At 73.0% G+C, this 57,072-nt stretch carries 51 protein-coding genes (2 of these 51 only partly in view); 8 read left to right on the forward strand and 43 right to left on the reverse strand.

Annotated features, from left to right (window positions below):
- Window positions 1-32: the start of a type III secretion system chaperone family protein gene (locus ACUP6Y_RS19905; protein WP_462552599.1), read on the reverse strand. Its footprint begins 448 nt before the window's first position; only the first 32 of its 480 coding nucleotides appear in the window; it begins with the start codon at window positions 30-32; its stop codon lies off the left edge, out of view.
- Window positions 29-1,309: a D-inositol-3-phosphate glycosyltransferase gene (gene mshA, locus ACUP6Y_RS19910; protein WP_462552600.1), complete on the reverse strand. Its 1,281-nt coding sequence runs from the start codon at window positions 1,307-1,309 to the stop codon at window positions 29-31. The genes ACUP6Y_RS19905 and mshA overlap by 4 nt, the downstream gene beginning before the upstream one ends.
- A 93-nt stretch (window positions 1,310-1,402) precedes the next feature.
- On the opposite strand from mshA, the gene ACUP6Y_RS19915 reads away from it, so the two are divergent.
- Window positions 1,403-2,146, forward strand: coding sequence for an SDR family NAD(P)-dependent oxidoreductase (locus tag ACUP6Y_RS19915; protein WP_462552601.1), 744 nt, complete (start codon window positions 1,403-1,405; stop codon window positions 2,144-2,146).
- An 18-nt stretch (window positions 2,147-2,164) separates the two neighbouring features.
- Here the strand turns inward: ACUP6Y_RS19915 and ACUP6Y_RS19920 are convergent, their stop codons facing one another.
- Window positions 2,165-2,854: an aspartate/glutamate racemase family protein gene (locus tag ACUP6Y_RS19920; protein ID WP_462552602.1), complete on the reverse strand. Its 690-nt coding sequence runs from the start codon at window positions 2,852-2,854 to the stop codon at window positions 2,165-2,167.
- Between the two features lie 66 nt (window positions 2,855-2,920).
- Here ACUP6Y_RS19920 and typA point away from each other — a divergent pair, with 66 nt between their 5' ends.
- Window positions 2,921-4,837 (forward strand): translational GTPase TypA, encoded by a 1,917-nt coding sequence (gene typA, locus ACUP6Y_RS19925; protein WP_462552603.1) that lies wholly within the window; start codon window positions 2,921-2,923, stop codon window positions 4,835-4,837.
- A 96-nt stretch (window positions 4,838-4,933) separates the two neighbouring features.
- Here typA and ACUP6Y_RS19930 read toward each other — a convergent pair whose 3' ends face one another.
- The 6 genes from ACUP6Y_RS19930 to ACUP6Y_RS19955 form a co-directional block, all read right to left on the reverse strand.
- Complete coding sequence (locus ACUP6Y_RS19930) at window positions 4,934-6,151, reverse strand: acetyl-CoA C-acetyltransferase (protein ID WP_462552604.1); 1,218 nt, start codon at window positions 6,149-6,151, stop codon at window positions 4,934-4,936.
- A 39-nt stretch (window positions 6,152-6,190) separates the two neighbouring features.
- Window positions 6,191-6,958: an SDR family oxidoreductase gene (locus tag ACUP6Y_RS19935; protein WP_462552605.1), complete on the reverse strand. Its 768-nt coding sequence runs from the start codon at window positions 6,956-6,958 to the stop codon at window positions 6,191-6,193.
- Window positions 6,959-7,015: 57 nt separating this feature from the next.
- Window positions 7,016-8,503, reverse strand: coding sequence for a DUF6297 family protein (locus ACUP6Y_RS19940; RefSeq protein WP_462552606.1), 1,488 nt, complete (start codon window positions 8,501-8,503; stop codon window positions 7,016-7,018).
- Window positions 8,500-9,132 carry an ABC transporter ATP-binding protein gene (locus ACUP6Y_RS19945; RefSeq protein WP_462552607.1) on the reverse strand — a complete coding sequence of 211 codons (633 nt, stop codon included), beginning with the start codon at window positions 9,130-9,132 and terminating at the stop codon, window positions 8,500-8,502. The genes ACUP6Y_RS19940 and ACUP6Y_RS19945 overlap by 4 nt, the downstream gene beginning before the upstream one ends.
- A gap of 37 nt (window positions 9,133-9,169) precedes the next feature.
- Window positions 9,170-10,501 (reverse strand): phospholipase D-like domain-containing protein, encoded by a 1,332-nt coding sequence (locus tag ACUP6Y_RS19950; RefSeq protein ID WP_462552608.1) that lies wholly within the window; start codon window positions 10,499-10,501, stop codon window positions 9,170-9,172.
- Window positions 10,502-10,639: 138 nt separating this feature from the next.
- Window positions 10,640-11,887 (reverse strand): MFS transporter, encoded by a 1,248-nt coding sequence (locus tag ACUP6Y_RS19955; RefSeq protein ID WP_462552610.1) that lies wholly within the window; start codon window positions 11,885-11,887, stop codon window positions 10,640-10,642.
- A gap of 81 nt (window positions 11,888-11,968) precedes the next feature.
- Between ACUP6Y_RS19955 and ACUP6Y_RS19960 the strand changes: the two genes are divergently transcribed.
- Window positions 11,969-12,865, forward strand: coding sequence for a LysR family transcriptional regulator (locus ACUP6Y_RS19960; RefSeq protein WP_462552612.1), 897 nt, complete (start codon window positions 11,969-11,971; stop codon window positions 12,863-12,865).
- Window positions 12,866-12,876: 11 nt separating this feature from the next.
- On the opposite strand, the gene ACUP6Y_RS19965 is transcribed toward ACUP6Y_RS19960, so the two are convergent.
- The 9 genes from ACUP6Y_RS19965 to ACUP6Y_RS20005 form a co-directional block, all read right to left on the reverse strand.
- Window positions 12,877-14,292 carry a 13E12 repeat family protein gene (locus tag ACUP6Y_RS19965; RefSeq protein ID WP_462552613.1) on the reverse strand — a complete coding sequence of 472 codons (1,416 nt, stop codon included), beginning with the start codon at window positions 14,290-14,292 and terminating at the stop codon, window positions 12,877-12,879.
- Window positions 14,293-14,388: 96 nt separating this feature from the next.
- A complete protein-coding gene (locus ACUP6Y_RS19970) occupies window positions 14,389-15,618 on the reverse strand; it encodes an enterochelin esterase domain-containing protein (RefSeq protein WP_462552614.1) in 1,230 nt (409 codons plus the stop codon).
- Complete coding sequence (locus ACUP6Y_RS19975; RefSeq protein WP_462552616.1) at window positions 15,615-16,433, reverse strand: ABC transporter ATP-binding protein; 819 nt, start codon at window positions 16,431-16,433, stop codon at window positions 15,615-15,617. The genes ACUP6Y_RS19970 and ACUP6Y_RS19975 overlap by 4 nt, the downstream gene beginning before the upstream one ends.
- On the reverse strand, window positions 16,426-17,442 hold the full coding sequence (locus tag ACUP6Y_RS19980) for a FecCD family ABC transporter permease (protein ID WP_462552618.1): 1,017 nt from the start codon (window positions 17,440-17,442) through the stop codon (window positions 16,426-16,428). The genes ACUP6Y_RS19975 and ACUP6Y_RS19980 overlap by 8 nt, the downstream gene beginning before the upstream one ends.
- Window positions 17,439-18,449 carry a FecCD family ABC transporter permease gene (locus tag ACUP6Y_RS19985; protein WP_462552619.1) on the reverse strand — a complete coding sequence of 337 codons (1,011 nt, stop codon included), beginning with the start codon at window positions 18,447-18,449 and terminating at the stop codon, window positions 17,439-17,441. The genes ACUP6Y_RS19980 and ACUP6Y_RS19985 overlap by 4 nt, the downstream gene beginning before the upstream one ends.
- Window positions 18,449-19,264: a hypothetical protein gene (locus tag ACUP6Y_RS19990; protein ID WP_462552621.1), complete on the reverse strand. Its 816-nt coding sequence runs from the start codon at window positions 19,262-19,264 to the stop codon at window positions 18,449-18,451. The genes ACUP6Y_RS19985 and ACUP6Y_RS19990 overlap by 1 nt, the downstream gene beginning before the upstream one ends.
- Window positions 19,261-21,501 (reverse strand): hypothetical protein, encoded by a 2,241-nt coding sequence (locus ACUP6Y_RS19995; protein WP_462552622.1) that lies wholly within the window; start codon window positions 21,499-21,501, stop codon window positions 19,261-19,263. Before ACUP6Y_RS19995 ends, ACUP6Y_RS19990 begins: the two co-directional genes overlap by 4 nt.
- Window positions 21,498-22,499 carry an ABC transporter substrate-binding protein gene (locus ACUP6Y_RS20000; RefSeq protein WP_462552624.1) on the reverse strand — a complete coding sequence of 334 codons (1,002 nt, stop codon included), beginning with the start codon at window positions 22,497-22,499 and terminating at the stop codon, window positions 21,498-21,500. The genes ACUP6Y_RS19995 and ACUP6Y_RS20000 overlap by 4 nt, the downstream gene beginning before the upstream one ends.
- A gap of 74 nt (window positions 22,500-22,573) precedes the next feature.
- Window positions 22,574-23,236: a FadR/GntR family transcriptional regulator gene (locus tag ACUP6Y_RS20005; protein WP_462556780.1), complete on the reverse strand. Its 663-nt coding sequence runs from the start codon at window positions 23,234-23,236 to the stop codon at window positions 22,574-22,576.
- Window positions 23,237-23,381: 145 nt separating this feature from the next.
- Between ACUP6Y_RS20005 and ACUP6Y_RS20010 the strand changes: the two genes are divergently transcribed.
- Entirely contained in the window at window positions 23,382-25,832 is a 2,451-nt protein-coding gene (locus ACUP6Y_RS20010) for a hypothetical protein (protein WP_462552626.1), read from the forward strand.
- A gap of 185 nt (window positions 25,833-26,017) precedes the next feature.
- Here ACUP6Y_RS20010 and ACUP6Y_RS20015 read toward each other — a convergent pair whose 3' ends face one another.
- The 13 genes from ACUP6Y_RS20015 to ACUP6Y_RS20075 all read right to left on the reverse strand — a co-directional run bounded on the left by ACUP6Y_RS20015 (window position 26,018) and on the right by ACUP6Y_RS20075 (window position 42,854).
- The gene (locus tag ACUP6Y_RS20015; protein WP_462552628.1) at window positions 26,018-29,950 is read right to left on the reverse strand and encodes an amino acid adenylation domain-containing protein; all 3,933 of its coding nucleotides are present in this window, start codon (window positions 29,948-29,950) and stop codon (window positions 26,018-26,020) included.
- Window positions 29,943-30,836 carry an isochorismatase family protein gene (locus ACUP6Y_RS20020; protein ID WP_462552629.1) on the reverse strand — a complete coding sequence of 298 codons (894 nt, stop codon included), beginning with the start codon at window positions 30,834-30,836 and terminating at the stop codon, window positions 29,943-29,945. Before ACUP6Y_RS20020 ends, ACUP6Y_RS20015 begins: the two co-directional genes overlap by 8 nt.
- Window positions 30,833-32,515 carry a (2,3-dihydroxybenzoyl)adenylate synthase gene (locus tag ACUP6Y_RS20025; protein WP_462552630.1) on the reverse strand — a complete coding sequence of 561 codons (1,683 nt, stop codon included), beginning with the start codon at window positions 32,513-32,515 and terminating at the stop codon, window positions 30,833-30,835. Before ACUP6Y_RS20025 ends, ACUP6Y_RS20020 begins: the two co-directional genes overlap by 4 nt.
- On the reverse strand, window positions 32,512-33,648 hold the full coding sequence (locus ACUP6Y_RS20030) for an isochorismate synthase (RefSeq protein ID WP_462552631.1): 1,137 nt from the start codon (window positions 33,646-33,648) through the stop codon (window positions 32,512-32,514). The genes ACUP6Y_RS20025 and ACUP6Y_RS20030 overlap by 4 nt, the downstream gene beginning before the upstream one ends.
- Entirely contained in the window at window positions 33,645-34,397 is a 753-nt protein-coding gene (locus tag ACUP6Y_RS20035; RefSeq protein WP_462552632.1) for an SDR family oxidoreductase, read from the reverse strand. The genes ACUP6Y_RS20030 and ACUP6Y_RS20035 overlap by 4 nt, the downstream gene beginning before the upstream one ends.
- A gap of 71 nt (window positions 34,398-34,468) precedes the next feature.
- Window positions 34,469-35,635, reverse strand: a complete 1,167-nt coding sequence (locus tag ACUP6Y_RS20040; RefSeq protein ID WP_462552633.1) for an acyl-CoA dehydrogenase family protein — start codon at window positions 35,633-35,635, stop codon at window positions 34,469-34,471.
- A 31-nt stretch (window positions 35,636-35,666) separates the two neighbouring features.
- Entirely contained in the window at window positions 35,667-36,818 is a 1,152-nt protein-coding gene (locus ACUP6Y_RS20045) for an acyl-CoA dehydrogenase family protein (RefSeq protein ID WP_462552634.1), read from the reverse strand.
- Entirely contained in the window at window positions 36,818-37,690 is an 873-nt protein-coding gene (locus ACUP6Y_RS20050; RefSeq protein ID WP_462552635.1) for a 3-hydroxyacyl-CoA dehydrogenase family protein, read from the reverse strand. Before ACUP6Y_RS20050 ends, ACUP6Y_RS20045 begins: the two co-directional genes overlap by 1 nt.
- Window positions 37,687-38,475 carry an enoyl-CoA hydratase/isomerase family protein gene (locus tag ACUP6Y_RS20055; RefSeq protein ID WP_462552636.1) on the reverse strand — a complete coding sequence of 263 codons (789 nt, stop codon included), beginning with the start codon at window positions 38,473-38,475 and terminating at the stop codon, window positions 37,687-37,689. The genes ACUP6Y_RS20050 and ACUP6Y_RS20055 overlap by 4 nt, the downstream gene beginning before the upstream one ends.
- Entirely contained in the window at window positions 38,472-40,097 is a 1,626-nt protein-coding gene (locus tag ACUP6Y_RS20060; protein ID WP_462552637.1) for an AMP-binding protein, read from the reverse strand. The genes ACUP6Y_RS20055 and ACUP6Y_RS20060 overlap by 4 nt, the downstream gene beginning before the upstream one ends.
- 36 nt (window positions 40,098-40,133) lie before the next feature.
- Complete coding sequence (locus ACUP6Y_RS20065; protein ID WP_462552639.1) at window positions 40,134-40,874, reverse strand: SDR family NAD(P)-dependent oxidoreductase; 741 nt, start codon at window positions 40,872-40,874, stop codon at window positions 40,134-40,136.
- Between the two features lie 17 nt (window positions 40,875-40,891).
- Window positions 40,892-42,040, reverse strand: a complete 1,149-nt coding sequence (locus tag ACUP6Y_RS20070; protein ID WP_462552640.1) for an acyl-CoA dehydrogenase family protein — start codon at window positions 42,038-42,040, stop codon at window positions 40,892-40,894.
- Window position 42,041: 1 nt separating this feature from the next.
- On the reverse strand, window positions 42,042-42,854 hold the full coding sequence (locus ACUP6Y_RS20075) for an enoyl-CoA hydratase-related protein (RefSeq protein WP_462552642.1): 813 nt from the start codon (window positions 42,852-42,854) through the stop codon (window positions 42,042-42,044).
- Window positions 42,855-42,994: 140 nt separating this feature from the next.
- Here ACUP6Y_RS20075 and ACUP6Y_RS20080 point away from each other — a divergent pair, with 140 nt between their 5' ends.
- Window positions 42,995-43,651 (forward strand): TetR/AcrR family transcriptional regulator, encoded by a 657-nt coding sequence (locus ACUP6Y_RS20080; RefSeq protein ID WP_462552643.1) that lies wholly within the window; start codon window positions 42,995-42,997, stop codon window positions 43,649-43,651.
- Window positions 43,652-43,663: 12 nt separating this feature from the next.
- On the opposite strand, the gene ACUP6Y_RS20085 is transcribed toward ACUP6Y_RS20080, so the two are convergent.
- The 12 genes from ACUP6Y_RS20085 to ACUP6Y_RS20140 form a co-directional block, all read right to left on the reverse strand.
- On the reverse strand, window positions 43,664-44,413 hold the full coding sequence (locus ACUP6Y_RS20085; protein WP_462552644.1) for a 4'-phosphopantetheinyl transferase family protein: 750 nt from the start codon (window positions 44,411-44,413) through the stop codon (window positions 43,664-43,666).
- A 72-nt stretch (window positions 44,414-44,485) separates the two neighbouring features.
- Window positions 44,486-44,863, reverse strand: a complete 378-nt coding sequence (locus ACUP6Y_RS20090; RefSeq protein WP_462552645.1) for a carboxymuconolactone decarboxylase family protein — start codon at window positions 44,861-44,863, stop codon at window positions 44,486-44,488.
- Complete coding sequence (locus ACUP6Y_RS20095; RefSeq protein ID WP_462552646.1) at window positions 44,860-45,408, reverse strand: Uma2 family endonuclease; 549 nt, start codon at window positions 45,406-45,408, stop codon at window positions 44,860-44,862. The genes ACUP6Y_RS20090 and ACUP6Y_RS20095 overlap by 4 nt, the downstream gene beginning before the upstream one ends.
- A gap of 74 nt (window positions 45,409-45,482) precedes the next feature.
- Window positions 45,483-46,331, reverse strand: a complete 849-nt coding sequence (locus tag ACUP6Y_RS20100) for an NAD(P)-dependent oxidoreductase (protein ID WP_462552647.1) — start codon at window positions 46,329-46,331, stop codon at window positions 45,483-45,485.
- Window positions 46,331-47,080: an SDR family oxidoreductase gene (locus ACUP6Y_RS20105; RefSeq protein WP_462552648.1), complete on the reverse strand. Its 750-nt coding sequence runs from the start codon at window positions 47,078-47,080 to the stop codon at window positions 46,331-46,333. The genes ACUP6Y_RS20100 and ACUP6Y_RS20105 overlap by 1 nt, the downstream gene beginning before the upstream one ends.
- Window positions 47,081-47,204: 124 nt before the next feature.
- Entirely contained in the window at window positions 47,205-48,665 is a 1,461-nt protein-coding gene (locus tag ACUP6Y_RS20110) for an aldehyde dehydrogenase (RefSeq protein WP_462552649.1), read from the reverse strand.
- The gene (locus ACUP6Y_RS20115) at window positions 48,662-49,294 is read right to left on the reverse strand and encodes a nuclear transport factor 2-like protein (protein WP_462552650.1); all 633 of its coding nucleotides are present in this window, start codon (window positions 49,292-49,294) and stop codon (window positions 48,662-48,664) included. The genes ACUP6Y_RS20110 and ACUP6Y_RS20115 overlap by 4 nt, the downstream gene beginning before the upstream one ends.
- Window positions 49,291-49,491, reverse strand: a complete 201-nt coding sequence (locus tag ACUP6Y_RS20120) for a ferredoxin (protein ID WP_462552651.1) — start codon at window positions 49,489-49,491, stop codon at window positions 49,291-49,293. Before ACUP6Y_RS20120 ends, ACUP6Y_RS20115 begins: the two co-directional genes overlap by 4 nt.
- Window positions 49,488-50,852, reverse strand: a complete 1,365-nt coding sequence (locus ACUP6Y_RS20125; protein ID WP_462552653.1) for a cytochrome P450 — start codon at window positions 50,850-50,852, stop codon at window positions 49,488-49,490. The genes ACUP6Y_RS20120 and ACUP6Y_RS20125 overlap by 4 nt, the downstream gene beginning before the upstream one ends.
- Window positions 50,849-51,625, reverse strand: coding sequence for an SDR family oxidoreductase (locus tag ACUP6Y_RS20130; protein WP_462552654.1), 777 nt, complete (start codon window positions 51,623-51,625; stop codon window positions 50,849-50,851). Before ACUP6Y_RS20130 ends, ACUP6Y_RS20125 begins: the two co-directional genes overlap by 4 nt.
- The gene (locus ACUP6Y_RS20135; protein ID WP_462552655.1) at window positions 51,625-52,845 is read right to left on the reverse strand and encodes a cytochrome P450; all 1,221 of its coding nucleotides are present in this window, start codon (window positions 52,843-52,845) and stop codon (window positions 51,625-51,627) included. Before ACUP6Y_RS20135 ends, ACUP6Y_RS20130 begins: the two co-directional genes overlap by 1 nt.
- Window positions 52,842-53,420 carry a TetR/AcrR family transcriptional regulator gene (locus tag ACUP6Y_RS20140; protein ID WP_462552656.1) on the reverse strand — a complete coding sequence of 193 codons (579 nt, stop codon included), beginning with the start codon at window positions 53,418-53,420 and terminating at the stop codon, window positions 52,842-52,844. Before ACUP6Y_RS20140 ends, ACUP6Y_RS20135 begins: the two co-directional genes overlap by 4 nt.
- Window positions 53,421-53,488: 68 nt before the next feature.
- Between ACUP6Y_RS20140 and ACUP6Y_RS20145 the strand changes: the two genes are divergently transcribed.
- The 3 genes from ACUP6Y_RS20145 to ACUP6Y_RS20155 all read left to right on the forward strand — a co-directional run.
- Window positions 53,489-54,337 (forward strand): LLM class F420-dependent oxidoreductase, encoded by an 849-nt coding sequence (locus ACUP6Y_RS20145; RefSeq protein WP_462552657.1) that lies wholly within the window; start codon window positions 53,489-53,491, stop codon window positions 54,335-54,337.
- On the forward strand, window positions 54,334-55,569 hold the full coding sequence (locus ACUP6Y_RS20150) for a hypothetical protein (RefSeq protein WP_462552658.1): 1,236 nt from the start codon (window positions 54,334-54,336) through the stop codon (window positions 55,567-55,569). Before ACUP6Y_RS20145 ends, ACUP6Y_RS20150 begins: the two co-directional genes overlap by 4 nt.
- A 194-nt stretch (window positions 55,570-55,763) precedes the next feature.
- Window positions 55,764-57,072, forward strand: the 5' portion of a protein-coding gene (locus tag ACUP6Y_RS20155) for a sigma-70 family RNA polymerase sigma factor (RefSeq protein ID WP_462552659.1). 380 nt of this gene lie beyond the right edge of the window; 1,309 of the gene's 1,689 nt are visible here — the first part of the coding sequence; its start codon is at window positions 55,764-55,766; the stop codon falls past the right edge of the window.

Raw genomic sequence — 57,072 nt, forward strand, 5'->3', positions numbered from 1 at the left:
AGCCAGGCGCGTACGACGTCCGCGGGGTTCATCCGACCCGGGCCTCCTGCCGCAAGAGCGCGTGGGCACGCTCGTAGACCTCCACGGTGTGGGCGGCGGTCGCCTCCCACGAGAACTGGCGGGCCTGCTCGAGGGCGCCGGCCGCGAGCCGGTCTCGGTGGTCGGGGTCGACGACGACCCGCTCCAGCGCGCGCGCCCAGTCGTGGGGCTCGTGGGTGTCGACGAGCAGGCCGCTGTGACCGTCCTTGACCACGGTGGTGAGGCCGCCGACGGCCGCGGCGACCACCGGCGCACCGCAGGCCTGGGCCTCGGCGGCGACCAGGCCGAAGGACTCGTTGTAGGACGGGACGGCGACCAGGGTGGCGGCGGCGTACCAGCCGGCGAGCTCGTGCTGGGGCACCGGCGGCACGAAGCGGACGACGTCGTCGATGCGCAGCTCGGCCGCGAGATTGGCCAGCGCCGCCGGGCGCTCCAGGCCGCTGCCGGACGGTCCGCCGACCACCGGGACGACCAGCCGCGGGCGCAGGTCGGGGCGCAGCGCCAGCAGCTCGGCCACCGCGCGCAGCAGCACGTCGGGGGCCTTGAGCGGCTGGATCCGGCCCGCGAAGAGCAGCACCAGGGCGTCGTCGGGGAGGTCGCACTCGCGGCGCGCGCGGGCCCGCTCGGCCGGGGTGCGGGCCCGGAACACGTCGGTGTCGACGCCAGGGTGGACGACCTCGACCCGCCCCGGGTCGGCGTCGTACAGGTTGATCAGCTGCTTGGCCTCGAGGTCGGTGTTGGCGATCAGCACGTCGGCCGCCTCGACGACCTGCTCCTCACCGATCACCCGGGCCTGCGGCTCGGGCGTGTCACCCGCGGCCAGCGCCTCGTTCTTGACCTTGGCCATGGTGTGCATGGAGTGGACCAGCGGGACGCCCCAGCGGTCGCGGGCGAGCGCGCCGACCTGGCCGGAGAGCCAGTAGTGGGAGTGGACGACGTCGAAGTGGCCGGCCGGGTGGGCCGCCTCGGCGCGCAGCACCTCGCGGGCGAACACACACAGCTGGCCGGGCAGCTGGTCCTTCGTGAGGCCCTCGAACGGACCGGCATGCACGTTGTGGACGGTCACGCCGTCGCGGACCGGGACGACCGGGTCGAGCCGGGAGCTGGTCGCGCGGGTGAAGATGTCGACCGCGGTGCCCTGCTCGGCCAGGCGCCGCGCGAGCTCGACCACGTAGACGTTCATGCCGCCCGCGTCACCCGTGCCCGGCTGGTCGAGCGGCGAGGTGTGCAGGCTGATCATGGCGACACGGCCGATCGCCGACTCCCCCATCGCACCCTCCTGCTGGTCGCTGTCGCCTGTTCGTGGTCAGTCGGTCAACCCTGTCAGTGTGCCCGGCATTCCCGGTCGGACAGGATGGGGGGCATGAACACACGCATCGCCGTCGTCACCGGGGCCTCCAGCGGCATCGGGGCAGCCACCGCCCGCCACCTCGCCCGCGCGGGCTTCGAGGTCGTCTGCGCGGCCCGCCGCGCCGACCGGATCGAGGCCCTCGCCGCCGAGATCGGCGGCCGCGCCGTGGTCTGCGACGTGACCTCCGCCGCGTCGGTCGCCGGCCTTGCCGCGGCGGTCGGGCCCCGGCTCGACGTCCTCGTCAACAACGCCGGCGGCGCCTTCGGCCTGGCTCCGGTCGCGGAGGCCGACGCCGACGAGTGGCGCCGGATGTACGACGTCAACGTGCTCGGCCTGATGCAGGTCACCAAGGCGCTGCTGCCGGCGCTGGTGGCCGGCGGCGCGGGCGTGATCGTCAACGTGGGCTCGACCGCCGGCCGCGGCGCCTACGAGGGCGGCGCGGGCTACACAGCCGCCAAGCACGGCACCAAGGTCGTCACCGAGACGCTGCGCCTCGAGCTGTTCGACCAGCCGGTCCGGGTCTGCGAGGTGGCGCCGGGGATGGTCCACACCGAGGAGTTCTCGCTGACCCGGTTCGGGGGCGACCAGGCCCGCGCCGACGCGGTCTACGCCGGCGTCGCCGAGCCGCTGGTCGCCGACGACGTCGCCGACGCGATCACCTGGGTCGCCACCCGGCCGGCCCACGTCAACATCGACGAGCTGGTCATCAAGCCGCGCGCCCAGGCTGCCCAGCACAAGGTGCATCGGACTTCCTGAGCGGCCCCTGCCGGCCCCTCAGGCCAGCGCGCGGTCCAGCGCCGCCGTGACGTGCAGCGTGGTGCAGGGGAACACGGGGATCTCGGAGTCCGCCTGACGGATGAGCAGCTCCAGCTCCGAGCAGCCGAGGATGACGCCGCCGGCGCCGGCGTCCCAGGCCTCGCTGATCATGCCGACGACGGCGCGGCGGGAGTCGTCGACGACCTTCCCGTGGACCAGCTCGTCGTAGATGATCCGGTTCAGCTCGTCGTGGTGCCCGGCGTCGGGGACGAGCACCGACAGGCCGTGGCTGGCGATCCGGTCGGTGAAGAAGGTGCGCGACATCGCGAACTTGGTGCCGAGGAGGGCGACGCTCTCGACGCCCTCCGCCTTGCAGGCCTCGGCGACGACGTCGCCGAGGTGCAGCAGTGGGATCGAGACGGCGGCCTGGACCTGCTCGGCGACCCGGTGGAAGGTGGTGGTGCAGAGCATGAGGAAGTCGGCGCCGGCACGCTCGACCGACTCGGCGGCGGCGCGCAGGATGGCGGCGACGCCGTCCCAGTCCTCGGCCTCCTGGAGCGCGGTGACCTCGGCGAAGTCGACCGACGCCATCACGCTCTGGGCCGAGTGGAGGCCGCCGAGACGCTGCTCGACGCCCCGGTTCAGGGCCTCGTAGTACGCCGCGCTGCTCTCCCACGACATGCCGCCGACGAGTCCGATGGTCTGCATGAGCCGAGTCTAGGGCGAAGGCGACGATGCGAGTCGGGAGGTCCGCCGCCAGTAGGCTGGTCGCTCGTGTCCCAGACTCGTCGTACCGATCTCCGCAACGTCGCCATCGTCGCCCACGTCGACCACGGCAAGACGACCCTCGTCGACGCGATGCTCCACCAGGCCGGCGCGTTCAGCGCGCACCAGGCCGAGGGCGTCGCCGAGCGCGTGATGGACTCCGGTGACCTCGAGCGCGAGAAGGGCATCACGATCCTCGCGAAGAACACCGCGGTCCACTACCGCGGCCCGTCCGCGCAGGAGATGCTCGGCGACGGCGCCGCCGACGGAATGGTCATCAACATCATCGACACCCCCGGCCACGCCGACTTCGGTGGCGAGGTCGAGCGGGGCCTGTCGATGGTCGACGGCATCGTGCTGCTGGTCGACGCGTCCGAGGGCCCGCTCCCCCAGACCCGCTTCGTGCTGCGCAAGGCGCTCAACGCCGACATGCCGGTGATCCTCGTGGTCAACAAGACCGACCGCGGCGACGCCCGGATCGACGAGGTCGTCGACGAGACCTACGAGCTGTTCATGGACCTGCTCGACGACTCGCACAGCCAAGACGCGCTCGACTTCCCGGTCGTCTACGCCTCCGGCAAGGCCGGCATCGCCTCGCTCACCAAGCCCGAGAACGGCACCCTGCCCGAGGGCAGCGACCTCGAGCCGCTCTTCCGGACCATCCTGGAGACCATCCCCGCGCCGGAGTACGACGACGAGGCGCCCCTGCAGGCCCACGTCACCAACCTCGACGCCTCTCCCTTCCTGGGTCGTCTCGCGCTGCTGCGCATCAAGCAGGGCAACCTGAGGAAGGGCCAGAACGTCGCGTGGATCAACCGCGAGGGCGTGACCAAGAACGTCAAGATCACCGAGCTGCTCATCACCGAGGGCCTCGAGCGCAAGCCCGGGGAGTCCGCGGGCCCCGGTGACATCGTCGCCGTCGCCGGCATCCCCGAGATCACCATCGGCGAGACCCTCGCCGACCAGGAGTTCCCGGTCGCGCTGCCGCTCATCCACATCGACGATCCGGCCATCTCGATGACCATCGGCACCAACACCTCCCCGCTCGTGGGCAAGGGCGGCAAGGGCCACAAGGTCACCGCCCGCCTGGTCAAGGACCGCCTCGACTCCGAGCTGGTCGGCAACGTCTCGCTCCGCGTCCTGCCCACCGAGCGCCCCGACGCGTGGGAGGTCCAGGGCCGCGGCGAGCTGGCCCTGGCCATCCTGGTCGAGCAGATGCGTCGCGAGGGCTACGAGCTGACCGTCGGCAAGCCGCAGGTCGTCGTCCGCGAGATCGACGGCAAGACCCACGAGCCCTTCGAGCGGCTCACGATCGACGCGCCCGAGGAGTTCCTCGGCACCATCACCGAGCTCCTCGCCAACCGCAAGGGCCGGATGGAGGGGATGACCAACCACGGCACCGGCTGGGTGCGCATGGAGTTCATCGTCCCCGCCCGCGGTCTGATCGGCTTCCGCACCGACTTCCTCACCGAGACCCGCGGCACCGGCATCGCACACTCCATCTCCGAGGGCTACTTCCCGTGGGCCGGCGAGATCCGCAGCCGCCAGTCCGGCTCGCTCGTGGCCGACCGGTCGGGCGCCGCGACGGCGTACGCCATGACCTCGCTGCAGGAGCGCGGCGTGCTCTTCGTCGAGCCGGCGACCGAGGTCTACGAGGGCATGATCGTCGGCGAGAACTCCCGCGCCGACGACATGGACGTCAACATCACCAAGGAGAAGCAGCAGACCAACATCCGCTCCGCCACCTCCGACAACTTCGAGAAGCTCATCCCGCCGAAGAAGCTGTCGCTGGAGCAGTGCCTGGAGTTCTGCCGCGAGGACGAGTGCGTCGAGATCACGCCCGAGACCGTGCGCATCCGCAAGGTGAACCTCGACGCCAACGAGCGCGCCAAGGCCGCGAGCCGAGCGAAGAAGGCCAACAAGTAGCACCACCCCGCCGTCGTACGGCGGCGCAACGTTCCAGACCCCGCCTCGGGCTCACCGGGGCGGGGTCTGGCGTTCCTGGGACCGCTCAGCGGCAGGTCAGCTCAGGCGCTCGAGCACCATCGCCATGCCCTGCCCACCGGCGGCGCACATGGTCTCCAGACCGAACTGCGCGTCGCGCTCCTGCAGGCCGTGGATCAGCGTGGTGGCCATCCGGGCGCCGGTGGAGCCGAACGGGTGGCCCAGCGCGATCGCGCCGCCGTTGACGTTGACCCGGTCGAGGTCGAGGCCGAGCTGGTCGATGCAGGGCAGCACCTGGGCCGCGAAGGCCTCGTTCATCTCGACCAGGTCGATGTCGCCGAGTGCCAGGCCGGCGCGGGCGACGGCCTGGCGGCTGGCCTCGACCGGCCCCAGGCCCATGATCTCGGGGCTCAGGGCGGAGACACCGGTGGACACGACCCGGGCGAGCGGCGTGATGCCGAGCTCGGCGGCGCGGGTGTCGCTCATGACGACCAGCGCCGCGGCGCCGTCGTTGAGCGGGCAGCAGTTGGCGGCGGTGACGGTGCCCTCGGGGTGGAAGACCGGCTGCATCGAGGCGACCTTCTCCAGGGTGACCCCGGCGCGCGGGCCGTCGTCGGCGTCGACCACGGTGCCGTCGGCGAGGGTGACCGGGGTGATGTCGGTCTTCCAGAAGCCGCGCTGGGCGGCGGCCTCGGCGAGGTTCTGGCTGCGCACGGCGTACTCGTCCTGGGCCGCGCGCGAGACGTTGCAGTAGCGGGCGACGTTCTCGGCGGTCTCGCCCATGGCGAGGTAGACGTCCGGGAGCTCGCCGAGCGAGCGCGGGTCCACCCACGGCTCGCGGGCGGCGGCTCGCTCGGCCGCGCGCGAGGCGGCCGCGGCGTACAGCGGGTTGCGGGTGTCCGGCATGCCGTCGGCCTTGCCGTGCTGGAACCGGGAGACGGTCTCGACGCCGGCCGCGACGAAGACGTCGCCCTCGCCCGCGCGGATGGCGTGCAGGGCCATCCGGGTGGCCTGCAGCGAGGAGGCGCAGTAGCGATGCACGGTGGTGCCGGGGACGCCGTCGAGGCCGAGGCGCAGCGCGACCATCCGGCCGATGTTGTAGCCCTGCTCGCCGGCCGGCTGCGCGCAGCCCATCATCAGGTCCTCGACCAGGGTGCGGTCCAGCTCGGGTACGGCGGACAGCGCGGCGTCGACCAGCTGGGCGGCCAGGTCGTCGGGCCGCATCTCGCGCAGCGAGCCCTTGTAGGCACGGCCGATCGGCGAGCGGACGGCGGAGACGAGGACGGCTTCGGGCACGGGTGGGCTCCTGCTGGTCTGGTCGGGTTGCTCGAGAGGTCAGGCGTTGGGAGTGTGCTGGAGGAAGGCGGGCCACTCGCCGCCGCCGTCGACGTTCAAGACGGCCCCGGTGATGTGCGTGGCCAGCGGCGAGGACAGGAACACGCAGGCCTGACCGACCTCGAGCGGCGTGGCGAAGACGCCCCGCGGGATGGTGGCGGCGACCCGGGCGAGCTGCTCGGCGTCGCCGTAGTGGTCGGCCGATCCCGGAGTCTCGACCAGTCCGCAGCTGACCGCGTTCACCCGGACCTCCGGCGCCCACTCGACGCCCAGGCTGGCGGTCAGGCTCTCCAGGGCGGCCTTCGCGGCGCCGTACACCGCGGTGCCGGGGCTGGCGCGCCGGGCGGAGATCGAGGTGATGTTGACCATCGAGCCGCCGGTGGCCTCGAGGTGCGGACGCGCCGCGAGGGCGACGTAGACCGCGGACATGAAGTTGAGGTCGTTGACCTTCGCATGGAAGCGGGGCGATGCGGTGTCGAACCGCGCGAACGGCGAGCCGCCGGCGTTGTTGACCGCGACGTCGAGCCGCCCGCGCCGTCGTACGACGTCCGCGACCCAGGCCGCGACCTGGTCGGCCTCGCGCACGTCGACGGGTGTGAAGTGGACCGTGCGCCCGTCATGCTCGCGCAGCGACCCCGGCGTGCTGCGGCCGCAGATCTCCACCGAGGCACCCGCCTCGAGGAATGCCTGCACGATGCCGTCGCCCACGCCCCGGCCCCCGCCGGTCACGAGGACCACCTGGCCGGTCAGGTCGATGCCGTACGCCACGAAGTCCCCTCTCGTCGTCCCTCGAAGGACGAGCATAGGGGATATACCAAGCAAGTGCTAGGTTGAGCGCCGCGAGCACAGGTAGCCGATGACGCCGACGGACACGACCAGCGAGACCACGGCGCCTCCGGCCGTCGGCTCGAGGAGCATCGGCAGGGCGGTCAGCACCGCGACGTCGAAGCCCCGCACCACACTGCCGTAGAGGTTGGTCGGCACTCCCCCGGCCGGGGTCGAGACCAGCGGCCGTCCGTAGTCGGGCGGCCGCCCGGTCACCCAGCGCACCCCGGCGGCCAGCCCGCCGACGCCGGACGCGACGCCCAGCAGGCCCAGGTCGGAGACGGGGGCGGTGAGGGTGCGGTGCAGGGCGGGCGCGCTGAGCAGACCGTGGAGGACCAGCAGCGCCCCCGGTACGGCGACCGCCGCCGCCCGGGTCGGTCCGAGCGCGGTCGGGAACATCCGCGACATGCCCGAGGAGCGGGTCAGCACCCGCAGGGCGACCAGGAAGGGCACGACGAGGACGAAGCACACCAGGACCTCGACCAACATCACCACGACCCGGCCCCCGACCGCGGCGACGGCGTAGGGCACGACGAGGGAGCCCGCCAGCAGCGCCAGCCGGCCCGGCTGGCGGCGCAGCCGGATCACGTCGCGCCAGGCCAGCGCGGCGAGGCCGTGCGGTCCGCCGCGGCGGGGGCGCAGCGCCCCGCGCCGGCTGCTGGCGTGGGCGACGAGGACGTCGAACATCAGGGCCAGGTCGAGGGTGGCCAGGGCGCCGCCGAGCCCCGGCACGAGCACGCCCCCGGGCGCCACGTCACGCCGGCGCAGGCGAGCGGTGAGCGCGCGGGCCCGCACCACGACGACCAGCACGCCCACCCACACGACGCCGGTCGCGACCAGCCAGGCCCACCGAAGGGCCGGCGACGCGGAGACCTCCGGCGCGCGCGAGGCGGCGATCGCGACCAGTCCGGCGCCGACCGCGAGCAGGCTGACCGGGCCGAGCAGCAGCGCGGGATGACGCTCGCGAGCAACGGCCTGGGCCGACACCAGCGCCCCGACGCCGTACGACGCCAGCCCGGCCGCGCCCGCCGTGAACAGCACCAGCAGGCCGACGCCGAAGCCGGCCAGGACCGCGGCGCCGGCGGCGACCGGGGCGACCAGCGCCGCGGCGAGCAACGTCGTACCGCGGGCGCGGCCGCGGAGCAGCTCGCCGCGGTCCACGGGGGTCGGGAGCAGCCAGCCGGCGACTCCGGGACTGACCGCGACCGGACCCACCATCCGAGCGAGCGACCAGAGCACGGCCACCAGGGTGCCGACGACCAGCCACGGCAGCAGCGAGCGGGCCGCGGCGCAGTCGGACGCGACACAGGCCCGGTCGCCGACGTCGGAGAGGTTGACCAGGACGCTGATCAGCATCGAGCCGAGCATCAGCACCGCGAAGACGCCGATGTAGAGGTCCTGCAGCGCCTCGCCGAGCGAGAGGGTGCGCCGGCTGCGCCGCCAGAAGCGGATGTCGGCACGCAGCTCGCCCGCCTCGGTCGTCCTCACGGCCGGGCCAGGCTGACCACGTCGTCGGCGATCGCGTCCACGAGCGCCGGCGCATGGCTGGCCAGCACGATCGCGAGGCCCGCCGCCTTCTCGGCGAGCAGGCGCTCGGCCAGCCAGGTCAGGCCCTCCTGGTCGAGCCGCTGCTCGGGCTCGTCGAGGACGAGCAGCCGTCGCGGCCGGACGAAGGCACTGGCCAGGGCCAGCCGGCGGCGCTGGCCCGAGGAGAGCGAGGTCGGCAGCAGACCGGACTGCGCGGTCAGGCCGACCTCCTCGAGCACGTCGTCGACGACGGCGTCGGCGTCCGGGGTCCGGTGGGCGCGGGCGAACAGGTCGAGGTGCTCGACGACGGTGAGGTCCGGGAAGAAGTCGAGGTCGTCCATCACGACCGCCATCGCGGCGCGGATGGTCGCCGAGCGCTCGTCGAGGGCCTCCCCCAGCACCTCGACGGTCCCGGCATCGGGCTGGTCGGTGCCCGTGATGCAGCGCAGCGCCGTGGACTTGCCGGAGCCGTTGGGCCCGACCAGGACGGCGGCCCGGCCCGCGCGGACCTCGAGGTCGAGGTCCGCGAGGACCCGGTGGTCGCCGTACGAGCGGGCGAGCCCGCGCACCGAGAGGACTGCTTCACTCACCCGCTCAGGATGTCAGGCGGCCCCAGGCGGCCGGGCGTCAGGACAGCTCGGCCTCGAGGTCGTGGAACGGGTAGTCCTTCGGGCCGAGGTAGCCCTGGTCGACGTAGCCGTCCGGCCGCGGCGTCGGGTCGGGGTCGGCGGAGTTGACGTAGTTGCTGAGCTTGCGCGGGGCCTCGCGGTAGATCAGGTCGACGTGGTCGACGTACTTCTGGGTCATCGCGGCGTCGCCGCGGATGATGATGTTCTCCTCGTCGGAGTGCCAGCCGAGCTGGGTCCAGTTCTCGCTGCTGGAGAGCACGACGTTGCCGTCGGTGCGGCCGTCGACGTTGCCCTGGACGGCGAGGCCCTTCATGTGGACGTAGCGGTCCTTGAACTTGTTGGCCGTCAGGCCGGTGATGTAGACCATCTGCTTGGCTCGCATGCCCTTGAGGATGCCGCGGATGTGGCGCTGCATCATCATGAAGACGATCTCGACGTCGCAGCCCTGGCGGTCGAGCTGGCGGGCCTTGCGGGCGATCCGGGCGCCACGCGCCTCGCCCCACACCGCGTTGGCGATGCGCACCTTGGTGCGCCCGCTGGCGGTGTTGGTCGCGCCGGCGCACTGCACCTTGTTGAGCACGCTCAGCGCGGGGTCGACCTGGCGCTTGTGGGGCGCGAACATGGTGGTGATGTTGCCGGTGGTGAACCTCAAGGCCGGGAAGTTGCGGTCCTGGATGGCCTGGTTCCACATGGTCATCCAGCCGTCGTAGAGCGCCTGGTTCTCGGTGACCGTGGTCCAGTCGTTGAACTGCTGCACCGCGGCGGCGCCGGTGAAGTTGCCGGAGCCCTGCATCACGATCCAGTTGGTCGCGCCCGAGCGGTTGACCAGCATGAGCTTGGAGTGCATCGAGCCGCGCTTGCCGCGACAGGTCTGCTTGCACGTGCGGATCCAGCTCCGCAGCTCCTTGGGCCGGTCCTTGTTGCCGCGGGCGAAGGCGCGCAGCATCATCGGGTACGACCGGGCCAGGTTGTTGCCCTGCGAGCGGGCGAGGCCGCGGGACATGATGATCTGCACCGAGACGCCGCGCTGGTGGGCCCTGATGAACTTGTGCGCGAGGTACGGCGAGTCGAAGTTCCAGGTGATCACCCGGACCTGACCGCCGGCCGGGACGTTCTTGAGCGTCTTGGCGATCTTGTGGTGGATCTTGCCGCGCTGGCCGTTGCGGAAGGGGTGGTTGAAGGTGATGCCCGGCTTGACCACGTACGCCGGGTTCGGCTTGGCCTTCGCCGCCACGGCCGCGGGTGCTGGTGCGGCGGCCGCCGGAGCGAGGTTGCCGTGGGCGGCGACCAGCACCGTCACGGTGAGCAGCAGGGCCAGGCCCGCCGCCATTCCACGCGCACGCCGGACTGTGGACGCGACCCCCCAGGCACTCGTCACGATCCCGAACTCCCCACCTCGATCGAACGGACGCTCGGACCCTACCCAACGCGTGGATCCGGCAATCGAGAACCCGCCATCTCGTGGTGCTCAGCCGATGGCCGGCTCGAGCACCGGGATCCGGCGCAGCCGGGCCGTCGCCAGGCCGGCACACCCGAGCAGGAGCAGGGCAAGTGCGCCCACGCCGGCCCAGCCACACGCCGACCAGGCGGTGCCGCCGAGGCTGCCGAAGACCGATGAGCCGACGTAGTAGGAGCACAGGTAGAAGGCGGCCGCCTGGCTCGCGCCGGCCCCGGCCCGGTGTGCCCGGACGGCGACCCACCCGCTGGCGAGGCCGTGCATCACGAAGAAGCCGGCGGTCAGGCAGGCGAGGCCGAGCACGATCGCCGACAGCGACGGGAGCAGGGTCAGCAGCACGCCGACGACGGCGAGCGCGCACCCCGACGGCAGCACCGCCCGCCGCCCGAACCGGTCGGCGAGGGCGCCGGAGACGGTCGAGCTGACCGTGCCGAGCGGGTAGACGAGGTAGAGCAGGCTGATCGCGCCCAGGCTCAGGTGGAAGGGCGCCGCGGTCAGCCGGAAGCCGAGGGCGTTGAAGACCGCGACCAGGGTGCCGACCGCGCAGGCGCCGAGCAGGTACAGGCTGCGCAGCGCCGGGTCGGCGAGCGCGACCCGGGCCATCGCGCCGAGCTCGGCGCCGCCACGCGGCCGGGGCGTGAAGTTGCGGGACGCGGGAAGCGCGACGGTGACGGCGACCGCGCAGCCGAGGGCGAAGACGGCCGCGCTGGCCATCGCCCACCGCCAGTCGGCGAGATCGGCCACGGGCGCGGTCAGCAACCGGCCAGCCATGCCGCCGACCGCCGTACCGCCGATGTAGAGGCCGGTCGCCTTCGCCAGAGCGTGGGCGTGCAGCTCCTCGCGCAGGTAGGCCGTCGCCACCGCGGGCAGGCCGGCCAGCGTCACACCCTCGAGCAGCCGCAGCCCGAGGAGGACCTCCCAGGTCGGCGCGAACGGGGTCAGGCACGCGACCAGGGTCGCGGCCCAGGTGGAGCCGATGATCAGCGGTGTGCGGCCCACGACCTCGGACGCGGGGCCGGCGACGAGCAGGCCGAGGGCGAGGCCGGCGGTGGTCAGGGACATGGTCAGCGTGGCCTGGGTCGGGCTGACACCGAAGGTCACATGCAGCTCCGGCAGCAGTGCCTGGGTGGCGTAGAGGAGGACGAAGGTCGCCATGCCCGCGGCGAACATCGCCGCCATGATCCGCCGGTACCCGGCACTCCCGGGGGTGTGTCCCGGGGTCCCGAGCGCGGGCTGCCCGAGTGTCGCCTGCGTGCTCACCGGACCAGGGTGCGCCGTTCGATCGAATACGTACAATGCCTCGTATCGACGATCTCGATACGTCACACGTATGATGTCTCCGTGCTGGTCCGGGACCTGGAATGGATCGTGGCGCTGGCCGACAACGAGCACGTCACCGACACGGCGGCGGTGCTGGGCGTCAGTCAGCCGACCCTGTCGCGAGCGCTGGCCCGGGTCGAGGAGGAGCTGGGGGTCCGGCTGTTCGAGCGGGTCCCCCACGGCCTGGTCACCTCACCCGACGGCGAGCTCGTGGTGGTGACGGCCCGGGAGATGCTCGGGCGCTACCAGCAGCTGCGCCACGAGCTCGGCACCCGGCACGACCCCGAGCGCGGCATCGTCCGGCTCGCCTTCCTCGACTCGATGGCGACCTCGCTGGTCCCCCAGATCCTGCGCGGCTTCCACGAGCAGGCGCCGCTCGTCCGGGTCGAGCTGACCCAGGAGCCGGGCCACGACATGATGCGCGACCTCGCCACCGGCGCTGCCGAGCTCGCGATCATGTCCCCACGGCCGGCCGGCGACCTCGCCTGGGCACCCCTGCAGGAGGAGCGCCTGGTCGTTGTCGTCGGCCCCACGCACCGGTTGCGGGAGCGCAAGCAGGTCGATCTGGCCGAGCTCGCCGGCGACGACCTGGTGACCACGCCACCCGGCTTCGGTCACAGCTCGCTGGTCGAGAGCCTGCTCACCGACGCCGGCGTCGCTCCCCCGGTCTCCTTCGAGAGCGCCGACCTCGCCACCATCGAGGGCCTGGTCGCCGCCGGGCTCGGCGTGGCCGTCGTCCCGGAGGCGATGGCCGGTGTCTCCGGGACGATCGGCCTGCGGATCAAGAACCCGCGCGCCCGGCGCACGATCGGGCTGACCTGGCGCACCGACCGGCCGCTGGCGCCGGTGGCGACACGGCTGCGCGACTACGTGCTCGCGCACGCGCCGTACGGGACGGCGTCGGGCGCTCGGAGCTAGGGAAACGCGGCTCAGGCGGCGGCGTAGTCGGCGGCGAGGGTGATCGCCTGCTGGGTGTGGAGGTGGTACTCGGCTTGGGTGATGGGTCGGGTGCCGCCGCCGGTGACGAGGCGGTAGAGGCCGTGGGGTGTGCCCCAGATCCATCGGTCGGGTCCGAGTTGCAGGACCGAGTAGGCCAGGTGGCTCTTGGCGCGGTGGTGGGTCCGGGTCAGTGGGGTGTCGTTGTGGTCACCGGTCTGACCGGGTGGCCCGTGCCTGTCGTAGGCGGTCGTGTGGTCGTGGTCCGGTGCCCGGCCGTGCTTGCGGAAGATCGTCGCGGCGTGGGGGAACACGTCCCCGACGGCCCTCCAGACAGTACGTCGTTTGACGTCGGTGGGGTGTTCGTAGCCATTGACCGAGCGGCCGGTGTGCAGGTCGACGACCGGGGTGAGGGTGACGTGGGCGTGACGGGCGAGCAGGTCGCGGACCTGGGTCAGGAGCCGGGGTCCGAGGTCCTCGACCCGCGCGACGGGCCCGAAGACCCCGGCCTCGCCCAGGGAGACATGCACCACGATCTCGGCAGTGCGCGACGTCGGCTCCGGTGTCTGGGGTTGGGTGTCCTCGATGGAGTGCAGGAAGGCGAGGACGGCGGCGGGGTCGGCGAGCATCGCGAACGCCTCGGCCCGCCAGTGATCCATGCCCAGCGGCGCTTCGCCGTCACCGGGCGGGACGGCCTGTTCCGCGAGCGCGGCGGCGAGGTTCTCGACCATCTGTCGGTGGGTGGCAGCGTCGGCTTCGTCGATCCGCGCGAACACGGTCCCCAGGCCAGCGGTGTTGTCGGTGCCGTCGAGCCGGTCGTCGACCTGGGAGCCGGGGCGGGGCTCGGGGTACCACACGCCCCTCTTGGCCTGGTTGGCCTCGATCCGGGCCTGGTGGGCCGCCGTGTCGGCCTCGATGACCTTGGCCTCGGCGATGCTCAGGATCCGCGACGGCGCCTCGTCGAGCGCGGCGCTGAGGGCGGTGTCGACGACGACGGTTCGGTGGCGGTCGAGGGTGCGCGCCATCCGGGCGACCCGTCGGGCCACCCAGGTCTCGCAGCGTCCCTCACGCACTCCGGCCCAGGTCTGGGGGAGGCGGTGGCGCAGGTCGAGCGCGTCGGCCAGGGCGTTGCGGGTCGCGACCACGCTCTCGTGGCGGGCGATCGCCATCTCGATCAGCGCCAGGTCCTGGACCTGCGGGTTCCCGTCCCCGCCCACGGTGATCAGCCGCGGCCCGCCGCGGCTCATCGGCACGGCGTCGGGCTGGTCCTGGGGGTCACCGGAGTGCAGATCGGCCCAGGCGAGCAGGACCTCGAGCTGACGTACCTCGGCCAGGCGACGGGCCCGGACACCGTCCTGGGCCACGTCGAGCAGTTGCTCCGGTGTGGCGTGGGAGAGGTCCGGGTCCATGCCACGATTCTACTCGAACACCTGTTCGAACACCATTCTTTCCACAGGCTCCTCCCCGGCCCCCGGCCCTCGCGCCCGGACCAGTCGGACCCTGGCCTACTTGCCCAGCGCCCAGACCAGGCCGTCGGCGACCGCGCCGCGCCACCAGGCGTAGTCGTGGCCGCCGTTGTACTCCGCCGCCCGCACGTCGCCGCCGGCGGTGGCGAGGCGACCCGCGAGCTCGTGGTGCGGAGCGGCCAGGACCCACTCCTGGCGGCCATGGGCGAGGTGGATGCGCGCGCCGGGTGCGACCTGCGCGGCCTCGGCGGCCAGGTCGTCGAGCCACAGCGAGGCGGACTGGCTGAGCGCGACGCCGATCCGGTCGGGGTGGCGCAGGGCGAGCCGGAGGGCGGTCAGCCCGCCGAGACTCTGGCCCGTGACGACGACCCGCGCCGGGTCGGCCGGCAGCAGGCCGCCGGCGGCCAGCGCGGGGAGCAGGGCGTCGATGACGTAGTCGGCGGTCACGTCCGCGCCGTCGGCCGAGCCCATCTCGACCCACCTCGCGTCCCGGCCGCCGGAGGCGAGGAAGACCGCGCGCAGCGGCGGCACCGCACCGTCGGCGACCAGGTTGTCGAGGGTGGTGGGCAGCAGGTCGTCAGTGGTCCACACCTCGCCGTCGAGGACCAGCAGCAGCGGGGCGTCCGGACCGGCGCCGGGCGCGGTGTAGTGCCACAGCTCACGGCCGAGCGGGCCGGTCGCGTCGACCAGCCGACCCCGGCGGGTCTCCGCTCGTCGAGTCAGCCAGGGCTGGGCCGGTGCGTCGGGCAGGGCGACGACGGACTGCACCACGCCGGCGCGGTTGCGCGACGTGGCGGGGTTGCGGGGGTCCGGTGTGCCGCGGTCGAGGGCGGCCCGGATCGCGACCTGGTCGCCGTCCGCCAACCACGGCGCGCGCTCGCCGGGCCGCCGCACCAGGAAGCAGTACGACGCCCGCCAGTCGGTCTCGAGGAGGTACCCGACGTGCCACACGTCGGTGCCGGGGATCCGCTCCATCAGGCTGTCGCCGAGCCGGGTCTCGTCGGTGAGCCGGTTGGCGAAGAGCAGCACCTCCGCGGCGTGCGGCTCGCGCAGGCAGAAGGTGACCAGCACGCTGCCCGCGGGCGCCCCGGCCGGCGCCGGCTCGACGAGGGGGAACCGGTGCCCGGCCCAGAACGCCTCCTGGGCGGCGGGCGAGGGCGCCGCGGCCAGGGCCGCCACGAGCGGCGACAGCGCGCGCGGCACGGGGTCGGGACGGGGCACCTTCGGCGGCTGGCGCCGCGAGCCCGACGGACCCGTCGAGCCGCTCACGAGCGCCTCGGGTCGTGCGGGGTGCCGACGGCGGGCACGACGAGCGGTGTGCCGCTCAGCGGGTCCGCGATGATCCGGCAGGGCAGGTCGTAGACCCGCTCGACCAGCTCCGCGGTGACGATCTCGCGCGGGTCGCCGGTGGCGACGACCTCGCCACCGGCCATGACGACCAGGTGCTCGGCGTACCGGAAGGCGAGGTTGAGCTCGTGGAGCACGGTCACGACCGTGCGCCCCTCGCCGACCATCCGCCGCGCGAGCTCGAGGACCTCGATCTGGTGGGCGATGTCGAGGTAGGTGGTCGGCTCGTCCAGGAGCAGCAGGTCGGTCTCCTGCGCCAGCGCCATGGCCAGCCAGACCCGCTGCCGCTGGCCGCCGGAGAGCTCCTGCACCTCGCGGTCGGCGAGGGCGCCCACGTCGGCGGCCGCCATGGCCGCCGCGACGGCGGCGTCGTCGGCGGGCGACCACTGGCGCAGCAGGCTCTGGTGCGGGTACCGGCCGCGGCCGACCAGCTCGGAGACGGTCATCCCGTCGGGCGCGGTCGGCGACTGCGGCAGCAGGCCGAGCCGACGGGCCAGCTCCTTGCCGCCGTACGACGCCAGCGGCCGCTCGTCGAGCCACACGGTTCCGGCCGCGGGCCCGGCGAGCCGGGCCAGGGCCCGCAACAGCGTCGACTTCCCGCAGGCGTTGGGCCCGACGATCACGGTCAGCGCCCGGTCGGGGATCGCGAGGTCGAGCCCCTCGATGACCGTGCGCTCGCCGTACCGGACGGCGAGGGCCTCGGCGCGCAGGCGCGCTCCTGTCAGCGACTCAGCCACTCTGCTTCCTCCACTCCCCCACGAGGACCATGACGAGATAGACGCCGCCGACAGCGCCGGTGACGACGCCGACCGCGAGCTGGGTCGGCGCGAAGGCCCGCTGCGCGACCAGGTCGCTGGCCTGGACGAGCAGGGCTCCGGTCGCCGCGGAGCCGACCAGGCCGGACAGCGGCGTCCCCGCGAGCCGGCGCCACAGCTGGGGCGCGGCGAGGGCGACGAACGCGATCGGCCCGGTCGCCGCGGTGGCGACGGAGACCAGCGCGACCCCGGTCAGGACGGCGACATTGCGGACCCGCTGCACGGGGATGCCCGCGGCGCGGGCGAGGTCGTCGCCCAGCGCCATCATCGCGAGCGGGCGGCCGACCAGGGCCGCGGGCACCAGCAGCAGCGCGACCGCCACCGCCACGACGCTCGCGCGAGGCCACAGCACGGCGTTGAGGGAGCCGGCGAGCCACTGCGCCGCGGTCTGCGCGGCGACCAGCGAGGCGCGCACGATCAGCAGCGCGTTCACCGCGGCGAGGGCGGAGCCGACGCCGATGCCGACCAGCACCAGTCGGGAACCGCTGAGGCCGACCGAGCGGGTGACGCCGAAGACGACGACCGCCGTACCGAAACCGCCGAGGAGCGCGCCCAGCGCGACCGCGTCGGTGTCACCGCCCACGACGAGGATCTGCACCAGCGCGCCGGTGGCCGCGCCGGTGGTGAAGCCGATGATGTCGGGGCTGCCGAGCGGGTTGCCGGTGACGCTCTGGAAGAGGTGGCCGGCCGCGCCGAGCGCGGCGCCGACGACCAGCGCCGCGAACACCCGGGGGGCGCGCGTCTCCTGGACGAAGTACGCCGCCAGCGGGTCGTCGCCCCCGCCGGCCAGCGCGCGCAGCGTGTCGCGGAGGCCGAGGTGGTAGTCGCCGATGAGCAGGCCGAGGATCGCGGCGACCAGCGCGGCGAGGCAGGTGGCGCCGCCGGCCCACGCGCCGCGGCGGGTGACCCGGATCCGGATCGGCGTGCTCACAGCGTCGGCACCTTCCGCCGCCCCACCAGCGCCACGAAGAACGGCGCGCCGAGCAGCGAGGCGATCACCCCGACCCGGACCTCCTCGGGGGCGAGCACCACCCGGGCGAGGGTGTCGGCGAGCAGCAGCCACGCGGGGCCGAGCAGCAGGCACACGACCATGATCCAGCGCTGGTCGTGGCCGACCAGCGCCCGCGCGACGAGGGGGACGGCGAGCCCGACGAACCCGATGGGGCCGACCGCGGCCGTCGCGGCACCGCAGAGCAGGGTCACCGCCAGCATGGCGAGCGTGCGGGTGCGGGCCAACCGGACGCCGAGTCCCTGCGCTGTCTCCTGGCCCAGCGCGAGGGCGTTGAGCGCCGGTCCGAGCAGCAGCGCGAGCAACGCCCCGGCGAGCAGCGGCAGCGCGACGACGGTGATCACGCTCCAGCCCCGGCCCTCGGTCGAGCCGACCACCCAGAACCGGAACTCGTTGAACGCCACCTGGTCGAGCAGGATCACGGTCTGGCAGATCGCGCTCAGCGCCGCGCTCGTGGCGACGCCGGCGAGCGCGAGCCGGGCCGGCGTGGCACTCACCCGGCCGGTGCCGGCCAGCACATAGACCAGAACGGCGGCCGCCGCGGCGCCGAGGAATGCGAACCACAGGTAGAACCCGACGCCGGAGACGCCGGTGAGGGCGACCGCGACGATCACCGCGAGCGAGGCGCCCGCGTTGATGCCGAGGATGCCCGGATCGGCCAGCGGGTTGCGGGTCAGCGACTGCATGACGCAGCCCGCCAGTCCGAGCGCGGCCCCGACCGCGGCCGCCAGCACGGTGCGCGGGACCCGCTGGTCGTGGACGACGCCGGACGCCGTGCTCCCGTCGGGATGGAGCAGCACCCGCGCGACCTCGCCGGCCGGCAGGGTGTTCGAGCCGAGGAACAGGCTGAGCGCGACGGCGGCCAGGAGCACCGCGAGCAGGGCGACGAGGAGCAGGCCGCGCCCGCCCCGCCCGAGGACGGCGGCCATCAGGAGGTGCGGCGGAAGCGGTGGCCGAGCAGGCCCGCGGAGACGGCGAGCAGGACGACCGCGCCGATCACGCCCACGAACGGGAAGGCCTGGCCGGCGCCCTGCCGGGACGCGGGCTCCGCGATCGCGGCGGCCTCGGGCTCGGCGCTCGCCGACGCGCTCGCCGACGGCGTGGCACTCGGTGTCGCGCTCGGTGTGGCGCTCGGCGTGGCGTTCGGCGTCGGAGCCGCCGTCGGCTGCACGGTCAGCACCTCGCCCGCGGGTACGACGCTCGCGCCCCCGCCCGGCGTCGCGGCGGCGGTGCCGGGCGCGGCGGCGGTGGCGCCGGCCGGGGCTCCGGCGGTGGCCGACGTGGTCGCGCCGCCGGTGCCGGCGACGACCTTGAAGTCCGAGCCCCCGCGGCGGGTGTAGCCCTTCACACCGACGTACTGGCCGTCCTTGTAGACCTCCGCGGAGGCGAGATAGCGCAGCCAGTGCGACCCCGGGCCGAGGTCGGCCGGCAGCGAGAAGGACCCGCTCACCTTGCCGGATGCCGAGATCCGCTGCTGGTGGACCACGCAGGCGCCGTGGACGCCCGCCTGGGCGCAGAACTGGCCGTCGTCGATCTTGATCGACACGATCTCACCGGCCGGGAACCCGGACAGCGTGAAGTGGATGGTCTCGCCGGCCCGCAGGGTGCGCGGGCTGACCGACGAGGCGGTGCCCGGAGTGTCGGGATCGGCTCCCCCGCTGGGGATCGCCGTGGCCGGTGCGAGCCCGCCGACGACCGAGAGCAGTACGAGGGCGCCCGCGGCGAGCAGTCCCCTGGCCCTCATGACAGACCCCCACGACGACGTCCGCGCACGGTCATCACGGCGAGCGCGAGGGTCAGGCCGCCGACACCGAGCAGGATCCCGTCGAGGGCGCGGACTCCGGCACTCGCCTCCTCCTGGCTGGCGGGGACGTCGAGCGCGGCCGGCGCGCTGGCCGGCGCGGCGACGGGCTCGTCGACGGTGGCCGGACGCACGTCGGCGGCGGACCAGCCGAGGAGCGCGCCGTCGGCGCCCTGCACGGTGAGGTAGTAGGCGTCGGGCGGGAGCTGCGAGAGGTCGACCCGCACGGTGCGGTCGGTGGCCACCGCGATCCAGCCGCCCGGCAGGGACGTGGTGGCGCTCAGCGTGCGGACGTAGACCGGCGCCCCCGGCTCGGCCCGGGGCACGGTGAGGGTGACCACCCGCTCGACCCGCTCGGCGCTGACGCCGCCCCGGGTCGCGGCGGTGAGGCTGGCCATCGCCGGCGCCGCGGGTACGGCGAGCGCGGCGCTCGCCAGCGGCACCAGCGCGGGGACGGCGACGGCGACGGCGGGCGTGGTCCGCGTCGTCGTGCTCTTCGCCGCTGGCTCCGGGAAGCGGACCGCCGCCCAGCCGAGCAGCTCGCCGACGTGGCCGAGCTCCCCGCTCTGCGCCACGATCCGGGTGCGGCCGGTGAGGCCGCTGTCCTTCGGGACCCTCACGACCAGGCGCTGCGTCGCCGCGGCACCGGCGCGGGCCGAGACGGTGGAGGGCAGCCGGAACCAGTGCTCGCCCCAGGGGTAGCGCGGGGAGCCGTCCTCGGCGTACGCGCTGAGGTAGACCCAGCTGTCCGGTCCGGCCGCGGGCAGCAGCACGGTCAGCCGTCGTCCGTCGAGCGCGGCCTTCATGCCGCCCCGGGTGCCGGCCTTGAGCGCCTTCGCGTCGACGGGGTCGGGCAGGCCGTTGGGCTGGTAGGCGTCGCCGACGACGAACTCCGCGGACTGCAGGGTCCGGACCTGGTCGCCCGCGCGCAGCGAGCCCGAGAGCAGGCGCAGGGTGTGCGCGCCGCCCGGCAGCTCGGGAGTCGAGGTCGCGGCGGTGCCGTCGGGCAGCCGCAGCTCGGCCGAGAAGGTGCCGTCGGACGCCTTGGCCCGGACCTCGAGCCAGATGGTGCGGTTGGGCGAGATCGCGCTGTCGAGCCGGGAGTAGGCGCCGTCGTCGAGCTTCACGCCGATCACGGAGCCGCCTCCCGTCGGGTGGCACCAGCCGGCGCCGGAGAACCTCAGCACGCCGCCGAAGCTCACGGTCGGGCTCTCGATCTGCACCGTCGGGCGCGGGCTGGTCGGCGTGCAGGGCGTCGTGTCGCCGGGATCGTCGCCACCTCCCGGCTCCTCTCCCGGGTCGTCGGGGTCGATGGGGGTGCCGGGATCGACGACGGTGAAGGTCGGCGAGACCAGGGTCCGTACCGTGTCGCCGGTCTTCATCGAGCCGGTCAGCAGCTGGAGGCTGTGGCTGCCGAGCCCGAAGGCGGGGGTCGAGGCGCCCGCGGTGCCGTCGGGCAGCCGGAGCTGGGCGGTGAACGTCCCGTCGGCGGGATCGGCGTCGATCAGCGCCCAGATGGAGGTGTTGGCATGCACCGAGGTGTCGGGCCGGACGAACCCGCCCGCGTCGATCTTGACCGCGATCCGCGAGCCGCCGTCGGTGGGATGGCACCAGCCGGTGCCGGAGAGCCGCAGCACGCCGCCGAGCTCGACGGTGCGGTTCGCGATCGCGACCGTCGGCGCCGCGGCGCCCGGGGTGCAGCCGCCGCCGGGGTCGGTCACCTTGAAGGTGCTCGAGGCGACGGTGCGGATGGTGTCGCCGGCCTTGAGGGAGCCGGTGAGGAGCTGCAGCGTGTGGTTGCCGACGGCCAACGCCGGCGTGGAGGTCGCCGCGGTGCCGTCGGGGAGGTCGAAGCCGGCGGTGAAGCTGCCGTCGGCCTCGGCGTCCACGATCGCCCAGATGGAGGTGTTGGCATGCACCGAGGTGTCGGGCCGGACGACGCCGCCCGCGTCGATCTTGACCGCGATCCGCGAGCCGCCGTCGGTGGGATGGCACCAGCCGGTGCCGGAGAACGTCAGCCGGGCACCGTAGGCGACGCTCGTGGTGTCGATGACGACCTCGGCGTCGGCGCCGCTGCCACAGTCGGCTGCCCGGGCGCTGCCCGCGGCGACGAGGGGAAGGCAGGCCGCGGCGGCGACCACCAGGCCGGCGACCGCGATGCGGAGGGACCGGGGGCTCATCCCAGGGCCGCCACGACGTCGGCGATCAGGCCCTGCATCAGCAGCGGGCCACCGGTCGAGGTCCACAGCGAGCCGTCGACCGGGATGACGTGGTCCTCGCGGACCGCCTTCAGGTCGCTGAACCCGGGCACCTTCGCCGCCTCGGCCAGCGCCTGCTCGGCGCCGGCCGCGTCGGCGCTGCCGCCGGCGTCGGGGTTGTCGTTCGACGAGCCGCCGAGCGTGCCGAAGAACAGGTAGTCCGCGTCGATGTCGCCGAGGTTCTCCAGCGACACCGGCTCGCTGTGACCGCGACCGCGGTGGTCCTGGTTGGCCGGACGCTTCAGCCCGAGGTCGGTGAGCGCGATCCCGGCGGGCAGCTCGGTGAGGATCAGCGACGCTCCCCCGCCCTGCCAGCGCACGATCGAGAACGTGTCGGCGGCGTACCCGGTCAGCCTCGTCCTCGCGCCGGCGACCGCGTCGTCGTACGTCGCCTCGACCTGGGCCGCCTCGGCGGTCCGGTTGAGCGCGGTCGCCACCTGGTCGAAGGTCGCACGCCAGTCGCCACCGGCGTACCCGGCGTAGAAGGTGGGGGCGATCTTGCGCAGGATCTCGATCGCGTCCGGGTTGTTGTTGATGCTGGTGCCGTCGACGAGGATCAGGTCCGGCTTGGCCTGGGCGATCGCCTCGTAGTTGGGCTGGGCGACGCCGCCGAGGATCGGGATCTCCCCGGCCCGGTCGGCCAGGTAGTGCGGGACGGTCGACTGGCCGCGCCCGGTGATCGTGCCGACCGGGGTGATGCCCAGCGCGAGGGCGCCGTCGAGCGTGGGCTCGCTCAGCGCCACGACCCGCCGCGGGTCGACGGGCACGTCCATCGTGGTGCCCTCGATGTCGGTGACCGAGCGGGTCGGCACGTCCATGTCGTCGGCGCCGGCCGAGCCGCACCCGGTGAGCAGTAGCGCCGCGACGGCGGACAGGGCGAGAAGGACCGGAAGCGAGGGGCTGCGGCGGGACGCGGGCACGACGGGGCAACTCTCGGATCGACGACGTAGGTAAGCCGACCCTAACAGAGATCAGATGTTTGCTCGCATCGGTCTCAGCGCGCGGACCGGGCCGTCACCATGTCGTGACACGCGTGACTGGACGCGATGGTGCCCGCCGCCGCCGCATTGCCCGCCTCGATCGCGGCGAGCAGGGCCGCATGCTCGCTGCGACGGGCCCGAGCGTCCTGGTCGGTGCGAATGGCACCGGACTCGATGCCACGCCGCAAGGCACTGCGCAGCCCGGTATAGAGCTCGGCGAGCAGCGCGTTGCCGGCGAGCTCGACCACGGTCGCATGGAACTGCCCCGGCGTGCGACCACGCTCCGAGCCGTCTTTGGCCTGCAGGTCGGCCTCGTGGGCCGCCCGCAGCCGCGCGACGCCGGCGGCGTCGGCCCCAGCGGCCGCCAGCTCCGCGGCCTGCACCTCCAAGGCCCGTCGTACGACGAGGATGTCCTCCCAGGAGTGCTCCGCGGCGAAGTCCGCCAACACGCTGCGCACCGGGTTGAGCGAGCGCACGAAGGTGCCGCGTCCCGGCGCGGGCTCGAGCATGCCGAGATGCGCGAGGCTGCGCACCGCCTCCCGCACGGTGCTGCGCCCCACCCCCAGCTCGGTCGCCAGCTCGGCCTCCGTCGGGATCTTTCCGTTGACCGGCCAACGACCCGAGGTGATGTCGGCCTGCAGCCGGCGCACCGTCTCGCGGGCGCGATCGCTTCCCATGCTCACGCGGCCGAAGTCTAGGGAGTCCCCGGTCGATCTCGCCCAGGACGCGACGCCGGCACCGGATCGTGGACCGACTGGCACGAAACATCAGACCTAAGTTAGGGTCGCCTCGCCTTAGTCAAACTCCCGAGGAGCAATCATTGTGACCACCATCAAGCGCCGCGGCACCGGACTCGCCGCCCTCGCGGCGACCGCCGCACTCGGCATCGGCACGCTCGGCGCGCTGCCGGCGACGGCCAACCCAGGCGACGGCCCCAACGACCAGCCCGGCAGCACTGCCGGCGACGGGACCGTCGGCATCACCGGCGCCACGACCGTCGCCGAGGGCCAGCGGCTCAGCTTCGCCGGCTCCGGCTTCGCGGGCAGCTCCGGCCTCTTCCAGAAGCTCAACCTCAAGCTCGATGCATACGGCCCCGGGACCAGCCCCTACGCCGGCAGCGCAGTCCTGCCCGACCTCGGCGACGGCATCGTCGGCCAGTACCAGGTCCAGGCGGACGGCACCGTGAGCGGCAGCATCGTCATTCCGTCCGACATCGACGAGCCGGCCGTCAATCCCGACTTCTCCGACGGACCGCACTTCCTGCGCTTCCTCGCCGGAACCCCCGGCGTCTCGAAGTTCTCGCAGGACTTCGAGGTCTCGGCCGCGGCTCCGGCTCCCGCCACCGCGACGGCGAGCGCTGCCTACGCCAGCCGAGGCGGCGCGTTCACCGTCACGGCGAGCGGCGCCGGCTTCGCCCCAGGTGAGGCGGTGACCATCGCCCGCGCGACCGGCTGGAACACCACGACCCCGCTGACCTGGGCGACCTCCGGTGGCGTGACCGGGGGCACCGCCGACGGCTCGGGCAACGTCACCGGCACGCTCAGCCCGGGCAACGGCGTCCTGACGGCCGGCGAGCACCAGCTCGTCCTCACCGGTGCGACCAGCGGCAAGGTCGCCACCGCGCAACTGGTCGTCGCGCCGCGTCTGGCCGTGACCGGACTGGCCCAGGCGTCCGACGGCACCTTGACGATCAACAACACGCCGGTCGGCACCGAGCTCTCCTCGGTCAAGATCGACAACGACGGCGACCTGGCCACGACCGCGGACCAGACCGCGATCGCCGGCGCCATCGCGATCACCGATGCCTCCTCGCAGACCGCGACAGTCTCGGTCCCGGCCTCGCAGGCCGTCGGCTACGGCAAGACGGTCGTCGTGACGCAGAGCAAGCCGTACCCGGCCACCTACACGCTGACCGCGAAGGTCTCCCCGAGCTCCGCGGCTCTCAACGTCGACAAGTTCGACCGCGTGGAGTCCGCGAACGGCGCGATCCTCGACGGCCTCTACCAGTCGGCGTACTCCGCCGCCTCGGACGCCGTCTTCGCGACCGCGGCGTTCCAGACCACCGCGACCGTCGAGGACCCGACCTCGGGATGGGACGGCCGCCTGTACAAGCTCGACCCCGACACACTCGCGGTCGAGGACAGTGCCCGTCCGCCATTCGTCTCCGGCGCGGCCGGCGCCCGCTACGCGCCGTACGGCGTCGGCGTCGATGACACCAACGGGACCGTGTGGGTCACCAACACTCGCCAGAACACCGTCACCGTCTACGACCAGGACACCCTCGACGTGCTGGCGGTCAACAAGGGCGTGGTCAGCCACTCCCGCGACGTGATCTACGACCCGGTCACCGACCTGGTCTTCGTCACCTCGGCGAGCGAGGGCGCGAGCGGCACCGGCTACGTCAGCGTCTTCGAGGCCGATGACAAGGACAACGACGGTGAGAAGTACGAGAAGATCAAGGACATCGCCGTCCTCGAGCGCAGCGTCTTCTCGCCGATGAGCCTGGAGCGTGACCCGGAGTCCGGCAAGCTCTACACCACCAGCCTGCAGACCTCGAAGGCGATGGAGATCGACCCGACCAAGGTCGTCACCACGACCGCGACCGATGACACCGCGGCGTACCGCCTCATCGACCTTCCCGGTCTCGAGGACATCGGCACGCGGGGCGCCTCCGGCGTCGCCTTCGACCCGGTCACCGACCGGCTCTTCATCGTGGCCCAAGACAACGACCTGCTGCTGATCGCGAACGCGGCCGACGGCAGCACCGTCGCCGAGGTGCCGATCGGCGCCGGCGCGCTGAACGTCGCCTTCGACTCGGTGAACCGCCTGGTCTACGTCGCCAACTTCGCCGGCACGACCATCTCGGTCGCCGATGTCGACGGCAGCCTGGTCGCGAACCTTCCGTTCACCCGGCCGAACCACGTCGTCGAGGACGGCAAGGGCTCGGTGTTCGCGGTCAACAAGGACGCGGGCAACCAGGTCATCAAGCTGACACCGAAGAAGCCGGGCACGGAGAACCCCGGCACCCCCGGTCCGTCCGCCGCCTGCACCACCGCGCAGGCTGCCGCCTCGACCGCCCAGGCCGCCCTGGCGGGCGCGAGCGCCAAGGTGGTCAAGACCAAGGCCAAGCTGAAGAAGGCCAAGAAGGCGAAGAAGCCCGCGAAGAAGATCGCGAAGCTGAAGAAGAAGGCCAAGAAGGCGAAGAAGGCCAAGAAGGCAGCCGCCTCCGCCGCCGCGAGTGCCACGACGCAGGCCGCCACCGCCTGCCTGTGACCCGACGCTGACCCAGCAACGGACAGCAGCGCCCCGTCCTCTCCGGAGGGCGGGGCGCTGTGCCGACCCGGCACAAACGTACTCCCGGTCGACGCCCACCCGGCCGAAACTAGGGTCGCAACTGCTACCGACCCGGCGCCTATCCCGGGTCAGCGGCGACAAGTCGGCGTTCATGCCGAGTTGGTTCACGCCGGGTCGGCGTGATCTCGGGTTCGTTTCGCGCCGGGTCGGCGTGATTCCGGGTTCGTTTCGCGCCGGGTCGCGGTCAGCAGGGCGAGCACCTCGGCGACCCGGGTCACGGCCGGGCGCCGGACCAGCTCGCCGTGGGTCGCGGCGACCTCGTGGCGCCGTACGTCGCCCTTGGTGGCCGGCGCCCAGCCGGCCGGGTCCAGCCAGGTCTCCGGGCGCGGGGCGGTGGCCACCACGACGTCGACGTCGCCGTCGAGGACCGGATGCCGGGAGCTGCGCACGATCCGGGCCGCGGACACCACCCCGGCGATGCAGGCGGCGAGGACGTCGGGCGGCAGGGCGGCGAGGGCGGAGCCGCCGGTGCGCAGTACGTCGACCACACCGGCCCGATCGAGGACCGGGTCGCCGGCGGGCAGCAGTCCCTCGACGCCGCCCATCCGCAGGATCCCGCGCAGGGCCTCCTGCTCGGTCGGCTCGGCGAGGTGGTGCCACTGGTCGGAGGGATAGGCGTCGAGGAGGACCACCGCGCCGACGTCCTGGCCGTCCTCGCGGGCCAGCGCGGCGACGGCGTGCGCGGCCATGCCGCCGAGCGACCAGCCGGCGACGTGGAAGGATCCCGCGCCGACGACCGAGCGGATCGTGGCCAGCTGGTGGCGGGCCAGCGCCTCGAGGTCCTCGAAGACGTCGGGCGAGCCGGTCGCGAGGCCGGGCGCCTGGAGGGCGTGGACGGGCAGGTCGCTCGGGAGCGCGCCGACCAGGCTCGTGTAGCACCAGCCGAGGCCACCGGCCGGCGGCAGCAGGAAGAGCGGTGCCCGGTCGCTGTCGCGGGCGGCGCGCAGGGTCAGCACCTCGTCGAGGCCGCGACCGCCGGAGCTGCCCGCGACGCCCGCGGCGATCACGACGGCCAGCTCCGCCGGCGTGGGCGCGGCGAACACGTCGGCCAGCCCGAGCTCGATGCCGAGATCCTCCTCGATCCGGGCGGTCAGCCGCAGCACGCCGAGCGAGTCGCCGCCGTGGGCGAAGAAGTCGGCGTCCGAGGCGACCGGACCGGTGCCGAGCACCGCCCCGACGATGGCGCACAGCTGCTGCTCGACCAGGCTCGTGGGCGCCGTGCCGCCGAGGCTGTCGCCACCGACGGACGGCGGCGCGAGCTCGGCCAGCCGCGCGCGGTCGGTCTTCCCGCTGGTGCCGAGCGGCATCGCCTCGACCGCCAGGTAGTGGCTGGGCAGCCAGCCCTCGGGCAGCTGGGCGCGAGCCTGCTCCCGCAGCGCCACGACCGCGTCCTCGGCGGCGCCGACGGCCTCGGGCAGGAACCAGAGCACCAGCTGTCCGTCCACCACACCCGCCGCGACGGCGCCCACCCCGGACGCGCCGGCGACCGCGGCCTCGACCTCGCCGAGCTCGATCCGCTGGCCGCGCACCTTGACCTGGTCGTCGGTGCGGCCCAGGTAGCGCAGCGCCCCGTCGGGCCGCCAGGCAGCGAGGTCGCCGGTGCGGTAGAGCCGGCGGCGGCCGGCGGGCAGGTCCACGTCGACGAACCGCTCGGCGGTCAGGTCCGGCCGGCCGACGTACCCCTCGGCGAGCTGGACACCGCCGAGCCACAGCTCGCCGACCACGCCGATCGGCACCGGGTGGCGGTCGGGATCGAGGACGTGGCACTCGGTGTTCCAGATCGGCCGACCGATCGGCACCGCTCCCTCCTCGCCGGCCGAGCACTCCCACACCGTCACGTCGACGGCCGCCTCGGTGGGGCCGTACAGGTTCGTCGGCGCTACGCCGAAGCAGCGCGTCGCCGCCTCGACGAGGTCCGGCGTCAGCGCCTCGCCACTGCACACCAGCGAGCGGACCGCCCCCGCGCCCACCCGCTCGCGACCGACCCGGTCGGCCAGGAGGGCGCGCAGCATGGACGGCACGAAGTGCAGCGTCGTCACCCGCTCCTCGACCACGAGGTCGGCCAGCCGGCGCGGGTCGCGATGGGCGCCCGGCTCGGCGATGACCACGCACGCCCCCACCTGCAGCGGCCAGAACAGCTCCCACACCGACACGTCGAACGAGATCGGCGTCTTGTGCAGCACCCGCTCCCCGAGGTCGAGCCGGAAGTGGTCCTGCATCCAGGCCAGCCGGTTGTCGATCGCCTCATGCCCCACCAAGACGCCCTTGGGACGGCCGGTGGACCCGGACGTGAAGAGCAGGTACGCCGGCGCGGCCGGGTCCGCGAACACCTCGCCGACCGGCTCACCGGCCGCGAGCGGCCCGGCGTCGGACACCACGAGCGCGACCTCCGCGTCCTCGCACATCGCCGCCAGCCGGGCCTGCGGCAGGTCCGGGTCGAGCGGCAGGTAGACCGCGCCGAGCAGCTGCACCGCGTGGATCGTCTCGTAGAGCGCGAACCCGCGCTCCAGGCGGACGCCGACCACCGCGCCCGGGCCGACGCCGCGCTCGCGCAGTCCGCCCGCGATCCGGCGGGACCGGTCCAGCAGCTCGCCGTAGCTGCGGGTCTGGCCACCGAAGCGCAGCGCCTCGGCGTCCGGCGTGGCCCGGGCCTGCTCCACGAAGCGCTGCGCGAGGGTGGCCGCGGTCCGCGGGCGCACGGTGGCGTTGAAGCCGTCGATGCGCCGCAGCTCGGCGGCCGTCGCGAGCGGCAGCGCCGCCACGGGCGCGTCCGCGTCGGCGCCCGCGAAGGCGAGCAGCCAGGCGCGCAGCCGCTCCAGGTGGGCGCGGCACTCGTCCGGGCCGTACAGCTCGGGATGCGCGTCCACCTCCAGGCGTACGGCGCGACCGCGACCCGGCGTACCGCGCAGCCCGATGGTCATGTCCTCGACCGGGCCGGCCATCAGGTTGCGGACCGTGCCCACCACGCCGCCGAGCGCGATCTCGAGGCCGAAGGGGATCAGGTTGAGCTGGGCGCCGAAGAGCTGGGCGCCGGGATGCCGGCGAGACAGCGCCCGCTGGAGCACCTCCTGGCGCACGAAGGGGTGTTCGCGCAAGGCCTGCTGGCCGGCGGCGACGGCGGCGAGCGCCTCGGCGACCGTGCCGTCGCCGGGGACGCTCAACGGCAGCACGTTCATCGCGGTGCAGACCGTGCGCGCGGCGGCGAGCTGCCCGACGCCGGGGGCGGCGCGGTTCATCAGCGGTACGCCGATCCGGGTGGTGGCGCGAGCGGCCATCCGGGCGAGATAGGCACCGACGGCGGCGGTCACCAGGTCGGTCCAGCCCACGCCGAGGCGCCGAGCGCCCTGCACCAGCGCCGCCTGCACATCCTCGTCGAGCGCCAGCACCTCCCGGTCGGCGCGACCGGCCGGCCCCGCGGTCCGACCCGCCAGCGCGACGATCCCGGAGGCCTCGGAGAGGCGCTCCTGCCAGGCGCGCCGACCGGCGTCGTCGTCTCGAGCCACGTCCTCGGCGACCACCTCCGCGAGCGTCGCGCTCGGCTCGGCGCGCGGGTCGCGGCCCTCGAGGACGGCGTCGTGGTGCTCGGCGATCCGACGCAGCAGCTGCTGGGCGGCGTAGCCGTCGGCGACCAGGTGGTGGGCCGCGTGGTACCACCAGCACCGCCCGTCCGGGAGCCGCAGCAGTGCGGCCCGCACCAGTCCCGGTCCGCCGACCAGACGCATCGGCGCCGCGAGGTCGGTGCGCAGCCAGGCCTCGGCGGCCTGCTCGTCGGCGACCTCCACGACCGGCAGCGCCACGGCCGCCGGTACGACGCGCTGCCGGGGTCCCTCCGGCGTCACGGTCAGCTCGACCCGCACCTGCTCGTGCTCGGCGTACGCCCGCCGGTGCGCCTCGCCCAGCACCGCCGCGTCGACCGGCCCGGCCAGCTCGACGACCTCCGCCGTCGTGTAGCAGGGGTTGTCCGGCGCGAGCTCGTGGGCGAAGAACAGGCCCTGCTGCGCGCGGCTGAGCGGAAGCCAGGGGCCCGGATCAGACACCGACGGCGAGCGCGCGCTCCCGCAGGAACGCGATCGTGGGGTGGCGGGTGAACTCGCCGAAGTCGACGTCGACACCGTGCTCGGCGAGCGTGTCGAGCACCTCGAAGGCGCGCAGCGAGTCCAGGCCGAGGGTGAACAGGTCGACCTGGGGGTCGGCGAAGGCCCGCGCGACCAGGTCGGCGTCGAGGTGGACGGAGAGCTCGGCGCCCAGGACGGCGTCCAGCCCGGCGTCCAGCCCGGCGGCGGGCGCCGGCGTGAGACTCTCCAGCACCGCGTCGGCGGTGGTCACCACCCCGCAGCAGCTGGCGATCTGCCGCAGCGCGAGGGCGTGCTCCTCCGCGCCGAAGTCGGCGACGGCGTCGGCCACGACGAAGGGATGCACCTCGCGCTGGAAGGCCTCCATCGCCGTCGCGGTGATCCCGATGTGGGCGTAGACCCCGGTGATCACCAGCTGGTCGCGCCCGGCGGCGGCGAGCTCGTGGGCGAGCTCGCTGCGCGCGAAGGCGCTGTAGCGGTGCTTGACCAGGACCCGCTCCCCCGGCGCCGGGGCGACGGCGTCGAGGATGTCGGTGTGCTCGGGCACCGCCCGCATGCCGGGGCCCCACAGGTCCCGCTGCAGGCCGCGCGCCACCTGGTCCTGGTCGCCGCGCTGCGCGGTGTAGAAGACGGGGACGCCGGCGGAGCGGGCCGCGCGCAGGATCTCGGCCGTGCGTCGTACCGCGAGGTGCAGGGCGGCGCAGTCGGGGGCGTAGGGCCGGGTGAAGTAGCGCTGCAGGTCGTGGACGAGGACCGCCGCCCGGCCGGCCTGCAGCGTCCAGGCGGCCCGGCTGGACGGCAGGTCGCGGACGTCGGGGGTGGCGTAGTCGATCGACGGAGGGAGGGTCATCGGGACTCCTGGAGTCGGACGGTGAGGAGCTGACGGAGGTCACGACGGCTGTTCTTGCCGACGTGGGTGACCGGGAGGTCGTGGAGGAACTCGAACTGGTCGGGGAGCTTGTGGGTGGCCAGTCCGCAGGCGCGCAGGTGCTCGGTGAGCTCCGCGGCGAGCTCGGGTCCGGTGGTCACGCCGGGCTCGGGGCGGACCACGACGCAGATCCGCTCCCCGAGGTAGGCGTCGGGCAGGCCGAGCGCGACGGCGTCGAGGACGTCGTCGCGGGCCAGGAGCGGTCCCTCGATCTCCTCGGTCGCCACCTTCTCGCCGCCGCGGTTGATCTGGTCCTTGGCGCGGCCGGTCACGATCAGGTGCCCGCTCGGCAGCCGCCGGACCAGGTCGCCGGTGCGGTAGAAGCCGTCGGCGGTGAAGGCGTCGCAGTTGACCGGGTCGTCCGTGCCGCCGGGCACGTAGTAGCCGCGGATCGTGTACGGGCCGCGGGTCAACAGCGCGCCCTCCGCGCCCTCGGGTACCTCGGCCTCGTCGGGGTCGTCCGGGTCGACGATCCGGATCTCGTCGTCGGCGCTGATCGGCCGGCCCTGGGTGGTGAGCACCAGCTCCTCGGCGTCGTCGAGCCGGGTGTAGTTCACCAGGCCCTCGGCCATCCCGAACACCTGCTGCACCCGGGCGCCGAGCACCGGGCCGATCTCGGCGGCCACGGCGTCGGAGAGCCGGGCCCCGCCGACCTGGACGACCTCCAGCGACGAGAGGTCCGGCGTACGACGGCGCGCGGAGGAGATCCACGCCTGCGCCAGCGGCGGGACCAACGAGGTCCAGGTGACCCGCTCGTCGGCGACCAGCCGGAACGCCGTGCGCGGACTGGGGTCGCGGGCCAGCACGACCGTGCCGCCGGCGTGCAGCACCCCGAGGATCCCCGGCGAGCTCATCGCGAAGTTGTGGGCGGCCGGGAGCACGACGAGCAGCACCGTCTCCTCGGTGAGCCCGCAGATCTCGGCGGAGGCGCGCACGGAGTAGAGGTAGTCGGCATGGGTGCGCGGGATCAGCTTGGCCACCCCCGTCGTCCCTCCCGACAGCTGGAGGAAGGCCACGTCCGACGAGGTGCCAGGTCTGGCGGGGCCAGGTGTGCTGTCGGGCGGGTCGAGATGCGTCCACTGCTGGACGTCGACCAGCGCGGGCGGCTCGTGCCCCCGCTCGCGCAGCCGCTCGGCCACGCGTGCGACGAGGGCCCGGTGGTCGTGGCCGTCGGTGTCGCCGGAGACCACGACCGCGGCGGCATCGGCGATCGCGCAGAACTGGGTCAGCTCGGTCTCGCGGTGCCCGGGCTGGGCGAAGACGGGCAGCACGCCGTGCCGGAAGCAGCCGAGGACGACCGCGGCGAACTCGGCGACATTCGGCAGCGCCAGCACCACCCGGTCGCCGGGTACGACGCCCACCGCGGCCAGCCGGGCCGCGGCCGCGTCGGCGGCGACCGCCAGCTCGGCGTACGTCCAACGCACCGGCGCGCCGTGCGCGTCGACGCCGACGACCGCGGTGCGGGCGGCGAACCGCGTGGTGCGATCCGCGACGAAGTCGGCGAAGGTCTCGTCGGTCCAGTGGCCGGCGGCCCGGTAGCGCGCGGCGACGTCCGCGGGGTAGCCGGTCACGGGCGCCAACGGCGACCGGGCGGCGCTCATCGCGGCGGCTCGATGGCGTCGGGCGGCGGGGTGACACCGGCGACTCGGGCCATGGTGGCCAGCTTCGCGCCGGTCTCACGGACCTCGGAGGCGGGCTCGGAGCCCGCGACGATCCCGGCCCCGGCGAACAGCCGCAGCCGCGGACCGTCCATCACCGCGGCCCGGATGGTCACGGCGAACTCGCCGTCACCAGAGCCGTCGACCCAGCCCACGCACCCGGCGAACCAGTCACGCAGATCCCCCTCGAGATCGGCGATCACCGCATTCGCCGCCGCCGCCGGCACCCCACCCACCGCCGGCGTCGGGTGCAGCAGCTGAGCCAGCCGCAACGCACTCGGCCCCTCGACCGGATCAGCCAGCCGCGCATGGATCGGAGTCGCCAGATGCCACACCGTGTCAGTCGAGAGCAGCTCCGGCGTCGCCGGATACTCGACCTCCACGCAGACCTCCTTGAGCGCATGCACGATCGCCTCGACGACGAAGGCATGCTCGGCGAGATCCTTCGCCGAGGCCTGCAGGCCGGCGGCCCGGCGGGCGTCCTCGTCGGGATCGGCCGCGCGGGGCACCGAGCCCGCCAGCGGCGTACACGAGATGACCGCGCCCTCGCGGCGCACCAGCAGCTCGGGGCTGGCACCGACCAGGACCCGGCCCTTGTCGGGCAGGACGCCGTCGAGCGCCGGGATGAGCGGGACGCTGAAGACATAGCGGCCCGGGCGGGTCGTGAGCAGCCGGTCGATGATCTCGGCCGGCACCAGCGGCGGCTCGCTCACCACGTCGAGACAGCGACCGAGCACCACCTTGTCCAGCTCGCCGCGCGAGATCTTGTCGAGCGCGGCGGCGACCATCGCGGCGTACTCGGCCGGCGTGGGGTACGCCGTCACCTCGCACCGGCGCTCGACCTCCGGCCCCGGCGTCGGATCCAGCGCTCGCTCCGAGCCGACGACCTGGTGCGCGATGCCGGGAGCACCGGAGGCGAAGGACAGCGCGACCAGCGCCCGTTCGCCGGGTGCGAGGGCGGACACGACCTCGTCGGCCCACGCCACATCGGCGCTGTCGGCGTGCTGCCAGGTGCGGAGCACCCGGTCGGCGACGTACGCCTGCTCGCCGGACGCGAACAGCAGGGGGTGGCTCACAGCGAGGCTCCTCCGTCGACGAAGATCTGCTGCAGCGTCACGTGTCGCGCCGCGTCGGACAGCAGGAAGGCGACGACCGCGGCGACATCGGCCGGCGTGGCGATCCGGCCCAGCGGGATGCCGACCCGGAACGCACCCGGGTCGCCGTGGACGGCGCGGGCAGCCCCCTGCGCGGGGTCGGGCCACAGGTCGCGCTGCATCGCGGTGTCGGTCGACCCCGGCTCGACGACATTGCACCGCACGCCCCGGGCCGCGAGCTCGAGGCCCGCGGCACGGGTCGCCGCCGCCGCGGCGGCCTTCGAGGCGGCGTACGCGATCATCCCGGTGCGCGGCACGCGGGCGGCGTTCGAGCCCACCACCACGACCGCGCCACCGTCGCGGACCTGCCGCGCGGCGCCCTGCAGGCAGTGCAGCGCGCCGCCCGCGTTGACCGCGAGGTGGCGCTGCCAGTCGTCTTCGATGACCTCGCTCAGCCCGCCCGGGACCAGGATCCCGGCGGCGGACACCACCCCGGCCAGGGGCCCCAGGGCATCGGCCGCCTGGTCGAAGGCCGCGCGCACGGCGGCCGCGTCGGCCACGTCCGCCACGAGCTCGAGCGCCGACAGCTCGGCCGCCACCGCCCGCAGGGCCTCCGGGTCACGGTCCAGCAGCGCCAGCCGCACACCGGCCCCGCTCAGCTCCCGGGCGACCGCCCGGCCGATGCCCGAGGCGGCTCCGGTGACCAGCACCGCGGCCTCGTCTTCAAACATGTGACGATAATAAGGCCAGCCTAACCATTGTCCAATCGGGTCTCACCGACGCGCGACCCGCGGCCGGCAGCTCAGCGGAAGGCGGCCTCCCCGGTCAGCGCCCGGCCGATGACGAGCTGGTGGACCTCGCTGGTGCCCTCGTAGGTCAGCACGGACTCGAGGTTGTTGGCGTGTCTCATGATCGGGTACTCCAGGGTGATCCCGGCGGCGCCGAGGATGGTGCGGCACTCCCGCGCGATCGCGATCGCCTCGCGGACGTTGTTGAGCTTGCCGAGGCTGACCTGGTCGGGGTGCAGCCGGCCGGTGTCCTTGAGCCGACCCAGGTGCAGCGCGAGAAGCATCCCCTTGCCGAGCTCGAGGCTCATGTCGGCGAGCTTGGCCTGGGTCAGCTGGTACGACGCCAGCGGCTTGTCGAAGATGTCCCGGTCCTTCGCATAGGCGATGGCCGTCTCGATGCAGTCGCGCGCGGCACCGAGGGCGCCGAACACGATCCCGAACCGGGCCTCGTTCAGGCACGACAGCGGCCCCTTCAGCCCGCGCACCTCCGGGAGCACGGCGCTGTCGGGCAGCCGCACCGAGTCGAGCACCAGCTCGGAGGTGACCGAGGCGCGCAGCGACATCTTCCTCTTGATCTCGGGCGCGCTGAAGCCCGGCGTGCCGGCAGGTACGACGAACCCGCGGATCCCCTCGTCGCTCTGCGCCCACACCACCGCGACGTCGGCGACCGAGCCGTTGGTGATCCACATCTTGTTGCCGCTCAGCACCCACCCGTCGCCGTCGCGGATCGCGCGGGTGCGCATCCCGGCCGGGTTCGAGCCGAAGTCGGGCTCGGTGAGGCCGAAGCAGCCGATCGCCTCACCGGTGGCCATCCGCGGCAGCCAGGTCTCCTTCTGCTCCTGCGAGCCCCACTTCCAGATCGCGAACATCGCCAGCGAGCCCTGCACCGAGACCAGCGAGCGCAGGCCCGAGTCCGCTGCCTCGAGCTCCAGGCACGCCAGGCCGTACGCCGTCGCGCTGGTTCCCGCGCAGCCGTACCCCTCCAGGTGCATGCCGAGCACGCCCAGCTTGCCGAGGTCGAGGGCCAGCTCCCGGGCCGGGATCGCCGCGTTCTCGTACCAGTCGGCGAGGCTCGGCTTGATCCGCGCCTCCACGAAGGAGCGGACGGTGTCGCGCATCGCGATCTCCTCCTCGTCGAGGAGGTGGTCGATGCCGAAGAGGTCGAGCGGTGCCTGTGCCATGGAGGTCACTTCCTGTCGGGACTCGAGAGCTTCAGAGGAATGCGGAGATGCCGGTCTCGGCCCGGCCGATGAGCAGCTTCTGGATCTGGCTGGTGCCTTCGTACAGCGTCATCACCCGCGCGTCGCGCATGTACTTCTGAACCGGGTACTCATCGACGTACCCGTAGCCGCCGAAGGCCTGGATCGCGAGGTTGGCCGCCTTGAGCGCCGCCTCCGAGGCGAAGTACTTCGCCTTCGATGCCTCGGTCGCGAACGGGATGCCGCGCTCGATCAGGTCCGCGGCACGCCAGGTGAGCAGCCGCGCGGCGTCGGCGTCGACGGAGATCTCGGCGATCATGTCCTGGATCAGCTGGAAGGACGCGAGCGGCCGGCCGAACTGCCGGCGCTCCTTGCTGTAGGCCACCACGGCCTCGAGGCAGCCCTGGATGATGCCGACGCAGCCGGCGCCGACCGAGACCCGGCCCTTGTCGAGGGACTTCATGGCGAGCTTGAACCCCTCGCCCTCCTCGCCGACCAGCGCCGAGGCGGGTACCCGCACACGGTCGAGGCCGAGCTCCGCGGTCGCCTGGCCGCGCAGGCCGAGCTTGCCGTGGATCTCGGTGCGGGTGAACCCGGGAGCGTCAGTCGGGACGAGGAAGGCCGAGACGCCCTTCGGGCCCGGCTCCCCGGTGCGCGCGAAGACCAGGCACACATCGGCCCAGGTGCCGTTGGTGATGAAGATCTTGCTGCCCGTGATCAGGTAGTCGTCGCCGTCGCGGACCGCGCGGGTCTTGAGGTTGCCCGCGTCGGAGCCGGTGTCGGGCTCGGTGAGGCCGAAGCAGCCGAGCCTGGTGCCGGTGGCGATGCCGGGCAGCCACTCCTGCCGCTGCTCCTCGGTGCCGTGCTCGAGCACGATCTTGCCGAACAGGCCCATCGAGACCGAACCGATCCCGCGCACCGCCGAGTCGGCGCGGCCGAGCTCCTCCATGCCGATGCAGTAGGTGATGTAGTCGCCGCCGACGCCGCCGTACTCCTCGGGGATGGTGAGGCCGAAGAAGCCGATCTCGCCGAGCTTCGGGATGATCGCGGTGTCGACCGACTCGCGACGGTCCCACTCGGCGCGGTAGGGCACCACCTCGTGGTCGAGGAACTCGCGGGCGAGCTTCCGGAAGCCGATCTGGTCCTCGGTGAGGGTCAGGTCCATCAGTCGTCTCCGTCGGTGTCGTAGGTGTAGAAGCCACGGCCGGTCTTGCGGCCGAGATGGCCCGCCTCGACGAGCGCCCGCACGGTGGCGGACGGCGCGTCGGCGGGATCGCCGGTCTCGGCGTACCGAGCCTGCTTGGTGAGGAAGCCGATGTCGATACCGGTCAGGTCCATCAGCTCGAACGGACCCATGGGATAGCCCAGCGCGGTGCGGCAGGCGGTGTCGATCGACTCGACGGTGGCATGGCCACCCTCGAGGAGCCCGATCGCCTCGTCGCGTACGGCGTTGAGGATCCGGTTGGCGACGAAGCCGGGGATCTCCTTGTCGAGCACGACCGGCTGCTTGCCGATCCGCTCCACGAAGGCGAGCGCGGCCGCCAGGGTCGGCGCCGAGGTCTCGGGGCCGCGCACCACCTCGACGCAGCTCATCACCAGCGCGGGGTTGAAGAAGTGCAGGTTGCAGAACCGGTCGGGTCGCGTCGTGGCGCCGGCCATCGCCGAGGGCACGAAGCTGGAGGAGTTGCTGGCGAGGACGGTGCGCTCGGGGCAGTGCCGGTCGAGCTCGGCGAACAGCCCCCTCTTGACGTCGATCCTCTCGACGACCGCCTCGACGACCAGGTCGACGTCCGTGACGCCGGCCAGCTCGGTGGCGAGGCGGAGCCGGGCGAAGGCCTCCCCCACGTCCTCGGGCGTACGACGGCCCTTGACGATCTGCCGCGCCATCCGCTCGCGCAGCTCCCGCTCGGCCCGGGCCAGGGTCTCGACGTCGAGGTCGTGAAGCGCGACCCGGTGGCCCGCCAACGCGGCGACCAGCGCGATCTGCGCGCCCATCGCTCCGGCACCGACCACGAGGACCGACTCGATGCGGCTCATCGCGCGCTCCAGCTCGGCGTCCGCTTCGCCAAGAACGCCTCGGCGCCCTCACGCTTGTCGTCGGTCGTGTAGAGCAGCGCCTGGGCGAGCCGCTCGACGACCAGGCCGGTGCGCTGGTCGGCGTCCATGCCCGAGCGGATGACCAGCTTGGCCAGGCGCACGGCGAGCGGCCCCTTGGCGAGGATCGTCCGCGCGACCTCGCGGGCGGTGGCGAGCAGCGCCTCGGGCTCGGCGACCCGGGTGACCAGGCCGGCGGCCAGGGCTTCGTCGGCGGTGAGCATCCGGCCGGTCAGCACCAGGTCGATCGCCAGCCCGGTCCCGACCAGCCGCGCCATCCGCTGGGTGCCGCCGGCACCCGGCAGGACCGACAGGTTGGTCTCCGGCAGCCCGAACCGGGCGGTGGTGGCCGCGATCCGGAGGTCGCAGGCCATGGCCAGCTCGCAGCCACCGCCGAGGGCATAGCCGTTGACGGCCGCGATGGTCGGCTTCGGATAGGCCTCCACCTCGTCGTAGAGGCGCTGCATGTCGGAGGCCAGCCCGGTGTGCAGGTCGTAGTGCCGCAGCTGCCCGATGTCGGCGCCCGCGACGAAGGCGCGGTCGCCGGCGCCGGTGATCACCAGCGCGCCCACCGCGTCGTCGTCGCGGAAGGCGTCGAGCGCGGCGCGCAGGTCGTCTTGGACCTGGCGGCTGACCGCGTTGCGGACCTCCGGGCGGTCGATCGTCACCAGAGCGACGCCGTCGGCGACATCCACCAGCAGCGTCTCGAGGGCCGGCAGCGCGCTCACGAGCCGGCCACCCGGTCGCGGAGCTGGAACTTCTGGATCTTGCCGCTCGGCGTGCGCGGCAGGTCGTCGAGGACGACGAGCTGCTCGGGCCAGTACTGCTTGGCCACGCCCCGGCCGGCCAAGAACGCCTGCAGGTCCTCGAAGGTCAGCGCCGTGCCCGGCTTCAGCACGACGCAGGCGCAGGCCCGCTCCTGCAGCCGCGGATCGGGCTTGGCCACGACCGCGACCGCGTCGATCGCGGGATGCTCGTAGAGCGCGTTCTCGACGTAGGCGACCGGGATGTTCTCCCCGCCCCGGATGATCACGTCCTTGGTGCGACCGGAGATCCGCAGGTAGCCGTCCTCGTCGACGTACGCGAGGTCGCCGGTGTCGAACCAGGGCTCACCGCCGTCCTCGGCGGGCACGAGCAGGGTCCGCGTGAGGTCGAGCCGCTCGGCGTATCCGACGAAGAGGAAGGGGCCGCGCACCTGCAGGGCGCCCTCGGTGCGCGCAGGTACGACGCAGCCACCCTCGTCGACCACGCGGATCTCCATGCCCGGCCAGGGGTAGCCATCGGTCTCGACGATCTTCGCCTCGGGGTCGCCGGGGATCCCGATGGTGACCAGGCCCTCCTCGGTCTGGCCCCAGCCGCCGACGACCACCAGACCCGGCAGTGCCTCCCGGGCGGCCCGGACCACGGCCGGCGGGATCGGGGCGCCCATGCAGCAGAACCGGACCAGCGAGGACAGGTCGTGCTCGGCCAGGTTGGGCGCGGCGAGCAGATCGTGGAGGAAGGGCGTCGCGGCCGACGTGTAGGTGATGCCGTGCTCGGCGACCAGCTCCACGAAGGTCGGCGGGTCCCACACGTCCTGCAGCACGCAGGTCGCGCCGTTCTGCACGTTGAGCCGGGCACCGTAGAGGAAGCCGGTGAGGTGGGCCAGCGTCGAGGCCATGTGCAGCACGCTCTCGCCGCTGACACCGAGCCGCGCCGGCAGCGGGTCGTTGGCGGCGACCAGGGTGTTGTGGGTGTGCATGACGCCCTTGGGCTCGCCGGTCGTCCCGCTGGTGAAGATGAGCAGGGTGACCTCGTCGGCGTCCGGGCGCAGCGCCGCCAGGCTCGCCGGGTCGGTCCTCTCCTCCCACGCCGTGTCGACCAGCTCGTCCCACGACGGCTCGCCGACGACGAGGACGTCGACCGGCTGCTCCCAGTCCGGCCGCAGTCGCTCCACCATCGCCGGGTAGTCGTACCCGCGGAACTCCCGCGGCACGACGACCAGCCGCGACCTCGCCAGGCCCACCATGAAGCCGACCTCCCGCTCCCGGTAGATCGGGATCAGCGGGTTGCTCACCGCCCCGATCCGGGTCGCCGCGTAGTGGAGGACGACCCACTCGACCCAGTTGGGGAGCTGGAAGGAGATCACGTCGCCGGGACCGAGCCCGCGCTCGACGAGGCCGAGGGCGACCCGGTCGACGAGGCGCCGCAGCTCGCCGTACGTGATCGACCGGCGGCTGTCGACGAAGGCGACCTTGTCGGGCGTCGCGGCGGCGTGCTGGTCGAGGAAGTCGGTGATCGTGTGGCCGCGCCAGTGGCCGGCGGCCGTCTCCCGGGCGATCCGGGCGGGGGTGAGAAGGGTCTCGAACACGACGTGCTCCTGTCGGCAGGGAGGATCAGGAACGGATCAGGACATGGTCAGGCCGCCGCTGACGCTGACGGTCTGGCCGGTGATGAAGGCGGCCTCGTCGGAGGCGTAGAAGACGACGGCGTTGGCGAGGTCCTCCGGCTGGCCGAGGCGGCGCATCGGGATCGCCTTGGCCAGCGCCTCGCGCAGCCTCTCGCCGCCCATCGAGGCGAACAGGGCGGTGTCGGTCGGACCGGGGCACACGCAGTTGACCGCGACCCCGGCGCGGGCGACCTCGCGGGCGGTGGCCTTGGTGAACGCGATCACCCCGCCCTTGGCGGCCGAGTAGACCGCCTCCCCCGACGAGCCGACCCGGCCGGCGTCGGAGCCGAGGTTGACCACACGGCCGCCGCCCTGGGCGATCATCAGCGGCAGCACCTTCTTGGAGGTGTTGAGGACGCCGTACAGGTTGATCCCGATCACCCGGTCCCAGGTCTCCGGCTCGGAGTCGACGAACGGCTCGGCCTTGTCCCATCCCGCGTTGTTGACGAGGACATCGACCCGGCCGAGCTGGGCCACGACCTGATCGACCATGGTGTCGACCGACGTCCGGTCGGTGACATCGGTGGCGATGCCCACCGCGCCGCCGCCGATCTCGTCGGCGGTCTCCTTGGCGGTGGCCTCGTTGATGTCGGTCACCACGACGGTCGCGCCCTCGGCGGCCAGCTTGGCGGCGATCGCCTTGCCGATGCCCTGGCCGGCGCCGGTGACGATCGCGATCTTGTTCTCGAGCTTGCCCATGGTTGTGGTCCTTCCGATCAGGGTGCGTAGGCGCGGCCGAGCAGGCCGCGGGAGATGACGAGCTTGGAGACCTGGGCGGTGCCGTCGCCGATCTCGAGACCGATGACGTCGCGCAGCCGCTGGCCGACCTTGTGCTCGGTCGAGTAGCCGACGTGGCCGAGGGTGAGCAGCGCCTGGTGGATCACCTCGGTGGCGAGCTTGGGCGCCCAGAACTTGGCCATCGCCGCCTCGGCGCTGTGCTCGAGGTCGTGGTCCTTGAGCCACAGCGCCTCGTAGCAGACGTGGCGCGCGCCCTTGACGTAGGTCGCGTACTCCGCGAGGGGGAAGCTGACCCCCTGGAACCTGCCGATCGGCTGCCCGAAGGCCTCGCGGTCGCGCGCCCACTGGGCGGCCTCGTCGAGCGAGACCTGGGCGGCGCCGAGGCAGAGCAGGCCGATGATCGCGCGGGAGTAGTCGAAGCCCTGCATCACCGAGACGAAGCCGTCGCCCTCGTTGCCGATCAGCTCGGCCCGGGTGACGCGCACGTCGTCGAAGTGGATCGACGCGCGGCCGATCGCGCGGCTGCCGAGGTCGTCGAAGGCGCTGCGGGTGACGCCCGGGTCCGTCAGGTCCACCCAGAACGCCGAGACCCCGCGGGCACCGGGCTCGCCGGTGCGGGCCAGGACGACGGCGCGGTCGGACGCCATGCCGAGCGTGATCGAGGTCTTCTCGCCGTTGAGCACCCAGGCGTCCTCCCCGTCGGGGACGGCGCGCAACTCCAGGCTCGCCGCGTCGGTGCCGTGTCCGGGCTCGGTGATCATGATGCAGGGCACGGTCTCGCCCGAGGCGATGCCCGGCAGCCAGGCCGCCTTCTGCTCGGCGGTCGCGTTGCGGACGATGATGTCGCTGATCAGCGCGGTGTTGATGATCAGGTAGCCGGCGTTGAAGTCGGCGCGGCCGACCTCCTCGGCGGCGATCCCGGCGATGACGGCGGTGGCGTCCTGGCCGCCGTGCTCCTCGGGGATGCGGAGCCCGGTCAGGCCCATCCCCGCCATGTCGAGGGCGAGCTGGTGACGGAACTGCGCCGCCTGGTCGTCGGCCTGGTAGTGCGGCGCGAGCACCTTCTCCGCCCACCGGCGCATCTCGGCGCGGAAGGCCTCCTGGTCTTCGTCGCGTCCGTAGTGCATCTCAGTGCCAGTTCACGTGGGCGGCGAAGTCGGCCGGCCGCTTCTCGGCGAACGCCGCGGCGCCCTCGGCGCCCTCGGGCGAGGCCACGAACATGTCGAGCGCGGTCATCGCCATGTTGCTGAAGCCGGCCTGGTGGTCGGTGTCGGCGTTGAACGACTGCTTGAGGAAGCGGATCGCGGTCGGGCTCTTCTCGGCGACCTCGGCGACCCACGCCTTGGCCTCGACCAGCAGCTCGTCGGCCGGCACGACCTTGTTGACCAGGTTCATCGCCAGCGCCTCCTGCGCGGAGTACTGGCGGCACCAGAACCAGATCTCGCGGGCCTTCTTCTCGCCCACGACCCGGGCCAGGTACGCCGACCCGAAGCCCGCGTCGAAGGAGCCGACTCGCGGACCGGCCTGCCCGAACCGGGCGGTCTCGCTGGCGATGGAGACATCACACAGGACGTGCAGCACGTGGCCGCCGCCGACCGCGATGCCGTTGACCGCGGCGATGACCGGCTTGGGGATGTCGCGCATCAGCTTGTGCAGGTCGCCGACCCGGAACCGGCCGAGCTCGCTCGGGCCGTAGTCGCCGGTCTCGGCCCGCTGCTTGACGTCGCCACCGGTGCAGAACGCCTTCTCCCCCGCACCCGTGAGGATCACGGCGCGGACCCGCGGGTCGGACCACGCCAGGTTGAAGGCGGTGATCAGCTCGTCCACGGTCTGCGACCGGAAGGCGTTGTAGCGCTCGGGACGGCTGATCGTGACGATCGCCGCCGCGTCCTCCACGACATAGGTGATGTCGTCGAACTTCTGCTCCATCAGGTCGGTCATGCCGCACGCTCCTCGGGTGTGAATATTCGTTCATCTGCAATGAACGTAGATTCATTCTCTCCCGATGTCAACGGCTGCCGTCGCGAGCCCCGTGGTTGAATGAACCCACGTTCACCTCGACCGACCCGGAGACCGCGACGATGACCCAGGCACTCGACCCCGACACCGCGGCGCGCGAGGCGCGAGCCCGGCAGCGCAGCGAGCAGCTCCTCGACGCCGCCGCCCGCCTGATGGAGCGCGACGGCTCCCACGGCGTCTCGATGCAGGCGCTCGCCGCCGAGGCCGGGGTCAGCGTGGGCCTGATCTACCGCTACTTCGGCAGCAAGGACGAGATCCTGCTGGCGGTGATCGTCCACGTCCTCGACGACTTCGCGACCGCCGTACCCGCGGCGATGGCGGCCGCCGGCGACGACCCGGTCGAGCGCCTGGCCGCGGCCTTCCGCGGCTACTGCGAGGTGATCGACCGCCACCGCCACGCCGCCGTCCTCACCTACCGCGAGGGCAAGTCCCTCGACGAGGCGGGCCGCCGACGGATCAAGGACCTCGAGGTCGAGACCACCGAGCCGCTGCGCCGCGCGATCGCCGACGGCATCGAGGCCGGCGCGCTACGGCCGGTCGAGCCCGACCTGGTCTCCGCCAACCTGGTCCTGCTCGCCCACGCCTGGGCGCTCAAGCACTGGTACTTCGAGCGCACCCTCGGGTTCGACGAGTACGTCCGCCAGCAGTTCGCCCTCGCGCTGCACGGGATCGTCGAGCCGAGGCAGAAGCGGCGCTACGCAGCGCTGCTGCAGGACTGAGCACCCCCCGGGTCAGCCCTCGTCCAGCACGGCGAGGGCGGCGCCGTACCCCTCGGGCACGACGACGTCGCGCACCGTCCACGCCCCGAGGCTCCGGCTCGGGGCGCCGTCCGTGCCGAGATAGTCGAGGTGGGGGTCGCGGCCCAGCCCGATGCCGATGCCCTTGAGGTAGGCCTCGGTACGCGCCCAGGCCCGGGTGAACCGCACCGTGGCCCGGCCGCCGTCGAGCGTGCCGTGGGCGGCGGCCTCGATCTCCTCGAGCTCGCGCGGGTGGAGCAGCTTCGCGAGCGCCACCGGGTCGTCGGGGTGCCGCTCGACGTCGACGCCGACGGCGACGTCGGCCACCGCGACCAGGACCTGGCCCGGGGTGTGGCTCAGCGAGAACTCCACGCCGGATCCCTCGGCCCGCGGCCGGCCGTGGGGCTCGCCGCACCCGGGACAGGCGTGCCGGCCCCACACCACCTTCTCCGGCGGGGTGTCGGACACCGCCCCGACCACCAGGCGCGCGGCCGCGTGGGCGATCTCGTAGGCGCGGCGCAGCTCGGCCCGCACGTACGACGACGCCTGCCGCCGCTCTCCCTCGTCGAGCCAATCGCGAGCGACCTCGAGCTCCTGGTCGCCCAGGGTCTCGGTCGGTATCCGCCAGACCGCGACGTCCCCCGCGCCCCGGCTCACCGGGGTGTTGAGGAGGGAGTCGAGCACGTCCGGGGTCACCGGCTCGGCCTGCTGGTCCGGAACGGCCTTCGCCACGTTGCGAGTCATCGCCTCCGAGGCTAACAAGCCGGTGTGAGCCGGCTCACGGCGGCTTGTCGCCATCCTGGACGGTCCGTGGGTCTACGTGCGCTGTGCCTTCGCGATCGTCTCCTCGACGATCGAGTTCAGCCGGGCACCCTGCGGCCAGCCGGCGTAGTGGCTGAGGAAGACCACGATCTCGCGCAGCGCGTCCTCGTCGAGATCGCCGGCGGCGTGGGCCGCGGGGATCTGGATGCCGAGGACGTCGGCCGCGCCCTGGCCGGCGAGCATGCCGATGAGCAGCAGCCGCCGGTCGCGGTCGGTGAGGCCGGGCCGCGCCCAGATGTCGGCGAAGAGGTGGTCGGCGGTGTAGCGGAAGAAGTCGCCGGTGCCGTCGGTCATGTCGAAGCCGTAGACCTGCTCCATCTTGCGCAGACCCATGGCCCGCTGCTCCGGCAGGTCGTCGAACTTGTCGCTCACCGCAGGATCTCCCGCAGGTCGAGTACGACGCTGCCGTGCTCGCCGATCACGACCTCGGCCACCGGGTCGCGATCGTCGAGGTGGGCCTCGGTCTCCCAGGCGCCGTCGACGTTGCGCAGGGCCTCGATGGTGCGCAGCTCGGGGTCGACGATCCAGTACCGCTCGACCCCGCCCTCGGCGTACTCCATCGGCTTGTGGATCGTGTCCTCGCCCCGCGTGGCCGGCGAGAGCACCTCGGCGACGAGGAGCGGCATCGTGGTCCGGAAGACCTCGTCGGTGCGGCTCGCCGCCATCATGACGTCGGGACCGCGCAGCCGGTTGCGGGGCAGCCGGAGGCCGACCTCGCTGCCGACCTCGAGATCGGGGAAGGCCGCCACGAGCAGCGCACCGAGACGAATGACGGCAGACCCATGGGGCTGGGCTACCGGCGGCATCACCAGTACCTCGCCGTCGACCCACTCCGTGCGCGGCCACGCGGGGAGTCGCTCGTACTCCTCCCAGGACATGCGCAGTCGCTGCACGGCGTCGACCGGCACTTCGAGCACGACAGCTCCTGACGAACGTGGGGACACATCGACCTCCCTCTCATTGTGACCCGCGATCCGGGACGAGGAAAGGCTCACCGATTCCTCCGCTCGCCGCCCGTGTCCTCCACAGGCAGGCCGAGCCCGGGCCCGAGACGGGGCAGCGCCTCCCTCGCCAGGGGCACGTCGACCCCGAGCTCGTCCGCGAGGGCGATCGCGAAGCCCAGGTCCTTGCCCCCCAGCGCGGCGACGTGGGAGAAGACGCCGTGCCAGAAGTCGTCCTGGGCGATCGGCGCGGTGGTGTCGCGGTACATGATCGCGCCGGGGCCGCCGGTGATCGCGTCGGTGTGCCGCACGACGTCGCCGAGCGCGACCAGGTCGAGACCGGCGGCCTCGGCGAGGCGCTGGGCCTCGGTGACCGCGGTGAACGCGACGAAGTGGATCAGGTTGCGGGCCAGCTTCATCCGCGTGCCGGAGCCGAGCGGGCCGGCGTGGACGACCTTGCCGCCCATCACCTCGAGGGCCGGTAGGGCCGCCGCGAAGGCATCCTCCGGCCCGCCGACCATGATCGCCAAGGAACCCTCGGCCGCGCCCATCGGGCCGCCGCTGACCGGGGCGTCCAACACCCGGCGCCCGCGCGCCGCGAGCTCCCCGGGCGTCGAGGGTGCGACCGTCGAGTGGACGACGAGCACGGCGCCGGGCGGCAGCTCAGCCGCCACCGACCGGACCTGGTCGTCGTCGCGCACCATCACGCACACCACGTCGGCGTCGATCTCCGCGACCGAGCCGACGGCCGTGGCGCCCGCGGCGACCAGCTCGGCGACGGCCTCGGGCGCGACGTCGTACACCTGGAGGGCGATGTCCGCGCTGGCGGCGAGCCGGAGCGCCATCGGCCTGCCGATGTTGCCGAGGCCGACGAAGCCCACCCGCACGTGGTCCCCCATCAGAGCCGGAAGGTCTGGCCGCCGTCGACCGCCAGCACCTGGCCGGTCACCCACGAGGCATCGTCGGAGAGCAGGTAGAGCAGCGCGCCGACCATGTCGTCGACGCTGCCCATCCGCTTGATCGCCAGTGAGTTCTTGACGATGTCGTGCGCCGCGGCGCCGGCCTGGGTGCGGGTCGCCTCGGTGTCGGTCGGGCCCGGGGCGATCGCATTCACGCGGATCCGCTGGCCGCCCAGCTCGTGGGCGAGCTGCTGGGTGAGGCTGTTGATCCCGGCCTTGGCGAGCCCGTAGAAGCCGGAGTAGAGGTACGCCGCCGTGCTGGACTGGTTGACGATCGCGCCCCCGCCGCGCCTGGCGATCTCGGGGTACACCGCGCGGGTCATGACGAGCGCGCCGTCGAGGTTCACGGCCATGAACCGCCGGTAGTAGTCCCAGTCCACGCTGATCAGCAGGTTGAACTCCATCGCCCCGTAGATCGCGGCGTTGTTGACCAGGTGGTCGATCCCACCGAGCTCCTCGACGGTCCGACGTACCAGCGCCTCGGCCGAGTCCGCGGAGGACACGTCGCAGGGCACGAAGATCGCGCGGCCGCCGTCGGCCTCGATCTGCCCCGCGACCTGCTCCCCCGCCTCGGCATTGAGGTCGGCCACCACGACCGCCGCACCCTCCTTCCCCAGCGCCCTCGCATACGCCTCGCCGATGCCCTGCGCCGCGCCGGTCACGACGACGACCTTGTTCTCGAACCTCACGATCACTCCTGTCACTCCGGTGTGCGGGAATCACCGCTTCAGCGGCGATCCCTGCACTTACTGGCCGTTGCAATGGTCAAGAAGCGCGGGAATCACCGCTTCAGCGGTGATTCCCGCAGCCCCCTCACGCCGGCTCCGCAATCGTCTTGGTCTCCAGGTACTCCTCGAACCCGGCAACCCCCATCTCCCGCCCGACACCGGACTGCTTGTACCCCCCGAACGGCGCGTCCGGGCTGAACCACACACCCCCGTTGACGGCGAGCGTGCCGGTGCGGATCCGGGCAGCGACGGCGCGAGCCCGTTCCAGCGACGCGGAGTCGACGGAGCCGGAGAGCCCGTACGCCGAGTCGTTGGCGATCCGGACCGCGTCGTCGTCGCCGTCGTGCGCGATGACGACGAGCACCGGGCCGAAGATCTCCTCCTGCGCGAGCCGCGAGGAGTTGTCGAGGCCGGCCACGACCGTCGGCGCGACCCAGTAGCCGGGCTGGTCGATGATCGACCCGCCCGTCGCGAAGCGCCCGCCCTCCTCCAGCGCGACCGAGAAGTACGCCGCCACCCGGTCCCGCTGCACCGCCGAGATCACCGGGCCGCAGATCCCGCCCGGGTCCTGGGGATCACGAGCGCCGATCGACTCCATGGTCGATGCCGCGACGGCGACCGCCTCGTCGTAGCGGTCCCGGGGGACGATCAGCCGGGTGGTGATGGCGCAGCCCTGGCCGGCGTGGATGCACGCCGCGAAGGCGGTGCCGCCGGCGACGGCCGCGATGTCGGCGTCGTCGAGGGCGATCGCCGCGGACTTGCCGCCGAGCTCGAGGAAGACCTTCTTCAGCGTGGGCGCGGCCGCGGCCATGATCGCGCGCCCGACCCCGGTCGAGCCGGTGAAGGAGACCATGTCGATCCGCGGGTCGGTCGACAGCACGGAGGCGACCTCGTTGGAGCGCGGCGTGACCACGTTGAGGACGCCGGGCGGGATGTCGGTGTGCTCGGCGACCAGCCGACCCAGCTCGGCCGCCAGCCACGGGGTGTCGGGTGCGGGCTTGAGCACCACGGTGCAGCCGGCGGCCAGCGCCGGGCCGACCTTGGCGAGGTTGATCTGGGTCGGCACGTTCCACGGCGTGATCGCGGCGACGACGCCGACCGGCTCGCGCAGCACGGTACGACGGGAGGGGATGCCCATCGGCGCGGCGACTCCCAGGTCCGTCTCGAACGCATAGGTCTCGAGCAGGTCGGTGACCCACCGCAGCCCGTCCACCGGTACGTCGAAGCCGGCCGCGCCCATCATGAAGCCGGGCATCCCGACCTCGGCGGTGGTCAGCGCCCGGAAGGCGTCCGCGTTCTCCAGCAGGGCGGCGTGCAGCTGGCGCAGGCACCGGACCCGCAGTCCGACATCGGTCGACCACGACGACTCGTCGAAGGCCCGCCGGGCCGCGGCGATCGCGGCGTCGACGTCGGCCGCGGTGCCGTCCGGGGCGACGCCGATCTCGGAACCCGAAGCGGGGTTGAGGATCGGGTAGGTCTCCCCCGAGGAGGCGGCGACCAGCTTGCCGTCGATCAGCTGCTGGGCCGGCGGCGGCAACGCGGTCATCGGGCGGGCTCCTGGGTGACGTACTGCCCGGCCTCGACCGGCGGCGGCCACAGCGTCGACGGCAGATCGGCGTAGTGGTAGTGGCCCGGCACCCCGTGCCCGGTCACCTCGAGCCGCTTCATCAGGGTGTCGGGCGCCTTGCCGGACTTGAGGATCTCCAGGAACGTGTGGCCGGTCGAAGGCAGGTCGAACCAGTCGCGCTGCCAGTCGATCTTGATCCGGCCGGCGTCGGCACCCTCGGTGACCCGCTTGAGCCCGAACCACGAGCCGCCGATCCCGAGGATCTCGAACTCCTTGCCGGTGGCGTCGTCGACGATGCCGGCCCGCTGCTTCCAGAACCCCAGCACCATCGACTTCTGCTCGTCGATCATCGTGCAGACGTAGTCGTAGTGCCAGCCGTCCAGGCCGTCCATCTCGATGCCGATCGCCCAGTCCCGGATCTGGTCGCGGCCGACGGCCATGAAGTGCTCGTCGGGGTGGTACATCCAGCCGTAGGTCGCGTCCTCGGCGTACCACTCGGCCATCGGGCGCCAGTCGCCCGCCTGCTCCACCTCGCGGTTGATCTGCAGCCAGGTCGCCCAGAACTCCTCGATCTCGACTCGGCTCAGGGGCGCGGTCAGGTCACTCATCGGTCCTCCTCGACGGACAGGGCGAAGGCGGGGCAGTACTTCACGGCGGTGGCGACGTCGGTACGCCGCTCCTCGGCCGGGTTCGCGTCGAGCACGACGACCACGTCGGCGGCCTCGTCGAACCCGAAGACGTCGGGCGCCTCGCCCTGACACAGCTGGTGCCCCTGACACAGGCCGGTGTCGGCGACGACCCTCATCGGGCCCGCCGGCGGTAGCGGACCCGGGCAGGCTGGGCGAGCTGGATGACCATCTTGGTGACGTCGTCGCGGTAGGAGTCCAGCTCCTGCACCGGCTCGAAGGTGAAGTCGCGCAGGATCACCGAGAAGATCGCCTTCATCTGCATCATCGCGAACGCGTTGCCGACGCAGCGGTGCTTGCCGGCGCCGAACGGGATCCAGGTCCAGCGGTTCTGTAGGTCCTCCTGGCGCGGGTCCAGGTACCTCCCGGGATCGAAGGCGTGGGCTGAAGGGAAGTCCTCCTCGATCCGGTTGGAGACCCGCGGCGAGGCGGCGAGCACGGTGCCGGCCGGGATGGTGTGGCCGAGCAGCTCGAAGTCCTCCCGCACCAGCCGCATCAAGATGACCAGCGGCGGATGCAGCCGCAGGGTCTCCTTGAGCGCCGCCTCCAGCACCGGGATCGAGCGCAGCGCCTGGAACGAGACCTCGGATCCGTCGGCGTAGAGCGCATCCAGCTCCTCGACCACGGACGCCATCACGCCGGGATGGCGGAGCAGCTCGATCATCGCCCAGGAGGCCGTGCCGGACGACGTGTGGTGACCGGCGAACATCATCGAGATGAAGATGCCGGTGACCATGTCGGCGTCGTACCCGACGGCGATGAGGACGTCGAGCAGATCCCGGTCCTCACGCGGGATCTCGCCCTGCGCGATCCGCGCGGCGATGATCGCCTGCACCTTCGTGACCAGCTCCTCGCGGGCCTGGTCGCGGATCCGGAAGCTCTCGACGTCGGCATACGGGTCGACGTACGCGATCGCGTCGGTGCCGTGCTCCAGCCGGTGGTAGATCTCCGCGAACGAGCCGTCGAGCTGGTCGCGGAAGGGCTTGCCGATCAGGCACGAGGAGGTAGTGTAGATGGTCAGCTCGGCGAAGAAGTCGAGCAGGTCGATCTCGCCCTCCTCGCCCCAGCCGGCCACCATCCGGCGGATCTCGGCCTCGATGGTCCGCGCGTGCCCGCGCATCATGTCGCCGCGCAGCGCCTGGTTCTTCAGCATCTGCTGGCGCTCCTCGGGCGAGGCGTCGAAGACCACGCCCTTGCCGAAGATCGGCGTCATGAACGGGTACGCCGCCGCCTGGTCCAGCACGTCCTCGGGCGCCCGGAAGAACGCCTCGTTGGCCTCGGCGCCGGTGACCAGCACGACCTGCTTGTCGGCCAGCCGGAACCGGCCGAGGTCGCCACACTCCTCCCGCACCCGGTGGAACAGCGCGATCGGGTCGACCCGCATCTCGGGAAGGTGGCCGGTGCCCTTGATGATCGCGGGTACGTCGGCGCCCTGGTCGTCGAGGACCGTCGAGACCTCGGGGATGTCGGCGAGCGTCACTTCTCCTCCAGCGGAGCTTCGGGGTTCACGTCGACCGGGCTGAGATGCACACCGCGGGGCGCGCTGACGACGGTCGTGATGGCGTCCGCGATCGCGGACGCCTTGAGGAAGCGGGAGTGCCGGGCGTGGCCCCACTTGACCCACTCGGTGAGGACCTTCGCGCCGGCGTCGGCGTCCCAGTCCGAGCCCATCTCCGACCAGGTCGGGCCGGGCCGCACGATCGAGGCGCGGACACCGGATCCCTCGAGCTCCATCTGCAGCGCCTCGACCAGGCCCTCCAGGCCGGACTTGGTGGCGCTGTAGCCGCGCATGAACGGGCGGGCCCGCAGCGCGGTGTCGGAGGAGACGAAGACCAGGTCGCCGCGCTGCCGCTCGACCATTCCCGCACCGAAGGCGCGAATCAGTCGGTGCGCGCCGAGCACGTTGACGTCGAACTCCGCTGCGAGCTGCTCGGTCGTCGCGTCGACGATCGCCCCCGGAGCGAGCAGGCCGGCGTTGCTGATCACGACCTCGATCTCACCCAGAGCCGACCCGGCCGCGGCCGCGAACTCCTCGACCGACGCGGTCGAGGCCACGTCGAGCGGATGCACGAAGGCCTCACCGCCGGCTTCCCGGATTCCCGACGCCAGCTCCTCGAGCCGGTCGACCCGGCGGGCGCCGATCGCCACGGGGAAGCCGGCGGCCGCGAGCGCCCGAGCGGTCTCGGCGCCGATCCCGGAGGACGCGCCCGCGACGACCGCCGGCCGGCGGTCGGGATGAACCGGCCTGGGCATCAGGCGCTCCGCTCCACGAAGGTGACCGGCAGCGACGCGAAGCCCCGCACGCTGGTCGAATGCACCCGCACCGCCCGCTCGGCATGCACCTCGAAGTCGGCCACGCGTCGGACCAGCTCCTCCAGCACCACCCGCGCCTCCAACCGGGCCAGGTTGGCGCCGAGGCAGAAGTGCCGGCCGGTGCCGAAGCTCAGGATCTGCGCGAGCTCGGCCTTGTCACGGTGGATGTCGTAGCTCGCCGGGTCGGTGAACACCCGCTCGTCGCGGTTCGCGCTGCCGAGCAGGACCAGCGCCTTCGAGCCGCCGGGGATCCGCACCCCACCGACCTCGACGTCCTCGGTGACATAGCGCGCCAGCATCTGGCTGGACGTGTCGTGGCGCAGCGTCTCCTCGATCCACGCCGGCACCAGCGCGGGGTCGGCAAGCACCTGCTCCTTCTGCGCCGGGGTCGCAGAGAGGTGGAAGAGCGCGTTGCCGAGCAGCTTGGTCGTGGTCTCGTTGCCGGCCACCACCATGAGGAACAGGAAGGCCATGATCTCGCCGTCGGTGAGCCGGTCGCCGTCGAGCTCGGCCGCGACGAGGGCGGAGGTGAGGTCCCCGGTCGGCGTACGACGGCGCTGGGCGACCATCTCGCCGTAGTAGCCGAAGAGCGCGAAGGACGCCTCCATCCCGGCCTGAGGCACGTCACGCACGCCGTCCTCGCGATGCACGACGAGGTCGGCGAGACGGCGTACCTCGTCGCGGTCGGCCACCGGCACGCCCATCATCTCGGAGATGACGTCCATCGGGAGCAGGCCTGCGAAGTCCGCGATCCAGTCGGCCTCGCCGAAGTCGGCCTGGGCGGCGAGGGTCCGCGCCAGGTAGCGCTCGGTCAGCGCCTGCACCTGCGGCGTCAGCTCCCGGACCCGGCGCGGGGTGAACGCGGCCGAGACCAGCTTGCGGATACGCGACTGCTCGGCGCCGTCGAGGCCGAGGAAGCTCATCACCCGGTGCGCCTCGGGGTTCCACGCGGACGCGTCGAGCGAGACGCCCATCCGGTTCGAGAACACCTCGTCGTCGCGCAGCACGTCGAAGACGTCCTGGTGACGCGAGACCACCCAGATGTCGTCGGCCGGCGCGTGGAAGACGGGGGCCTCGTCACGCAGCCGCTGGTAGGTCGGGTACGGGTCCTCGTGGAAGGCGTAGTCGTAGGGGTCGAAGACGAGCGTGCTCACCGTCATGAGCTGCCTCGCAGGATCACCTCGACGGCGGCGACCAGCCGCTCGGCGATCTGGTCGTAGGTCATCAGGCCCATCCCGGCCTGGAGCAACGCGCCCGAGAAGGTCAGCACCAGCACCTCCAGCACGGCCGGGTCGGCCGGGTCGCCCAGCGCGGCCTCGAAGCGCGCGAGGAACTCACCGCCGATCTTGAGCCGCAGCCGCGCGACGTCGGGGTCGCTGCCGAGCAGTGCGGGCGTCACCGCCGCGGCCAGCTCGGGCTCCTCGACGATCCGCGCGGTGAGGGCGCGCATGGTGGCCTGGAGCCGCTCGGTCGCCGTACTCGCGGCGGTCCGGGCCGGCTCGGCCGAGGTCAGGTGGCGCCAGAAGAGCTCGGCGAAGAGGTGGTTCTTGGAGGCGAGGTAGGTGTACGCCGTCGCCGGCGAGACTCCCGCCCGCTGGGCGACCGTGCGGACCGTCAGCGCCTCGTGGCCGACCGCCCGCAGCTCCTCGAGCCCGGCGGCGAGCAGCCTCTCCACCGTCTCGGCCTGCCGGGGGTTCAACCCCTGGCGCGGCATCTCGAACACCTGACTGGACACCTGTCCAACATAGGAGACGGTCTCGCCGCCCGCAAGACATTTCCTAGAACTCGTTCTACTTTGTGGGGATGCGCAACGGGATCGTCCTCTTCACCTCCGACCGCGGCATCACGCCGGCCCGACTGGCCCAGGCGGCCGAGGAGCGGGGCTTCGACACCATCTACGTGCCGGAGCACACCCACATCCCGGTCCGCCGAGACGCCCTTCACCCGACCGGCGGCGAGGAGCTGCCCGACGACCGCTACCTGCGCACCCTCGACCCGTGGGTCTCGCTGGCCACCTGCGCGGCCGTCACCACCCGGATCCGCCTGTCGACCGCGGTCGCCCTGCCGGTCGAGTCCGACCCGATCACCCTCGCCAAGACCCTCGCCACCCTCGACCACCTCTCCGGCGGCCGGGTCACCATCGGCGCCGGCTTCGGCTGGAACACCGACGAGCTCACCGACCACCACGTCCCGGCAGCGAAGCGCCGCACCGTTCTGGCCGAGTACCTCGGCGCGATGCGGGCGCTGTGGACCGAGGAGGAGGCGTCGTACGACGGCGAGTTCGTCAGCTTCGGCCCGAGCTGGGCGTACCCGAAGCCCCCGCAGGGCCGGATCCCGGTCGTCATCGGCGCCGGCGCCGGTCCCCAGACGATGAAGTGGATCGCCACCCATGCCGACGGCTGGATGACCACGCCCACCTCGACCGACGTCGCGGCGAGCGCCGAGCTGCTGCGCAAGGAGTGGGCCGAGGCCGGTCGCGAGGGCGAGCCCGACGTGCGGGTGCTGGTCGCGAAGCGGCCGAGCGAGGAGGACGTCGCCGACTGGACGGCCGCCGGCGCCTCCGAGCTGATCTGGGGCGTGCCCGACTCCGACGAGTCCGCCGTGCTCACCTACCTCGACAAGATGGCGGCCCGCCTCGGGCTCTCGGCGTGAGCCACTACGCCGGCCTCTCGCGAGAGGAGCTCGCCGTCCTCGTCCCCGAGCTGCTGTTGATGGGCCAGCTCATCGACCGCTCGGGGATGGCCTGGTGCATCGCGGCGTTCGGGCGCGAGGAGATGCTGCAGATCGCGATCGAGGAGTGGGCCGCCGCATCGCCGATCTACACGCGGCGGATGCAGGACGCGCTCGGCTACGCGCCCGCCGTGCCGGGCCGGGGTGACGTCGTCACCATCTTCAAGGGGCTGCAGCTCGACATCGGCGCTCCCCCGCAGTTCATGGACTTCCGTTACACGGTGCATGACCCGTGGCACGGCGAGTTCCGGCTCGACCACTGCGGCGCGCTGGTCGACGTGGAGCCGATGGGTGAGGACTACGTGCGGGGCATGTGCCACGACATCGAGGACCCGACCTTCGACGCCACCGCGATCGCGACCAACCCGCGCGCCCAGGTCCGCCCGATCCACCGCCCGCCCCGGGTGCCCGCCGACCGCCACCCGCACTGCGCGTGGACGGTGACCATCGATCCGTCGTACGCCGAGCCGGAGCCGGTGCCCGCGCTCGCGGTCAACGAGCGCTCCCGGGCGGCCACCTTGGCCCTGGCCCCGATCGACCCGGCCGACGAGGGCGCGTCCGACTACGCCGGACCGCTGCTCTCGGACGTCGACTTCGCCGCCTTCTCCCACTCCGCCCTGGTCCGGATCGCCGACGAGGTCTGCCTGCAGATGCACCTGCTCGACCGCGCCTTCGCGCTCGCCGTCGCCGAGCGGGTCGAGACCGACGACGAGCTGGTCCGGCTGCGCCGCAAGCAGCTGGTCGGCATCGCCGGCCTCGGCGCCGAGCGCCTCGCCCGCGCCCTCGACCTGCCCCGCGACCCCACCGGCGCCCTCCGCACCCTCGGTCTGCACCCGCTGCTCAACCCTGCCGCCTACGTCACGGCCGCCGTCGGACCCGCCGGGATCACCGTCACCCCCGGACCCGCCGACGAGGACGCCGCCTGGATCTCGCTGTGCGGCCCGGGCTGGCCCGAGGCGCTGCGCGCCATCGCCGGCGCGGTGGCGCCCCACCTCGACGCTCGGGTCACCGATGCGCCGAACGGCGGTTGGCGGGTCGAGGTCGTCGCCGGCGCGGAGCGACCCGAGGCCGAGGAGGTCGCGGTCACCCGGTTCAGCACCGGCGCGTCGTTCGTGTTCGAGCCGCGCCGATCGATCCCGATCACGCCGGTGTGACGGGTCGGCCCAGCCGCGCGAGGAACTCCGTCGAGCGCTCCAGGACGCCGCGAGGTGCGTACACGGGGTGCGGGACGGCCGAGGAACGTCCGGAGACGGCCACTCGTGGCGGCCCCCCGACCCCAACCCCTCGGGAGAAGTTGCAAGGTCGGCAACCGTAGGCACTCCCACCTCTGTGTCCCTACGATCACGCCATGACTGCCTCGGGTGCGGCCGCGGACGACGCGAGCCTGGTCGCGGGTGTCCTCGCAGGAGACCGGCATGCCTTCGCCGGGGTCTACGAGCGCTACGCCGACCGGCTGCACGACTTCGCCTACTCGATGCTGCGCAACCGCGAGGAGGCCGCGGACTGCGTGGCGGACTCGTTCGTCGTCATGGCGGAGAAGGTCGGGCAGCTGCGGGACCCGTCGCGGCTGCGGCCGTGGCTGTACTCCGTGGTCCGCAACGAGTGCCTGCGCACGCTGCGCGGCCGGGCCCGCGAGGCCCACGACGACGAGTGGCTGGAAGCGATGCCTGACCTCGGCGGCGGCCCCGAGCAGCAGGTCACCGACGCCGCGGTCCAGGACGAGCTGCGCGAACTGGTGTGGGCGGCGATCGAGGGCCTGGGCGACCGTGACCGCGCCCTCCTCGACCTGCACCTGCGTCAGGGGTTGGAGGGCGCCGAACTCGCGGCGGCGATGGAGGTGACGCCGCAGAGCTCCTACGTCATGCTCAGCCGCGCCCGCGACCAGGTCGAGCGCGCCCTCGGCGCGCTCCTCGTCGCGCGCCGCGGCAGCGAGCTGTGCGGTGAGCTGTCGGGCATCCTCGGCGACTGGGACGGCCGGTTCTCGCCGCTGATCCGCAAGCGGGTCGCCCGCCACATCGACGGCTGCGAGACCTGCGAGACCCGCCGCAGGCTGATGGTCAGCCCGCTCGCGCTGCTCGCCGGCGTCCCCGCGTTCGCCGCACCCGCCGCGCTGAGGGACCGGGTGCTCGGCGACGAGCGGCTGGTCGCCTACTACGTCGACGACCCCGTCCTGCCGGGAGCCGGATCCGGCAGCGATACGGCGAGGCGCGGTCTGCTCGTCGTCAGCCTGATCGTGCTGCTGCTGGCTCTCGGTGGTGCCGCCGGCCTCGCGTGGTGGCCCGACGACGAGGAGGCGGCGGTGGCGACCGACCCGGCGACGAGCAGCGCGACGCCCAGCACCCCTGCGACCGAGTCGCCGGTCACGGGCCCGACGACAGCCGTACCCGTCGAGCCGTCGCCCACCCCGACCACGACCACGCCCGCCGAGCCGAGCAGCGCCACCACCGACGCCACCGTGGCCGCACCGGGTGAGCTGCGCGTCTCGACCCGCACCCTCCGGCTGGGCGCGAGGACCAAGGGCTCGGTGCGGCTGAGCAATGCCGGCGGCACCCCGCTCGCCTACTCCGTGCAGCCGCGCGTGGCCTGGCTGACGGTGTCCCGGGCCGAGGGATCACTCGATCCCGGCGCGGGCGACGGCCTGACCGTCACGGTCGACC

This window comes from Nocardioides sp. S5-5 (genome assembly GCF_054954065.1).

Excerpts from the sequence above, each read along its gene's own strand:
- mshA (WP_462552600.1), bottom strand. The coding sequence starts at position 1,309 with ATGGGGGAGTCGGCGATCGGCCGTGTCGCCATGATCAGCCTGCACACC.
- ACUP6Y_RS19915 (WP_462552601.1), top strand. The coding sequence starts at position 1,403 with ATGAACACACGCATCGCCGTCGTCACCGGGGCCTCCAGCGGCATCGGG.
- ACUP6Y_RS19920 (WP_462552602.1), bottom strand. The coding sequence starts at position 2,854 with ATGCAGACCATCGGACTCGTCGGCGGCATGTCGTGGGAGAGCAGCGCG.
- ACUP6Y_RS19950 (WP_462552608.1), bottom strand. The coding sequence starts at position 10,501 with ATGGCGGCGGGCCTGGCCCTGCTGCTCACCGTGACGGTGCTGGTCGCC.
- ACUP6Y_RS19965 (WP_462552613.1), bottom strand. The coding sequence starts at position 14,292 with ATGGACCCGGACCTCTCCCACGCCACACCGGAGCAACTGCTCGACGTG.
- ACUP6Y_RS19985 (WP_462552619.1), bottom strand. The coding sequence starts at position 18,449 with ATGGCCGCCGTCCTCGGGCGGGGCGGGCGCGGCCTGCTCCTCGTCGCC.
- ACUP6Y_RS19990 (WP_462552621.1), bottom strand. The coding sequence starts at position 19,264 with ATGAGGGCCAGGGGACTGCTCGCCGCGGGCGCCCTCGTACTGCTCTCG.
- ACUP6Y_RS19995 (WP_462552622.1), bottom strand. The coding sequence starts at position 21,501 with ATGAGCCCCCGGTCCCTCCGCATCGCGGTCGCCGGCCTGGTGGTCGCC.
- ACUP6Y_RS20005 (WP_462556780.1), bottom strand. The coding sequence starts at position 23,236 with ATGGGAAGCGATCGCGCCCGCGAGACGGTGCGCCGGCTGCAGGCCGAC.
- ACUP6Y_RS20020 (WP_462552629.1), bottom strand. The coding sequence starts at position 30,836 with ATGACCCTCCCTCCGTCGATCGACTACGCCACCCCCGACGTCCGCGAC.
- ACUP6Y_RS20025 (WP_462552630.1), bottom strand. The coding sequence starts at position 32,515 with ATGAGCGCCGCCCGGTCGCCGTTGGCGCCCGTGACCGGCTACCCCGCG.
- ACUP6Y_RS20035 (WP_462552632.1), bottom strand. The coding sequence starts at position 34,397 with ATGTTTGAAGACGAGGCCGCGGTGCTGGTCACCGGAGCCGCCTCGGGC.
- ACUP6Y_RS20040 (WP_462552633.1), bottom strand. The coding sequence starts at position 35,635 with ATGGCACAGGCACCGCTCGACCTCTTCGGCATCGACCACCTCCTCGAC.
- ACUP6Y_RS20045 (WP_462552634.1), bottom strand. The coding sequence starts at position 36,818 with ATGGACCTGACCCTCACCGAGGACCAGATCGGCTTCCGGAAGCTCGCC.
- ACUP6Y_RS20050 (WP_462552635.1), bottom strand. The coding sequence starts at position 37,690 with ATGAGCCGCATCGAGTCGGTCCTCGTGGTCGGTGCCGGAGCGATGGGC.
- ACUP6Y_RS20065 (WP_462552639.1), bottom strand. The coding sequence starts at position 40,874 with ATGGGCAAGCTCGAGAACAAGATCGCGATCGTCACCGGCGCCGGCCAG.
- ACUP6Y_RS20070 (WP_462552640.1), bottom strand. The coding sequence starts at position 42,040 with ATGCACTACGGACGCGACGAAGACCAGGAGGCCTTCCGCGCCGAGATG.
- ACUP6Y_RS20075 (WP_462552642.1), bottom strand. The coding sequence starts at position 42,854 with ATGACCGACCTGATGGAGCAGAAGTTCGACGACATCACCTATGTCGTG.
- ACUP6Y_RS20080 (WP_462552643.1), top strand. The coding sequence starts at position 42,995 with ATGACCCAGGCACTCGACCCCGACACCGCGGCGCGCGAGGCGCGAGCC.
- ACUP6Y_RS20085 (WP_462552644.1), bottom strand. The coding sequence starts at position 44,413 with ATGACTCGCAACGTGGCGAAGGCCGTTCCGGACCAGCAGGCCGAGCCG.
- ACUP6Y_RS20100 (WP_462552647.1), bottom strand. The coding sequence starts at position 46,331 with ATGGGGGACCACGTGCGGGTGGGCTTCGTCGGCCTCGGCAACATCGGC.
- ACUP6Y_RS20110 (WP_462552649.1), bottom strand. The coding sequence starts at position 48,665 with ATGACCGCGTTGCCGCCGCCGGCCCAGCAGCTGATCGACGGCAAGCTG.
- ACUP6Y_RS20115 (WP_462552650.1), bottom strand. The coding sequence starts at position 49,294 with ATGAGTGACCTGACCGCGCCCCTGAGCCGAGTCGAGATCGAGGAGTTC.
- ACUP6Y_RS20120 (WP_462552651.1), bottom strand. The coding sequence starts at position 49,491 with ATGAGGGTCGTCGCCGACACCGGCCTGTGTCAGGGGCACCAGCTGTGT.
- ACUP6Y_RS20130 (WP_462552654.1), bottom strand. The coding sequence starts at position 51,625 with ATGCCCAGGCCGGTTCATCCCGACCGCCGGCCGGCGGTCGTCGCGGGC.
- ACUP6Y_RS20135 (WP_462552655.1), bottom strand. The coding sequence starts at position 52,845 with ATGACGGTGAGCACGCTCGTCTTCGACCCCTACGACTACGCCTTCCAC.
- ACUP6Y_RS20145 (WP_462552657.1), top strand. The coding sequence starts at position 53,489 with ATGCGCAACGGGATCGTCCTCTTCACCTCCGACCGCGGCATCACGCCG.